Annotated in this window: 50 protein-coding genes and 1 pseudogene; 23 read left to right on the forward strand and 28 right to left on the reverse strand. The window is 33.1% G+C overall.

The window, feature by feature from the left end; translation table 11 throughout:
• Positions 1–117: 117 nt before the first annotated feature.
• From CF599_RS13655 to CF599_RS13675, 5 genes are all read right to left on the reverse strand, one after another.
• Positions 118–1,497, reverse strand: a complete 1,380-nt coding sequence (locus CF599_RS13655; protein ID WP_121966567.1) for a di-heme oxidoredictase family protein — start codon at positions 1,495–1,497, stop codon at positions 118–120.
• Positions 1,498–1,581: 84 nt separating this feature from the next.
• Entirely contained in the window at positions 1,582–2,658 is a 1,077-nt protein-coding gene (locus CF599_RS13660; RefSeq protein WP_121966568.1) for an imelysin family protein, read from the reverse strand.
• A 26-nt stretch (positions 2,659–2,684) separates the two neighbouring features.
• Positions 2,685–4,019, reverse strand: a complete 1,335-nt coding sequence (locus CF599_RS13665) for an autotransporter outer membrane beta-barrel domain-containing protein (protein ID WP_121966569.1) — start codon at positions 4,017–4,019, stop codon at positions 2,685–2,687.
• A gap of 312 nt (positions 4,020–4,331) precedes the next feature.
• Positions 4,332–5,351, reverse strand: a complete 1,020-nt coding sequence (locus tag CF599_RS13670; protein ID WP_121966570.1) for a low specificity L-threonine aldolase — start codon at positions 5,349–5,351, stop codon at positions 4,332–4,334.
• A gap of 211 nt (positions 5,352–5,562) precedes the next feature.
• Entirely contained in the window at positions 5,563–6,372 is an 810-nt protein-coding gene (locus tag CF599_RS13675) for an AraC family transcriptional regulator (protein ID WP_121966571.1), read from the reverse strand.
• Positions 6,373–6,448: 76 nt separating this feature from the next.
• Between CF599_RS13675 and CF599_RS13680 the strand changes: the two genes are divergently transcribed.
• Positions 6,449–7,003, forward strand: a complete 555-nt coding sequence (locus CF599_RS13680) for a hypothetical protein (protein WP_121966572.1) — start codon at positions 6,449–6,451, stop codon at positions 7,001–7,003.
• Positions 7,004–7,100: 97 nt separating this feature from the next.
• Here CF599_RS13680 and CF599_RS13685 read toward each other — a convergent pair whose 3' ends face one another.
• The gene (locus CF599_RS13685; RefSeq protein ID WP_121966573.1) at positions 7,101–7,763 is read right to left on the reverse strand and encodes a thiamine diphosphokinase; all 663 of its coding nucleotides are present in this window, start codon (positions 7,761–7,763) and stop codon (positions 7,101–7,103) included.
• Between the two features lie 123 nt (positions 7,764–7,886).
• Here CF599_RS13685 and CF599_RS13690 point away from each other — a divergent pair, with 123 nt between their 5' ends.
• The 11 genes from CF599_RS13690 (at position 7,887) to ygiD (ending at position 17,112) form a co-directional block, all read left to right on the forward strand.
• A complete protein-coding gene (locus tag CF599_RS13690) occupies positions 7,887–8,195 on the forward strand; it encodes a rhodanese-like domain-containing protein (protein WP_121966574.1) in 309 nt (102 codons plus the stop codon).
• A gap of 158 nt (positions 8,196–8,353) precedes the next feature.
• Complete coding sequence (locus CF599_RS13695; RefSeq protein WP_121966575.1) at positions 8,354–9,232, forward strand: diacylglycerol kinase family protein; 879 nt, start codon at positions 8,354–8,356, stop codon at positions 9,230–9,232.
• 111 nt (positions 9,233–9,343) lie between these two features.
• Entirely contained in the window at positions 9,344–10,747 is a 1,404-nt protein-coding gene (gene lpdA / locus CF599_RS13700; protein ID WP_121966576.1) for a dihydrolipoyl dehydrogenase, read from the forward strand.
• Between the two features lie 124 nt (positions 10,748–10,871).
• Complete coding sequence (locus CF599_RS13705) at positions 10,872–11,447, forward strand: hypothetical protein (protein ID WP_121966577.1); 576 nt, start codon at positions 10,872–10,874, stop codon at positions 11,445–11,447.
• Between the two features lie 128 nt (positions 11,448–11,575).
• Complete coding sequence (locus CF599_RS13710; protein ID WP_121966578.1) at positions 11,576–11,977, forward strand: hypothetical protein; 402 nt, start codon at positions 11,576–11,578, stop codon at positions 11,975–11,977.
• A 2-nt stretch (positions 11,978–11,979) separates the two neighbouring features.
• A complete protein-coding gene (locus tag CF599_RS13715; protein ID WP_121966579.1) occupies positions 11,980–12,522 on the forward strand; it encodes a DNA-3-methyladenine glycosylase I in 543 nt (180 codons plus the stop codon).
• Between the two features lie 116 nt (positions 12,523–12,638).
• Complete coding sequence (locus CF599_RS13720; protein ID WP_121966580.1) at positions 12,639–13,433, forward strand: HipA family kinase; 795 nt, start codon at positions 12,639–12,641, stop codon at positions 13,431–13,433.
• On the forward strand, positions 13,420–13,794 hold the full coding sequence (locus CF599_RS13725) for a DUF3037 domain-containing protein (RefSeq protein ID WP_121966581.1): 375 nt from the start codon (positions 13,420–13,422) through the stop codon (positions 13,792–13,794). Before CF599_RS13720 ends, CF599_RS13725 begins: the two co-directional genes overlap by 14 nt.
• Position 13,795: 1 nt before the next feature.
• On the forward strand, positions 13,796–15,577 hold the full coding sequence (locus CF599_RS13730) for a TrkH family potassium uptake protein (protein WP_121966582.1): 1,782 nt from the start codon (positions 13,796–13,798) through the stop codon (positions 15,575–15,577).
• 8 nt (positions 15,578–15,585) lie between these two features.
• Complete coding sequence (locus CF599_RS13735; RefSeq protein WP_121966583.1) at positions 15,586–16,269, forward strand: TrkA family potassium uptake protein; 684 nt, start codon at positions 15,586–15,588, stop codon at positions 16,267–16,269.
• Between the two features lie 12 nt (positions 16,270–16,281).
• The gene (gene ygiD / locus CF599_RS13740; protein WP_121966584.1) at positions 16,282–17,112 is read left to right on the forward strand and encodes a 4,5-DOPA dioxygenase extradiol; all 831 of its coding nucleotides are present in this window, start codon (positions 16,282–16,284) and stop codon (positions 17,110–17,112) included.
• A 57-nt stretch (positions 17,113–17,169) separates the two neighbouring features.
• Here the strand turns inward: ygiD and CF599_RS13745 are convergent, their stop codons facing one another.
• The 4 genes from CF599_RS13745 to CF599_RS13760 all read right to left on the reverse strand — a co-directional run bounded on the left by CF599_RS13745 (position 17,170) and on the right by CF599_RS13760 (position 21,435).
• Complete coding sequence (locus CF599_RS13745) at positions 17,170–18,024, reverse strand: GNAT family N-acetyltransferase (RefSeq protein WP_121966585.1); 855 nt, start codon at positions 18,022–18,024, stop codon at positions 17,170–17,172.
• The gene (locus tag CF599_RS13750) at positions 18,014–19,057 is read right to left on the reverse strand and encodes a nitronate monooxygenase family protein (protein WP_121966614.1); all 1,044 of its coding nucleotides are present in this window, start codon (positions 19,055–19,057) and stop codon (positions 18,014–18,016) included. Before CF599_RS13750 ends, CF599_RS13745 begins: the two co-directional genes overlap by 11 nt.
• A gap of 10 nt (positions 19,058–19,067) precedes the next feature.
• Positions 19,068–20,219, reverse strand: a complete 1,152-nt coding sequence (locus tag CF599_RS13755; RefSeq protein ID WP_121966615.1) for a serine hydrolase domain-containing protein — start codon at positions 20,217–20,219, stop codon at positions 19,068–19,070.
• Between the two features lie 100 nt (positions 20,220–20,319).
• Positions 20,320–21,435: a C1 family peptidase gene (locus CF599_RS13760; RefSeq protein WP_121966586.1), complete on the reverse strand. Its 1,116-nt coding sequence runs from the start codon at positions 21,433–21,435 to the stop codon at positions 20,320–20,322.
• A 71-nt stretch (positions 21,436–21,506) separates the two neighbouring features.
• On the opposite strand from CF599_RS13760, the gene CF599_RS13765 reads away from it, so the two are divergent.
• From CF599_RS13765 to CF599_RS13785, 5 genes are all read left to right on the forward strand, one after another.
• Positions 21,507–22,346 carry a 1,4-dihydroxy-2-naphthoyl-CoA synthase gene (locus CF599_RS13765; protein WP_121966587.1) on the forward strand — a complete coding sequence of 280 codons (840 nt, stop codon included), beginning with the start codon at positions 21,507–21,509 and terminating at the stop codon, positions 22,344–22,346.
• A gap of 1,188 nt (positions 22,347–23,534) precedes the next feature.
• A complete protein-coding gene (locus CF599_RS13770; RefSeq protein ID WP_121966588.1) occupies positions 23,535–23,837 on the forward strand; it encodes a hypothetical protein in 303 nt (100 codons plus the stop codon).
• 145 nt (positions 23,838–23,982) lie between these two features.
• Positions 23,983–24,894, forward strand: a complete 912-nt coding sequence (gene menA, locus CF599_RS13775) for a 1,4-dihydroxy-2-naphthoate octaprenyltransferase (RefSeq protein ID WP_121966589.1) — start codon at positions 23,983–23,985, stop codon at positions 24,892–24,894.
• A gap of 11 nt (positions 24,895–24,905) precedes the next feature.
• The gene (locus CF599_RS13780) at positions 24,906–25,592 is read left to right on the forward strand and encodes a metal-dependent hydrolase (RefSeq protein ID WP_121966590.1); all 687 of its coding nucleotides are present in this window, start codon (positions 24,906–24,908) and stop codon (positions 25,590–25,592) included.
• A gap of 5 nt (positions 25,593–25,597) precedes the next feature.
• The gene (locus CF599_RS13785; protein WP_121966591.1) at positions 25,598–26,632 is read left to right on the forward strand and encodes an o-succinylbenzoate synthase; all 1,035 of its coding nucleotides are present in this window, start codon (positions 25,598–25,600) and stop codon (positions 26,630–26,632) included.
• Positions 26,633–26,762: 130 nt separating this feature from the next.
• Here the strand turns inward: CF599_RS13785 and CF599_RS13790 are convergent, their stop codons facing one another.
• Positions 26,763–27,536, reverse strand: coding sequence for a helix-turn-helix domain-containing protein (locus CF599_RS13790; RefSeq protein WP_254050318.1), 774 nt, complete (start codon positions 27,534–27,536; stop codon positions 26,763–26,765).
• Between the two features lie 668 nt (positions 27,537–28,204).
• Here CF599_RS13790 and CF599_RS19910 point away from each other — a divergent pair.
• Positions 28,205–28,735, forward strand: coding sequence for a hypothetical protein (locus tag CF599_RS19910; protein ID WP_254050319.1), 531 nt, complete (start codon positions 28,205–28,207; stop codon positions 28,733–28,735).
• Positions 28,736–28,768: 33 nt separating this feature from the next.
• Here the strand turns inward: CF599_RS19910 and CF599_RS13800 are convergent, their stop codons facing one another.
• The 14 genes and pseudogenes from CF599_RS13800 to CF599_RS13865 all read right to left on the reverse strand — a co-directional run bounded on the left by CF599_RS13800 (position 28,769) and on the right by CF599_RS13865 (position 43,595).
• Entirely contained in the window at positions 28,769–29,677 is a 909-nt protein-coding gene (locus CF599_RS13800) for a phospholipase A (RefSeq protein ID WP_121966594.1), read from the reverse strand.
• A gap of 9 nt (positions 29,678–29,686) precedes the next feature.
• Entirely contained in the window at positions 29,687–32,329 is a 2,643-nt protein-coding gene (locus CF599_RS13805) for a DNA gyrase/topoisomerase IV subunit A (RefSeq protein WP_121966595.1), read from the reverse strand.
• A gap of 5 nt (positions 32,330–32,334) precedes the next feature.
• Positions 32,335–34,185, reverse strand: a complete 1,851-nt coding sequence (locus CF599_RS13810; RefSeq protein ID WP_121966596.1) for a DNA topoisomerase IV subunit B — start codon at positions 34,183–34,185, stop codon at positions 32,335–32,337.
• 77 nt (positions 34,186–34,262) lie between these two features.
• Entirely contained in the window at positions 34,263–35,186 is a 924-nt protein-coding gene (locus CF599_RS13815) for a YihY/virulence factor BrkB family protein (protein ID WP_121966597.1), read from the reverse strand.
• A 229-nt stretch (positions 35,187–35,415) separates the two neighbouring features.
• Positions 35,416–36,510 (reverse strand): redox-regulated ATPase YchF, encoded by a 1,095-nt coding sequence (gene ychF / locus CF599_RS13820; RefSeq protein WP_121966598.1) that lies wholly within the window; start codon positions 36,508–36,510, stop codon positions 35,416–35,418.
• Positions 36,511–36,755: 245 nt separating this feature from the next.
• Positions 36,756–37,049 (reverse strand): annotated as a pseudogene (locus CF599_RS13825) (hypothetical protein); the annotation flags it as partial.
• Between the two features lie 94 nt (positions 37,050–37,143).
• Positions 37,144–38,118 (reverse strand): deoxyhypusine synthase family protein, encoded by a 975-nt coding sequence (locus tag CF599_RS13830; protein ID WP_121966600.1) that lies wholly within the window; start codon positions 38,116–38,118, stop codon positions 37,144–37,146.
• A 39-nt stretch (positions 38,119–38,157) separates the two neighbouring features.
• Positions 38,158–39,555: an arginine decarboxylase gene (locus tag CF599_RS13835; RefSeq protein WP_121966601.1), complete on the reverse strand. Its 1,398-nt coding sequence runs from the start codon at positions 39,553–39,555 to the stop codon at positions 38,158–38,160.
• Between the two features lie 331 nt (positions 39,556–39,886).
• Positions 39,887–40,954, reverse strand: a complete 1,068-nt coding sequence (aroB, locus tag CF599_RS13840; protein ID WP_121966602.1) for a 3-dehydroquinate synthase — start codon at positions 40,952–40,954, stop codon at positions 39,887–39,889.
• 324 nt (positions 40,955–41,278) lie between these two features.
• Positions 41,279–41,749, reverse strand: a complete 471-nt coding sequence (locus tag CF599_RS13845; protein WP_121966603.1) for a hypothetical protein — start codon at positions 41,747–41,749, stop codon at positions 41,279–41,281.
• A gap of 60 nt (positions 41,750–41,809) precedes the next feature.
• Entirely contained in the window at positions 41,810–42,139 is a 330-nt protein-coding gene (locus CF599_RS13850; protein ID WP_121966604.1) for a hypothetical protein, read from the reverse strand.
• Between the two features lie 198 nt (positions 42,140–42,337).
• Positions 42,338–42,712, reverse strand: coding sequence for a hypothetical protein (locus CF599_RS13855; RefSeq protein ID WP_254050320.1), 375 nt, complete (start codon positions 42,710–42,712; stop codon positions 42,338–42,340).
• Positions 42,713–42,755: 43 nt separating this feature from the next.
• Entirely contained in the window at positions 42,756–43,142 is a 387-nt protein-coding gene (locus CF599_RS13860) for a YbbC/YhhH family protein (RefSeq protein ID WP_121966605.1), read from the reverse strand.
• A 15-nt stretch (positions 43,143–43,157) separates the two neighbouring features.
• Positions 43,158–43,595 carry a hypothetical protein gene (locus CF599_RS13865; RefSeq protein ID WP_121966606.1) on the reverse strand — a complete coding sequence of 146 codons (438 nt, stop codon included), beginning with the start codon at positions 43,593–43,595 and terminating at the stop codon, positions 43,158–43,160.
• Between the two features lie 761 nt (positions 43,596–44,356).
• Here CF599_RS13865 and CF599_RS13870 point away from each other — a divergent pair.
• The 3 genes from CF599_RS13870 to CF599_RS13885 all read left to right on the forward strand — a co-directional run bounded on the left by CF599_RS13870 (position 44,357) and on the right by CF599_RS13885 (position 49,521).
• Positions 44,357–46,138 carry a hypothetical protein gene (locus CF599_RS13870; protein ID WP_121966617.1) on the forward strand — a complete coding sequence of 594 codons (1,782 nt, stop codon included), beginning with the start codon at positions 44,357–44,359 and terminating at the stop codon, positions 46,136–46,138.
• Positions 46,139–46,732: 594 nt separating this feature from the next.
• Complete coding sequence (locus tag CF599_RS13880) at positions 46,733–47,761, forward strand: LuxR C-terminal-related transcriptional regulator (protein WP_121966607.1); 1,029 nt, start codon at positions 46,733–46,735, stop codon at positions 47,759–47,761.
• A gap of 587 nt (positions 47,762–48,348) precedes the next feature.
• On the forward strand, positions 48,349–49,521 hold the full coding sequence (locus CF599_RS13885; RefSeq protein WP_121966608.1) for a proline dehydrogenase family protein: 1,173 nt from the start codon (positions 48,349–48,351) through the stop codon (positions 49,519–49,521).
• Positions 49,522–49,617: 96 nt separating this feature from the next.
• On the opposite strand, the gene CF599_RS13890 is transcribed toward CF599_RS13885, so the two are convergent.
• From CF599_RS13890 to CF599_RS13900, 3 genes are all read right to left on the reverse strand, one after another.
• The gene (locus CF599_RS13890) at positions 49,618–50,229 is read right to left on the reverse strand and encodes a porin family protein (protein ID WP_121966609.1); all 612 of its coding nucleotides are present in this window, start codon (positions 50,227–50,229) and stop codon (positions 49,618–49,620) included.
• Positions 50,230–50,420: 191 nt separating this feature from the next.
• Positions 50,421–51,083 (reverse strand): uracil-DNA glycosylase, encoded by a 663-nt coding sequence (gene ung, locus CF599_RS13895; RefSeq protein WP_121966610.1) that lies wholly within the window; start codon positions 51,081–51,083, stop codon positions 50,421–50,423.
• Positions 51,084–51,193: 110 nt separating this feature from the next.
• The gene (locus CF599_RS13900; protein WP_121966611.1) at positions 51,194–51,832 is read right to left on the reverse strand and encodes a helix-turn-helix domain-containing protein; all 639 of its coding nucleotides are present in this window, start codon (positions 51,830–51,832) and stop codon (positions 51,194–51,196) included.
• A gap of 803 nt (positions 51,833–52,635) precedes the next feature.
• Here CF599_RS13900 and CF599_RS13905 point away from each other — a divergent pair.
• Together CF599_RS13905 and CF599_RS13910 are read left to right on the forward strand one after the other, a co-directional pair.
• Positions 52,636–53,916 carry a TolC family protein gene (locus CF599_RS13905; protein ID WP_121966612.1) on the forward strand — a complete coding sequence of 427 codons (1,281 nt, stop codon included), beginning with the start codon at positions 52,636–52,638 and terminating at the stop codon, positions 53,914–53,916.
• 18 nt (positions 53,917–53,934) lie between these two features.
• Positions 53,935–55,035 (forward strand): efflux RND transporter periplasmic adaptor subunit, encoded by a 1,101-nt coding sequence (locus CF599_RS13910; protein ID WP_121966613.1) that lies wholly within the window; start codon positions 53,935–53,937, stop codon positions 55,033–55,035.
• Positions 55,036–55,153 lie beyond the last annotated feature (118 nt).

Raw genomic sequence — 55,153 nt, forward strand, 5'->3', positions numbered from 1 at the left:
TACTAAAAACTCAGGTAAAATCATTTTTATAAACTCAATATAGTTTTCCACGTTTATTATTTATCATTACAAAGATCTGTAGTTTTTAATTCACACACAACTTTTGAGATTGATCCGTTAAAGTGAATTTAAGAAGGCTAGTAAGTCTTCTCTATCTTTCTTACTTAGTTGTTTAAACTTATCTTTAGATTGCTGTGCTTCACCACCATGCCAAAGTATAGCCTCTGTAAGGTTTTGAGCTCTACCATCGTGTAAGAATTGAGTATGGCCATTGACTAAATACTGAAAACCAATTCCCCATAACGGTCTTGTTTTCCATTCTTGCCCATTGGCTAAGAAATCAGGACGACCATCTGCTAATTCTTCTCCCATATCGTGTAATAACATATCGGTATAAGGATAGAATACTTGGTTTGCTAATGCCTTTATGGAGCTATGGCCAGTTCTTTGTTTAGGTTTATGACATTTAGCACAATTGATTGTTTCGAATATTTGCGCTCCCTTTCTAACTTCTATATTATCGTGAAAACGAGAAGCAGGTACAGCTAAAGTTTGTGTATAAAAAGTAACTGCATCAGCGATATCATTTGTTATCTCTAGTCCGCTATTTAAGCCATCACTACCATTACTCTGCCCATAACCTGTTTCTCTTGGAAATACATAGTTAGTGATTCCCATATCGTTATTAAAGGCTGCAGTACATTGTTCTAATAAAGAAGCAGTGTTAGCTTTCCACCCGAAACGGCCTAGTTTACGCTGCTTAGTTACTGCGTCAAATACATAATTTGCCTTTCCAAAGATTCCATCTTTATTAGCGTCATTTACATCTACATCAGCTAAAATATCTTGCTCAGGTATAGCCTCTAATAATCCTAATCCAAAAACAGGAGAACCAATACGAGGTGAGATTAGTATATTACTAGGAACCGGAATATAGGAGTCTATCAAACTATAATGAGGTTTGCGCAATATGACCTTAGTTCCATCTGCTAGTACTTCAACAATCTCAGAATAGGTAACATTAAATTTGGCTTCTGGTTGTACGCCAAATACAGCTTGATTTTGTACTTGTAGACCAAAACCTGGAACTGACACAGGGCCTCCATTCTCAGCTATACCAGGCAAACTTACGCGAAAAAAGAAACCACTTCGCGTACTTAATTCTGTAGGAAATGGTGCTCTTCCATCTTTTGGGTGGCAAGATATACACGATGAATTATTAAATATAGGGCCTAATCCACCATTAACAGGATTAGGAGGAGTAACATAGACAAACTCAAATACCTGATCACCTGTAAGGTGTAAAGCTAAATCAGCAGGAGATAGGTTAGGGGCTGGCATACCGTAAGCATTACTGGTATTAATAAAAACTGTTGTTTCTCCACCAGCTAATCTTCTTTCATTTAAAGAAGGAAGTTTTTCATATTCTGAGGAATCATCACTAGAACAGGAGGTTAATAGCAATAGGAGCAAAAAAGGGAGAGAAATATATTTCATAACTAAATATTTTAATAATTTAAGAGTCTGTTTATCTTGCAAACAGACTCTTAAACTAGGTGTGTTCTACTTAAGATGCTTAACCTATAATGAATTCACAAAAGGTTTAAGTTTAGATTTAAGTAGTTTAGTAAGTTCATTTACACTGTTTTGAGCCTTGATTACTTGAGGTCTATTGCTGTAAATAGCTTGCGTAAAAGTCCCAGGTATATCATCTATAGCTTTAATAGCATCCGTAATCGCTGCTTTTACCTCGTTATCTAGTGCCTTGTTTTTCTCTGCTACTATAGTAGATAATCCTTGTGCTGATTTGTCATATTTCCCTAAGTAGATATTCTCGATACCTCTAATGTTATCAATAAAATCTTCTTTAGAATTATTGCTAAAACGAGATTCTTCTTTTTCTGGATACGGAACACTTCCTTCAGAATTTAAAGGATCTTCTATTTTACCAGATGCTACTTCATCCGAGATAGTGATTAACCCTTCAACTATTTCTTCTAATGCAGCTATTCGTGAAGGATATTTTTTAGATCCCATCCCAGCTGTATTGAAAACAGCAGCATAGTTACCTCCGTCAGTTTTCCATTCGTTATATAATAATTTAGTGTTATTCTGTAAATCTTCAGAAGCTGCTTTAAGATATTCCTTCTGTCTAGCTGTAATTTGATCAGCTTTTTTAGTTCCATCTTCTCCCCATAATAAGAATTCGATTAAGTGGAATCCTCTAGCTTCATTATTAGAATTAATTAAAGCTGGTGTAATAGGTAGATTACTTTTTAGAATATTATTCATCGCTTCTACATCTACAGGCCAAGTATCCATAGCTGGATCAATACCATTATCCTCAACAGGTCCATATAAAAAACCTTCAGATAATTCCCATGGTTTACGCGTATCCACCCAAGCTTTTTTAGCCAGCTCTAAGTTTTGTTGAGTAGGTGTAGTATTAAATGTATTAATCGCTTTATCTAATGCTATAGCCTTGTTATTTAAATCTTTGTATGTCTCAATTATTACATTACCTGTAAGATCTGTAATGACAGACGTATGAAATTTGTCTTTGCTATCGTCTATAGTATTTGTATCATCATTATTACTACAGTTAGCCATGATAAAAGACATTGTTACTAGTCCTAAGGTTAAAAATTTGTTTCTCATTATGTGTGATATTTAGTGTGATTAAATTAAAATGTAAATCCTATTCCTGCAGTGAAAGTATTCTCACGTTGTTTTTCTCCTGTATTTAAAGAAGTAATCGGATCATAGTGGTCTGAGCCTAGTCTTCTAGAAGAATAATGTGCTTTCACTACTACTTGTGGGTGTACGAACCAATTGATACCTCCAGTTATGACGCTTCTTTCCCATCTAGGTTTGCGTACCACAGCACCTTCTGTTTTATACATTGTGTCGTAGTATTCGTATCTCATAAAAGGATAAAGTTGTTGAGAAGTCTTGAAGTTAAATAAGTGCAATACTTCATATCCTATATCTCCAGAGAACCCAATCATAGATTTTCCAACAGGTGTTCTCTTCACTCCTAAGTTATTAGATAGGTTCGCATTCTTTCTACTTACTATATTAGAGTTTTCAATATTTCCATATAAGAAGACAGAGCTAAACTTTAAGTAGTTCTCATCATAGCTGACGTGCCCTTCGAATATGGTAACATAAGCAGATACGTCCATGTCTTTTTTAGGTCTATTGGCAGCAGCATCATTAACATAAGCAGCAACTCCAGCAAAAGTGTTCTTGTTTTTTCCGAATTTATAATCTAGACGAGCGGTAAATGCTAGGCTATTGCCTACAGCCATTTCAAAACGGGTTTGGTAACCTCTTTTTACCCAGTTACGAGAACTAAATCCTGTTGCATCTAGGCCATTTGTTATCGATAATTCGTAACGAAGGCGATCTTTTAAAAAGTTACCATAGAACTGGATACCATTCTCATACCAACCAAGTGGAAGCATTTCGTTCTCCATTTCTTGTCGATGAGCTGTAAAATAGTTCGTTGGCCTGTCAAGGTTTTGTGCTAGGTTAAAGTGAAGCTTCATACGTCCTGCACGAACATTAAAGTAGGGGCGAATTTTAAAGTCAATATATATCTGCTCTAGCTTAACTTCTCCACCTGATTCAATTTCTTTCTCATATTCTCCAAACTCTTCTTGGGTATCAAGCTCTATGGTAGAACCTGTACCACCATGTTCGAATTCGATCTCTGTTTTTAAACTAATCCAATCATTAAAGTGATAACCTAAATAAAGGTTTAGTCTCTCTGCGTCAAACTTGTTCTTAATATTAGGATCAGTATCATATTTGCCATAATTATAATAATTTATAGCTCCGTAACCACTAAGAGTAAAGTTATCCCAGCTTAGAAGTCTTTTTTTATCCTCCTTAAGCTCTTTGATAATTTCTTTCTTTAATTCATCCTTTAAGATTTGTCGTTGGATAGAGTCGTTTTGTTGTGCATAAGTAAAAAAACATTGGAAGATAATACACGTAAGTAGTTTTGCTTTCATTTTACTTTATAGATAAGTTAATAAGTACTATTTCCATTCAAAGATATGCTTATTTAGATTTGTTAAAAGTAAAATAACAATATAAATTAACTTAATTTTAAAGATTTTTATTAGTTTTTATCTATTTCATCCTTTTTACGGTGTTAATCAACTATTCTATTGGCATAATATTAATACTGCTTATTTTCTTATTTATAATTATTCTTTTTACTTCTAAAATACAAGAAGGCAATTAATGTTTCGTTTTTTCCAAAAAAAAGCCTCAAAGAGTTTATTCTCTTTGAGGCTTTAAGTCAGTTATTTTAAATAGAATTACTCTATCATTTCAATAAATTCAGTAACAATTCTTTCGTGTGTTGCCCAAGAAGTAATTAGTCGAATAGCGGCATGCTTATCATCTATTACTTTCCAAGTGAAAAAATCATATTCTTTATTTAGTTTTTCAATCAATGAGATTGGTAGGATAGGGAATATCTGATTAGTAGTAGAGTCTACTAAGAATGAGTACCCCTTAGCTTTAAAGGCTGCTGTTAACCTAGCTGCCATTGTATTAGCATATTTGGCTAAGTCAAAGTATAAGTCGTCTTTAAAAAGCTCTAGAAACTGTATTCCTAATAATCTACCTTTGGCTAGTAAAGCGCCTCTTTGTTTTAGATTGTAATCAAAGTAAGTAGCTAGTTCAGTATTACTAAATACAATTGCCTCTCCAAATAACGCTCCATTCTTCGTTCCACCGATATAAAAGACATCTGATAAGCTAGCGATATCCTCTAGAGTAAGCGTATTGTCTTCTGCCATCAGTGCATGCCCTAACCGCGCACCATCTATAAATAGGTATAAACCAAGTTGTTTACACATAACAGAGATAGCTTCTAGTTCTGCCTTAGTATAGATAGTCCCTAATTCTGTAGAGTTAGAGATATAAACCATCTTAGGCTCTACGACATGAGGCCTTAATCCGTATTCTCCATAAGTGCGCTCGATATCTTGAGCAGTTATTTTACCATTAGTAGGAGGTACAGCGATGACTTTATGTCCTGTAGCTTCTATAGCCCCCGTTTCATTAGCAAAGATATGTCCTGTCTGAGGAGCAATAACTGCCTGATGTGTACGTAGGATAGAAGAAATAACTAATAAGTTGGCCTGTGTTCCTCCTGATACTAAGAATATACTAGCATCTTGATTACCTATTTTATTTTTAATAAGCTGTTTCGCTTCTTTAGTGTAATCATCCTCTCCATAACCTGCTTGTTGTACTAGGTTACTCTCTACTATTTTATATAATATACTAGCGTGAGCTCCCTCAGCGTAGTCATTCTTAAAGCTATACATAGTTTCTTTCGTTTAGTTTATTTTACAAAAGTAAGGTACAAAAAGGAACTTAAATAGGATGTAATAAACCTGTTAGTAAATTGTAAACTTTTTTGTGATGTCGTGATGTTGTAATGGTGTGGAGTTGTGGAGTCGTACAAATAAGCTTTTATAGTTTAATCAACTCATAAAAGCTTATTTATCTCTAACAAAAAGCCAAAATCACAAAAACCTATTTCAGTGATTTAAAAGTAGCAGGAGTCATACCATACTTTGCTTTAAAGACTTTAATAAAATGACTCTCATCTGAGAAACCACATTGATAGGCTATTTCAGCATTGTTCATTGTATTAGTTAGTAGCAAGTCTATTGCTCTCTCTAGTTTTTGTGTTCTTAGAAACTCTCCGAAGCTCATATTAAAGTATTGAGGGAACTTTCTAGAGAGATATACAGGGTGCAATTCTAATTCCTCAGCAAGATAATTTAGCGAAAGTAGTTCCCATCGCTCTTCTCTTATGATTTCTTTTAATTTATTCACCCACAGTGGTGTGTCAGATTTCTCTGTAGTTGTATTTAGCCTAGTTATTTGTGCAAAAGCTTGTAATAACAACCCATCTACAGCTAGATTAGTAGCCTTATCTGCCAATTGAGATTCTACGTGTATCTTATTAAAGATAGTCTGAAGACTAGGATCTTTTAAGAGGAAGTTTCCCTCTATAATACTTGGTGACAAATCATATTTTAAGAACCACTCTGTAGGTAGTTCTATATGAAGGAAGTCAAAATCTTCTTGAATATCCTTATTATAATGTGGCTCTTGACTATGATGATATAGTAAGCTCTTAGGGGTTAATTCTAATGCTCCTTTCTTAGTTACCTCATTAAGATGACCATTTAGATTATATAAAAAATAGGCGTGCTTATGATAATGCCATCGTATATGCGCATTAGCAGTAGCATTCGCCTTACTCAGGATAACATCTTTAACTATTAACTGTTGTTTGCGCTCTCCGAAGTGTTCTCCCTCTTTTAAATAATCCATAGCTTTTTACGTTATTACTTTTACAAAGATATTATTCTTTAACTTTATAAAATATCTAATTCTAAAAACAAAAGATATGAAAACTAAGTTATTCTGTTTAGCCTTACTGTGTATTTCTTTCTCTCTACATGCACAGAATTCTAAAGAAAAGTATAAAGGAGAGTTTCCTATTTACCTAGATAAGACGCCTTATGACAAGGCTTTAATTAAGATAGATGATCAATTTTATACTCATCAGAGCCTACTAGGTATTAATAAAAATACTATTAAACCAATCGCTCAAGAGAAGTATGAGTATGAAAATAATGGCACTAAGTTTAAGGAGATACTTTTATTTAAAACACTTGAAAAAATTGAATTAATAACACTTGCTGAATTAGAAGAGACTTATTTAAGTGATTTTAAAGATAAGAACTTGATTTATATTCTAAGAGGTGATATTATTAATCAAGATAGCAAGAGAACTGTAGTACAGAAGGATTATATTCACAAGATAGTTATTGAACAAATAGCTAATGACAGAACTGATAAGGAAACTTATTTAGTTAAGATATTATTTAAGTTTAAAGAAAACCCTAATCCTAAAATTACATTTAAAACAATAAACTACGAACTACTAAATAAAGAGTAGAGGGGGAGTAGATAATCTTTCAATCAGTACAAAGTCTGAAGTCTTCGTACTGATTGAAGGTATTTAAATTATAGCATACTCAGTAATCTCACTTACTTTAGTCATGGCATTCCATCATTAGTAGGCTACCATTCTTATATTGAATAGTCACTAGGCCATCTTCTAATACAGAATTACTACTACCTGTACGTTCACCTATGACTAATGATTCATCACTAAGAGGGTAGAGTAGGTTAGTACTAGTGATATTAGTGACCTCTCCTACAGGGATAAGCGATATAATAGTATCCTTCTCATACCACTTCTTAAATTCTTTATTTAATGTATAAATACGCGAGTAGTCATCATACATTGTTATCTTCAGTTCCTCTTTATATTTGACGATACTCGTTATATTAGTGATAGTGTGATCAGCGCGTTTACCAGTAGCCCAGATTACATTAGCAGCCGGAATACCTCTTTTGATAAGATAATTAAACGCTTTATCTAAGTCAGTAGAGTTTTGATCAGCTATGTGTACTATCTCAATAGGATATTGTCTTTCTCTATAAGAATCAGCATCAAAATCTCTATCGAAGTCTCCAATCAAGACATCTACCTTGATACCTAGTTCTATCACTCGTTCTATAGCAGAATCTAGTACAACTACTAAGGGAGACCATTCAAGTAGCTGTCCCATAAGTTCTTGGCTACATGCTGCACCATTAGCAATAATTAAAGCAGGTTCTTGGTCATCTCTGACGATGTGATGTGAAGACATATTGTGTTGTTTTAAGAGAGCAAATTAAGGTATAATGTAGGATATAGACTCAATTTATTTTAAAAATATTTCATTTGAAATAGAATAACTTTATATTTGACACAATTACTAAAAGAACAAACAATGACAAATTTATCACAAGAGCAGTGGTGGGAAAAAGCGCAAGCTGACACTAACGCTGTTATATTAGACGTACGTACAGAGGAAGAAGTAGAAGAAAAGGCAATCCCTGGATCTATTAATATTGATATCTATAAAGGACAAGGATTTTTAGATGAAGTAGGTGGATTAGATAAAAGCAAAGCATATTATGTATACTGCAAAGCAGGTGGAAGAAGTAGCCAAGCATGTCATTTAATGGAATCATTAGGATTCGAAGAAACACATAACCTTCTAGGTGGTATCACTGAATGGGAAGGACCTACAGTATAAGTAGTATAATCTACAAGTAGAAGAAATATAAATTAGAGCCAACTGCATAAGTTGGCTTTTTTTATGATTTAACTATTGAGATAGCTTTTGTATATTTGTGACTTCATAGAAAAACACAGACTATTCAAGGTGTAGCTATGGCATATTGAAATCCTATTATGAAGAAAATCTTTTTTATCGTTAACCCTATTTCTGGAAAAGGGAAGCACAATATCACTTTAGAATATATTAAAACGCTATTTGACGAGAAATCATTCGATGTACACGTACTTAATTCTACCTATAAAAGACATGCTGTTACTTTAACACAGGAGGCACTAGCCGCTAATGCCGATATTATTGTGGCATGTGGTGGAGATGGCACAATCCATGAGGTAGCAACAGAAGTAGTGGGTAAAGATGTTATCTTCGGAGTAGTACCTGTCGGGTCAGGTAATGGATTAGCTTCTAATCTATCTATTCCTAAAGATATAGAGAAAGCAATACTGCGCGTTAGAGATGGAAAGGTAATGAATATGGATGTCGGATGTGTGAATGGGGAGTATTTCTTTAGTAATATGGGCTTCGGGATAGACGCTACTATTATAGATAATTATGAGAAGTCTGGAAAGAGAAAACTAGGTGCTTATATTAAAGCTGCTTTACACTCAGCACAACATTATAAGACTAAAAGAATGTTAGTTACTTATAATGGGCAGACTAAGGAGGTAAATCCTTTATTATTGTTTATCTCTAATTCTAATGAGATGGGATATAATATGTCACTTACTCCTAAGGCTAGTTTGACTGATGGATTACTAGACTACCTAATGGTGCCTAAAATCAATATCTTTAAACAACTAACTTTTGGTCTTTATGTTATCTTAAAGAAAACGGAAAAGTTTAGAAAAACAGACTATGTTCAAACAGATAAAATCACTGTAGAAATAGTAGGTCAAGAAAAGAATGGGTTTCAAATGGATGGGGAGTACTATGAGTACGACACTAACAAATTTGAGATATCAATGATTAAAGGAGGACTAAGAGTTTTGTACTAATAGCGATAATCCTTGAAAAAAACAGAAACTTTAAAGTATACTTTTAGTGAAATTATATAAAAAGTGTAACTTTGTCAAGTATATAAAAACAACATATAAGTAAAATATATTATGAATTCATTTGATGTAGTTGTAATTGGTTCAGGACCTGGAGGATATGTAGCAGCAATTCGTTGTGCACAGTTAGGATTTAAAACTGCTATCGTAGAGAAGTACTCTAACTTAGGAGGAACTTGTCTTAACGTAGGATGTATCCCTTCTAAAGCATTATTAGCATCTTCTCACCACGTAGAAGAGATGGCTCATTTTGCTGATCACGGAATAGAAATCACTGGAGAAGTGAAGTTCGATTTATCAAAAATGATCGAAAGAAAACAAGCAGTAGTTGATCAAACATCATCAGGTGTTAAGTACCTTATGGATAAGAACAAGATTACTGTATTTGAAGGAGTTGGATCATTTGAGAACGCAACTACTATCAATGTAACAAAAGCAGACGGAACTGTAGAATCATTTGAAGCAAAGAATACAATCATTGCTACAGGATCTAAACCATCTACTTTACCATTCATTACTTTAGATAAAGAAAGAGTAATTACTTCTACTGAAGCTTTAAAATTACCAGAAGTACCTAAACACTTAATCGTAATCGGTGGTGGTGTTATTGGACTTGAGTTAGGTCAAGTTTACATGAGATTAGGTTCTAAAGTATCTGTAGTAGAATATGCTGATAGAGTATTACCTACGATGGATAGCGCTGTATCTAAAGAATTAACTAAAGTGCTTAAAAAAGCAGGGATGAAGTTCTATACTTCTCACAAAGTACAAGGTGTAGTACGTCAAGGTGATGTAGTAACTGTAACTGCAGAAGATAAAAAAGGAGAAATCGTTACTTTAGAAGGAGATTACACATTAGTAGCTGTAGGACGTCGTCCTTATACTGATGGGTTAAACGCTGATAAAGCAGGGATCAAATTAACTGATAGAGGACAAGTAGAAGTGAATGATCACTTACAAACTACAGCTTCTAATATCTACGCTATCGGTGACGTAGTACGTGGTGCTATGCTTGCTCACAAAGCAGAAGAAGAAGGAGTAATGGTAGCTGAATTCTTAGCTGGTCAAAGACCTCATATCGATTATAACTTAATCCCAGGTGTTGTTTACACATGGCCAGAGGTTGCTTCAGTTGGTAAAACAGAAGAGCAATTAAAAGCTGAAGGAATTGAGTATAAAGCTGGTAGCTTCCCATTCAAAGCTTTAGGACGTGCAAGAGCAAGTGCTGAAACTGATGGATTAGTTAAAATATTAGCTGATAAAAATACGGACGAAGTATTGGGAATCCACATGGTAGGTGCTCGTGCTGCAGACTTAATCGCTGAGGCAGTAGTAGCTATGGAATTCAGAGCATCTGCAGAAGATATCTCTAGAATGTCTCACGCTCACCCAACTTTCGCAGAAGCAATTAAAGAAGCTGCGTTAGCTGCAACTGATAACAGAGCATTACACGTGTAAGTAATTACAGGTATTAAATATAGAAGCCCAAGTATAATCTACTTGGGCTTTTTTATTTTGGTATAGTATGTTTTGTATTGTTAATTTAATTATGTTTGTATTAACAATCGTTTAACAACTAAATATGAAGAAATATTTAATTCTAGTTATTGCAATAATAGCTGTATCATGTAGTAAAAGTGATGACAACAATACTAAGGCAGACCCAATATTTGATGCTCCTTATACTGCATTAAAAAATTTAAGTGAACTACCAGTAGGTAATCTAAAGTATGCTGGAAATAAAGTAGGTAATCTACCTGTAGGACTACTAGAAGCTAATAATAGTACTTGTAAGAGATTAGACCTACTAGTTGTAGATCAGCAGAAGGTTGTGCTTAAGTATCACGTGTTTGAAAGTAAAGATAATAAAGACTGTAAGCTTATTTGGGATTATCCAGAACAGATTGCTATTAGTCCAATTGTAGAAGCAGGGAAGATGCCTAGCGTAGTAAGTATTCTATCTAATAGACCTGCTACTAAAGAAGAATTAGAGAAAGATCCAGAAACTAAATATTATCTTCAAACCAAACAAGTTTACAAAGGGGATCTAGAAGTAGGATTTCAAGCGGGATATCTAAGAATAGAAGATAAGATATCAAATAGTACTGAAGGAAATTTAAACAAAGGAAAGTCTTATTTATACTTTCATATAAAATAATTTAACTAGAGCCAATTAAGTCAACTTAATTGGCTCTAATTATTTAGAAGAATAGCAGAATACTAACAATATATTGGCTTTTAATACGCTATTTTATTAGTAGATTTGTTTCTATAAAAATGAGATAAATGATTAAGTTTAATAAAGAGACCAAACAATTAGAGATTAATGACAACTATAAAGGAAGATTAACTTCTTCTAGAGTGATGTCTATTTCTATTCTTATATTAGGTTCAGTAAGACTATATACTGCTAATTGGCAACAGCCTAATGAGATGGATTATGTCTTCTGTATTGTTGTAGCTATGTTCTTATATATCGTAGTGAAGAACTTTTTAGTAAGTACCTCTATTAGCAATATAGACAAACACGACATTAAGTATGTAAAAATGCCTAAGGGATTAGCCACTAAAGCCGTAGTTAAACTTAATAATAGGAAGACTAGAGATATCTATGGACTTAAGTCAGTAGATGCGAAGAACGCTTTCAGAAAGGTATTAGTAGACGCTAAGATAAAAGTACTTAACTAACAATGGCTGTCAAGAAACACTACTGCGACTTCTGTAATGAACTTCCGCCAGACTCTGATAATCCGAATAAGTTTTATCACGATCATGAATATGGTTTTGAGTTAACAGATGACAATGAGTTATTCGAACGCTTAGTCCTAGAGATTAATCAGGCAGGCCTTAGCTGGAACACTATCTTACAAAAGAGAAAGAACTTTCAACTTGCCTATGCAGGATTTGATATTCTTAAAGTAGCTAACTTTAAGGAGAAGGATATAGAGCGACTATTACAAGATAGTGGTATCATACGCAACAAATTAAAAGTAAATGCAGCTATTTATAATGCAAATCAAATTATAACTCTACAGCAAGCGCATGGTAGCTTTAAACAATGGTTAGACCAACATAAGGCGTTAGAGTTAGCAGACTGGGTGAAGTTATTTAAAAAGCACTTTAAATTCGTAGGAGGGGAGATAGTTAATGAGTTTCTAATGAGTACAGCATACTTACCCGGTTCTCATCGATTCGACTGCCCTACACATAAAAAGACAATATTTTACAAATAAGAGGTAAACTCTTAAAAAATGCAAATAGCGTCAGTATAAAATTTAACTCTCAAAGTAAGTTACTTTGGGGGTTTTTTAGTTAATATTGCACAATATTTCTATTAGAAACAAAGCAAATGGAGAATAAAGCAGGTCTAAGGACTGTAACAGTTACAAGATATATTATGCCGTTGCGAGAAGGAGGATCACTTCCTGCTCTTGCAGAAGCAGATGATGACTTTAAGTATGTCTTAAAGTTTAGAGGAGCTGGACATGGTGTGAAGGCACTTATAGCAGAACTATTAGGTGGTCTTATTGCTCAGCAGTTGGGCTTACAAGTACCTGAACTTGTATTTGCAGAATTAGACGAAGCTTTTGGAAGAACAGAAGCTGATGAGGAGATACAAGACTTACTTCAATTTAGCAAAGGACTAAACTTAGGACTTCACTTTCTATCTGGAGCATTGACTTATGATCCTTCTGCTTTAGTAATAGATAGTAAACTAGCCTCGCAGATTGTATGGTTAGATGCATTTATTACTAATGTAGATCGTACTTTTAGAAATACAAATATGCTTATTTGGCATAAGGAACTTTGGTTAATCGATCATGGTGCAGCATTCTATTTTCATCATTCATTTACGAATTGGGAGAAAAGTGCCTTAACGCCATTTACTTTTATAAAGGATCACGTTCTTCTACCTGTGGCAAATGACCTAGATATAGTAGATAATGAGCTTAAAGTTTTACTTCAAGGTGATGTGCTTAAAACCATTACTAATCAGATACCTAGTGATTGGTTAGAATGGAAGGAGAGTGACTTAAATCCTGAAGAAATCAGAGCTATATATCTAGCATTCTTACAGAGCAGGCTAGCTAATTCGGATATATTTGTTAACGAAGCTAAAAAATATCGCAATGCAGGTATATGAGTATTCAGTAATTAGATATACACCTAAAGTCGAAAGAGAGGAGTTTATCAACATAGGGGTATTAGTATTCTGTAAGTCAAAGCGAACACTTGTGTCTGCATTTTATTTAAATGAGACAAAAATTAATTGTTTTGAAAGTGAGTTAGACTTCGAAACTTTAAAGATGCACGTAGATGCTTTTGAGCGTATAGCTAAAGGAACTTGCAAGAGTTCACCTATAGCCTTACTTGATGTTGCAGAGCGCTTCAGATGGCTGACAGCTGTGAAGAGTTCAGCGATACAAGCTTCTCGCCCTCATCCAGGATTGACAGAAGATGTAGAGGGAGTATTAAACCGTTTATTTAAAGAATTAGTTCTATAAGATGCCACTTTATTATCTAAAAGACAATATCACTAAGCAATTAAACTTTGTCTTAGTACGTCTCCCATTTTGGATTAGTTTTATTACCTTATTCATCTTGATATACGACTTAGGTTTTAATACACTTAATGAGTATCACTATCAGTTAAACATCCTTTATAATATCTGTTTAACCATAGGAATGATCGCTATTGCTAGGCGATACCTGAACAAAGGAAATTATGAAACACTAGGTATTAAGATATTTGATATATTCAGTATACTTTTATTCTTAATCCTTATCATCGCTAGATGGCAACCAGAACACACTATCCGCTTCTTTGACAGTAACGCTGTTATTTTCTTTGGAGTATTTTTAATGGTTGTAAGGGAATTCTCCGTTTTGCAATTGAACTTGAAGCAAACCAGAATGAATCCTGCTCAGCTATTTGTAGTCAGCTTCTTACTGATTATATTTATTGGAGCATTTATGCTCTCTTTCCCTAAAGCAACAGTTACTCCAGGAAGTTTACGCTATATAGATGCTTTATTTACAGCGACTAGTGCTGTCTGTGTGACAGGATTATCTACTGTAGACATAGGAGCCCAATTCACTGTTTTTGGTAAGACAGTGATGATTTTCTTAATGGAATGTGGTGGACTAGGTATCATGACATTAGCTAGTTACTTTAGTTTCTTTTTTAGAGGGAAAGCATCTTATGGTAACCAGTTAGTCTTAAAAGATATGTCTTATATAGATAAGCTAGGAGATGTATTTGCTACATTAAAACGAATTATCATTATCTCAGGAGTTATCCAAGTTATTGGGATGATTGCTATCTTTATCAGTATTCGCCATCAGCATTTCGAATCACTATTTGATCGTGTATTCTTTTCTATTTTTCACGCAGTATCAGCATTCTGTAATGCGGGATTCTCTACTTTACCAGAGAACTTATATACCTTTGAATACAGGTTTAACTATCCACTTCATTTAATTATAGCAGGACTATTTATTATGGGCGGGTTAGGTTTTCCTATTGTCTTTAATGTTTATAAATACCTACAGCATTTAGTGGTGAATAGATTATTGCCTATTAGTAAGAAAGAAGCTAAAGTATATGTACCTCGCGTAATTAACTTGAGTACTCGTATTATCTTAATTACAACAGTAGCCTTAATCGTAGGAGGTACTTTTTTAGTGTATATATTAGAATATAATAATACACTATCAGAACACGACGGTTTTGGGAAAGTGGTAACTGCTTTTTTTACAGCCACATCTCCACGTACAGCTGGTTTTGCCTCTGTAGATAATAATATGTTTACCGTATCGACATTCTTATTAATTATCTTACTAATGTGGATTGGAGCTTCTCCTGTTTCTACTGGAGGGGGTATTAAGACTAGTACTTTCGCTATTGCTATCTTGAATATATGGGCATTAATGAAAGGAAAGTCTCGCTTAGAAGTATATAGACGAGAAGTAGATCCATTATCTGTACAGCGTGCCTTTGCTATTATATTTTTATCTTTGTTTGTAATAGGAATAGCTATTTTTGCGCTGTCCTTTTTTGAACCTGGGATAGATTTATTGCGCTTAGCGTATGAGGCATTCTCTGCTTATAGTACATCTGGATTAAGTGCTGGTATAACAGCTAAATTAACTGATCCTAGTAAAGTAACACTTATTATGCTTATGTTTATAGGTAGGGTAAGTATGCTGACGATCTTAATCGCTGTGAGTAGAAAAGAAAAATTGACAAATTATAGATATCCAACAGAAGAAATTCTGATTAACTAAAGTATAGCATGAAATATATTATTATCGGTTTAGGGAACTTTGGAGCTTCATTAGCTCAGAAATTAACAGAGCAGGGAAATGAAGTTATCGGTGTAGATAAGAATATGGCAAGAGTAGATGCAAATAAAGATATGATCTCTCATACGATATGCTTAGACTCTACAGATCAATATATGATGTCTGGACTGCCATTAGCTAACACGGATATCGTTATCGTAGCTATAGGTGAAGATCAGGGAGCAAATATCATGACTACAGCTGTACTGAAAAATCTTAATGTAAAACGCCTAATTAGTAGAGCGATTACACCTGTACATGAGAATGTATTACAGGCTATAGGTGTAGACGAAATAGTACATCCTGAAGAAGAAACTGCAGAGAGATGGGCTAAGAAGTTATGTATAAAAGGAGTAGTAGATTCTTACGAAATTAACGGAAGATATAGTATCGTTGAGATTACTGTATCTGATCGTTTTGCTGGTAGAACACTTGGAGATATTGGTTTTAGAACTAACTTTAATCTAGTAGTGCTTACAACACTTAAGATTAAACAAGAGAAAAGCTTTATCGGTTTACATAAGAAAATACACGAGGTACAAGGAATCGCTTCTTATGAGACTGTACTAAATAAAGGTGATATCATGGTTATCTATGGGGATAATAGAGATATCAAAAAAATATTATCAGAGTAAAAAACAAAAGCTATGCAAGAACATCAGGTTTTAAACGACTTATTTTGGTTAAAAGATAGAGAAGAGGTAATGCCTGTCTTATTTATAGGACATGGATCACCTATGAACGCGATAGAGGATAATGAATTCTCTAACTACTGGAAGAATCTAGGTAAACAATTACCAAAACCTGAAGCTATTCTTGTCATTTCTGCTCACTGGTTAACTAAGGGAACATTAGTGACAGGTAATTCTACTCTTAGTACAATACACGATTTTAGAGGTTTTCCCAAAGCGTTATTTGACGTTAATTATGATGTTAAAGGGAGTCCTTTGTTAGCTCAAGAGATTATCGGATTAAGTGAACAGAAGATAATCCATGAGGATCTAACGTGGGGATTAGATCATGGAGCATGGTCTGTACTATGCCATTTGTTTCCTGAAGCTAATGTGCCAGTACTACAATTAAGCATAGATTATTATAAAGATGCCAACTATCATCTAGAAATAGGAAGACAGCTACAAGCCCTTAGAAAGAAAGGTGTATTGATTATCGGTAGTGGAAACATAGTACACAATTTGTCAGCCATAGACTGGGGGAATATGAATACAGATAATTATGGCTTTGATTGGGCAATAGAAAGTAATGAATTAGTCAAAAAAGCTGTATTATCTCGAGAATACAGCAAACTTCTGGATTATAAAAACCAAGGAGCTAGCTTACAAAATGCTATACCAACACCTGATCATTATTTTCCGCTATTATATATTCTTGGTTTAGTCAATAACTCAGATCATACACACATCTTTAATGATAAGTATGTAGGTGGTTCTCTAAGTATGACTTCATTTTTGTTTGGATAATTATAGACTAAGCAATAGTCAAATGTAAAACACTAATTTGTCTCTTGCTTATTCTATTTAGTCTAAGTGCATTTCCATTTCTACTTGCTCTAGATAAGGCTCTCCACCAACAGATTTAAAGAAGGAATGAATACCAAAGTTCTGACCATCTATATTGGTTACTAAAAAGCTTCTATCATTACCTATAAGTTCTTTAATTAAATAAGAACCAATTCCTTTGCGTCTATAAGCTTCTTTTACCCATATCTGAAGGATCTTATTTGCTTTAGAATCAAAGATAATATATCCGACAGTAGTTGTGCCATTGATGGTTGCCTTTCGTATAGTTAGAGAGGTCTCAAAATTCTGAATACAGAACTCATTATTCTCCCAAGTAGGGATGATATCCTTTTCTGCAAAAGAAATTAAATATTCATAATAAGGAAGGTTGCTGATCTGTAAACCTTCAACTTCTTCAAATTTAAGTGTTTTTATACTAATTATTCCTTTTATACTATTTAGAACTCTCCATTTTTTAAAACCTATCTTGCGATAAGATTTGCAAGCAGTCTCATTAGAACTTACTACTTCTAAGTTAATCTTACGCATACTAAAACTTTTAAACAAAGGAATAGCGTAATCATACATTTTAGTCGTAAGATTATTACCTCTAAAAGAGGGTAGAACACCTGTACCAGCATTATATAGATAGTCATTATTCTTGGCATGCAAGATAAAACCAACTAATTCTTTATTACAGAAAGCACCTACTGAGATCGTTAAATCAATACCTTCTGCTTTAATCTTGTCTCTTAACTGTTCCATAGATAGTTTCATCGGAACAACATAGTCTGAGAAAGATTTATTAAATACTTGTAAAAGCTCTTCTAAATTTACATTCTTTAAAAAACGATACTGAAAACTATAAGTCATATACTTCTTTAATCAAATTATTTATAATATTAAGTGATTTTTCTCTTCTAGTATAGTGCGAATTGGTACCACACCAAAGAGAATTAAAGTTATGCATTTTTTTTGATTTAACAAAACTTCTTAATTTTTGTGTTAAAATATTTTGAATTGGATATAAAGGAATGTTTATTTCAGTATTATCAATGCATATGCTAAAATCATTAAGAATTCCTCTAGCAAATTTACCAGTAAATGATTTAGTCAATACTGTTTCTACAGGTATTCCTTTGCTTAAAAGCTCTTTTTGATAATCTACAGCGCTACTTTCATCAGCCCCTATAAAAAGAGATCCATAACAAACTAGTGATGCTCCTCGCTTTAAATACTCTTTAGCTTGTTGGCCATTATATAGACCTCCTGCCACAAATATAGTGTTAGTAACTAATGGAGTTACTGCTTTAAATAATTCGTCTAATGATAAATTGTCTTCAAGAGTTTCTTTTAAAAAAGAACCGCGGTGCCCGCCAGCTTCGATGCCTTGTAGTATAATAGCATCTATTCCCTTTTTATCTAAGAAGACGGCTTCTGCCACAGTAGTAGCCGTCCCTATTAGATAAATATTAGCTTCGTGTAATTCTTTTATCTCTTGATCTGTAAAGCAGCCAAAAGTAAAAGCGATGTATTTTAAACCAAGCCTTTTAACTACTTCCAGATTTCCTTGATAAGTATCTTGGTTAAATTCTTTAATTATATCATAAGTATAGTCAATCTTATTACTAAGCTTGACTAACTCATTCTGCATAGTGTTTATATCATCTTGTACGACCTCCACTATAGGATTAAGAAACATGTTAACGATAAATGGCTTATCAGTTAAAGACATCGTCTTTATGATTAATTCTTCACTAAGGCTAGGAGGTAAGCCACCTAAAGGTAGAGTTCCTATAGCGCCTGCATTGCTCACTGCTGCTACCATCTCAGGTGTAGCGACTCCTAACATAGGAGCTTGGCAAATAGCGTATTTAATACCAAAAATATCATTCGCTGTTTTCATAATCTTTATTTTAGAGTTCCATATCACCTACAGGATAATCACCGAAATGGTGAGCTAAACTAACTGTCTTATATGTTAAGCTAGAATACTTATTAGAAAATAAAATAATACATACATTATCCTTTGCTAATCGTATATATGAAGAAGTATTTCCTCTCCACCAACCATTGTGATACGTATAATTATCACCATTGTCCATTTCGATTAGTCGCATTCCCAAACCATAGTTTCTCTTACCTTTACTTTCATAACTATATCCTTTATACATCTCCTGTTTAAGATCTGCACTAAGAAAATTATCTGAATATAAGGCTGTATCTAACTTTAGAAAGTCTCTAGGAGTAGTGTATATATTCTTATCTCCATAAGTACCATCTAGGTAATCCCATCGCTGTAAAGAACTGTTTTTATAAAATGACTGAGTTACTTGATTCTTTAATGATACATCGTCAAATACAAAACTATGTGCCATATCTAAAGGTTCAAATATCAACTCTCTAAGCGCCTGTTTAAAACTCTTCTTAGTCACTCGCTCTACAATAGAAGCTAGCAAGACATAGTTAGTATTGCTATAAGTGAATTTAGAATTAGGTTTAAAGTCTAACGTTACTTTCTTATCGTTAATCGTATTTACTACATCCTCGTTAGTAACCGTTTTCTTTATATCCCAAATGTTCTTATAATATCCATAATATCCCAGACCACTACGATGACTCAGTAGTGTTCTAACTGTAATCTCTGGATAAGGAAAACCTTTTATAATCTCAGAAACACTCTGGTCTAGACTAATTAGCCCTGCATCTACTAATCTTAAGACAGCTACAGCCGTCACTACTTTTCCTACAGAAGCGACGTGCATAGGTGTCTCACTATTAATAGAATCGTTACCACGTCTATCAGATACCCCTGAATAATTCTCATAGATAATCTGGCCATTCTTAGCAACTAAGAAACTTCCAGTGTATCCAGTCTTATTGATATTATCATTATAAAAATTCTCTATAATATGAGCCTTGTCTAAAATATACTCAGTTGGCACTACTGGAAACTCCACTTTATAAGGGTTTTCCACTAAGACATTGTGTTCTTTTATTAAAGGAATATTAGTAGCTAAATCTCTATTTTCTTTCTGTTGACACGCATTAAATACTAATGCTGCCAATAATGTTACTGCTATAAACTTTTTATTAATCATTCTTTCCCCAAGTAGAAGACCAGTTAGATAGATGTTATAACTGGCCTAATTTTATTGTCGTTAACTACTATTTTAATCCTAATTTATCCTTTGTTGTTTTTTGAAGACCATCTTTATGCAATAGCACAGATATTGACTTCAATTTCATGTAAGGAATACTCATGTAAATATAACCATCATTTCCTACACGATCACTATTCGCACCCCATGAATTTTTAACTTTATAGTAAATATTACCATTTTGATCCTTTACTTTACCAATAATATGCATCAAGTGGTCATCTTGTGTATTGAAGTTATAAAATTCTTCAAGTCTATAAGCGGGTGTAACTTGTTTTTCTTTAATTATTTCTGTTAATCCTTTCTTTTCGTCTTCTTTATTATCAGGAATAAAAGCAATACCATACTTACCTGAGAATGTAGGCTCTGATACATCACAGTCAAGAGATAGGGTATATCCTTTACTCAAAGCGTAGTCTATATTACTAATATATTCATCTAATGGCAAATTATACATACTTCCGTTAGAAAAATTATCAGGAATATTCAATATAAACGAAGAGTATTCACTTTTATTGTTAAAAGAAGTAATTGTGATATAATCATCAGGATTAATGGTAGTCAATTTTAGAAAACTCTCAGGAGTATATTTCTTCCCTTCATAAGTAAACTCTTTAATATTCTTACCCATGTAAGTATCAAGTATATTCTCTGTTATCTGCTTCCAATTATTAGAAATAGGAGAATCACTCTTGGCATAAGTATCTATTAACCCCTTTAATACTTTAAAAAGTTCCCCGTGATCAAAAGATTCCTTTCCAACTAATCCAGAATATGCCTCTACAGGTACCACACCGTATGTACGGATACTATTAATCACATCGTGGGCTAAACCTCCTTGACCGAACTGTGTTTTACCTTGTCTAAGAATGTAGTTTTCTATTTTCTCAGGATAGATATTACGCACAGTGTACATCTCTGAAAGGTCTATATGCTTATTAGTTTTTCTAATAATCTCAGATTCTAAGAACGAAGAAGTACTGAAACTCCAGCATGTACCTGTCTTACCTTGACTAATAACTGGTGTAGCATCTATGTCTACAAGAGTTTGAAAATCATAGTCTTGAGCATAAGAACTCATGACTGCAAAAAAGATGCTTAGTGATAGAAGTGTTTTTTTCATGTATTATAATGTTTTGGAATGGCAATATAATGTAAAAAATAGGTTATTTTTACGCTAAATTCAAAAACATTATGAGTAAGATTCAATGGGAAACAGCTATCGAGTTTGAGGACATTACATATAAGAAGTGTAATGGAGTAGCTCGTATTGCTTTTAATAGACCAGAGGTTCGCAATGCTTTTAGACCTAAAACGACTAGTGAACTATATCGCGCATTCTATGATGCACAAGAAGATACATCTATCGGTGTAGTATTATTATCTGCAGAAGGACCATCACCTAAAGATGGTATCTATTCTTTCTGTAGTGGTGGAGATCAAAAGGCTAGGGGACACCAGGGGTATGTAGGAGACGATGGTATGCACCGTCTTAATATCTTAGAGGTACAACGTCTAATCAGATTTATGCCAAAAGTAGTAATCGCTGTAGTACCTGGATGGGCTGTAGGTGGAGGACATAGTCTTCACGTAGTATGTGATATGACACTAGCGAGTAAAGAGCATGCTATCTTTAAACAAACAGATGCTGATGTAACTAGTTTTGATGGAGGATACGGTTCTGCTTACTTAGCTAAAATGGTAGGTCAAAAGAAAGCAAGAGAAATCTTCTTTTTAGGTAGAAACTATTCTGCTCAAGAAGCTTTCGAAATGGGTATGGTAAATGCTGTAATCCCTCATGCTGAACTAGAAGATACTGCTTATGAATGGGCACAAGAAGTATTAGCTAAATCTCCTATGTCTATCAAAATGCTTAAGTTCGCGATGAACTTAACAGATGATGGAATGGTAGGTCAACAAGTGTTCGCTGGTGAAGCTACACGTCTAGCTTATATGACTGACGAAGCTATAGAAGGAAGAAATGCTTTCTTAGAAAAGAGAAAGCCTAACTTCACTAAAAAATGGCTTCCATAATAGAATAAGTAAAGATCAAAATATATAAACTAAGAACTATCCTTACCGGATGGTTCTTTTTTTTTCTACTATCTACTCCGTTTTTCTCTATTCTTTTTTAGCTAGAAATAGAGTGCATTTTAGAGCTTATCTTACCATGATAATTCATTCTTATTACCTATTGTTTTATATTCAAAAAAACTTATTTAAAAGAATAACTTTCAATCAAAACATCTTACTAATCACTTAAATTATTACTTTACATAAGATGTAATATGTATTAATAATCAAATAGTTGTAATCATTAAAAACATTTCATAACTTATTGTTATAGGTTGTTTTTAGAAAGATATTTGAAGAATTTAAATGAATAGAAAGAAGATAAATGCATTAATCTTTTCTTTTAAATAATTAGTTAAAAAGGAGGGAGTTTATGCTTTTTAAAAAAAGAATTATCTTTGTAAAACAGATGTTTTCATCTCATCTCTCCCAAAAAAAAAATCCTTTTAATTATCGGTATATCTTAATGCTATCACAGTTGGTATGATAGAATATAGACAGCATAGTGCATCCATAGTGACTCCATTAAAAGGACTGTTTTAATGGAGTCACTATGGACTCATTATGGACTCACTATGGACTCACTCAAACCGAAACAGCATCAAGTTACCTCGTACTTACAATAAAAAAACTATTCTGAAAAATATAATCAAGACCTAGAAGAATGGTCAGTAAAGTTGATTAGACACTAAATGTCTACTATCTAAATTTTGCTAAAAGGAGTAAGCAAATTCTTTTAAGTTAGAGAAAGTAGTTTTGTATAAGTTCCCTAAAACACTTCAAGAAGTAACAAATATATAAAAAATAATTAAGCATATGGGGCATAGCTAAATAAGCATACATAAGTCAATATAGAATGATAAAGCATTTATTTTAAACGCTAAAACAAATTAGTCAAATACTACAAAGTAATTCTACCTCATAATCCTTTCTCTAGCTCTAAAACTATACTACAGTATGTTTATATCACAAATTAAGACCTATTTTGTAGAATTACTTTTCGTTTATATCTCTATCACATATTTTGGGTTAAACGGCTTACTTATTTAAAATTACTTATTTAAAATTACTTGTTAAAAATAGTTGATTTTTATAGGGCTACTTCTCTAATAACTTATAACTTTACTAAAAACAAGTTGGAATTAAAAGATGGCAAAAATAATCTTAAGAAGAAAGAAAGCTTTCGTAGAAAGATTTAGAAACTATACTATATATTTAGATGGGGAAAAACTAGGATCTATCGCTAATGGGATGGAAATGGACTTCGAAATACCTGAGGGAAAGCACATTCTAAGTGCTAAAATAGATTGGAATACTTCGAATGCCATTATATTTGAGATTGCAGAAGACCAAACATTAACTTTCTCAGTGAAGGGAGCTAATCCACTATATGCATTATACTATACATTTGCTAAACCTCATAAGTACTTAAAGCTTAAACTTATCGGATAGATTAGTTTTTAGTTTGCTCTTCATACTTTGTTTAAAAGTCGATAAGAGTAGTCTTAAATAGAGAGTATGTCATTATTTCTCTTTAATTTTGAACTTTTAATACTCCTTAAGAGCTCATTACTCTTAGTGCAATTTAGATCCATTGATGATAAAATTTAAAGCTTGGGTAAGTGCGGCAAGACTGCGTACATTACCTCTTTCAGTTTCGGGAATTATAATAGGGAGCGCCTGTGCGTATCCTTTTTTTTCGGATAATACCTCTTTCTTGAGCATATTCTCATTCGCTATATTAACTACGCTATTATTACAAGTCCTATCTAACTTCGCTAATGATTATGGAGATGGTGTAAAAGGAACAGATAATGAGACTCGTATAGGTCCTCAACGTGCTTTACAGAGTGGATTAATTACAGCTAAAGAGATGAAGAAAGGTGTTATCATTACTTCATTTCTTTCATTAATAGCTGCGTTAATCCTAATCTATATCTCTTTTGGCAGAGATAATTTCTTTACGTCACTATTTTTCTTTGTTTTAGGGGTATCATGTGTAGCAGCAGCTATTAAATATACAGTTGGTTCTGGCGCTTATGGATACAAAGGACTTGGAGATTTATTTGTCTTTATTTTCTTTGGATTAGTTAGTGTTATCGGGAGTTTCTACTTATATGGTCAAGTATTAGACTATTGGGTTATCCTACCGGCTATAGCAGTTGGTAATTTGAGTATTGCGGTATTGAATATCAATAATATGCGTGACTTAAATTCAGACAAATTAGTTGGAAAGAATACCCTAGCAGTTAAACTTGGTAGAGAAGGCGCTAAGAAATATCACTATTTCATCGTGTTATTTGCTCTAGTAGCGTTTATCGTATATGGCCTACACGCAAACCTGTCTCTTTATAAATACATCTTTATCCTTGCTTATATTCCTTTATTAAAGCATTTAGTATTCGTAAAGAAAAATACAGAACCAAGAGAATTAGATTCACAAATGAAGATAGTAGCCTTGAGTACATTTTTGCTTTCTCTATTATTTTCAATAGCTTTAGTACTTTAAAAATTATACTTATGAAAATCACATATTACGGACATGCCTGTTTAGGTATTCAAGTGGAAGATATTAATATTATAGTAGACCCGTTTATCTCAGGGAATCCATTACCTGCGGCTAAAGCAATAGATGTAGACGCTATAAAAGTAGATTATATACTAATAACGCATGCACATGGTGATCATATCGCTGATGTAGAACGCATAGCGAAGAATAACCCTGATGCAGTAATAGTATCTAATGCAGAGATAGCAGGACACTATGAAGCAAAAGGATTTAATGCACACCCTATGAACCATGGAGGATCGTGGACTTTTGATTTTGGTAAATTAAAATATACTCCGGCTATCCACTCTAGTTCTTTCCCTGATGGAAGCTATGGAGGACAACCGGGAGGATTCGTTATCGAAAGTAAAAATAAGAATATCTACATCGCAGGAGATACTTCTCTAACGATGGATATGAAACTTATACCAATGTTCACTAGCTTAGACTTAGCTGTCTTGCCTATAGGGAGCAACTTCACGATGGATATAAATGAAGCTTTGGTAGCTTCTGACTTTGTGAAATGTGATAAGGTTCTAGGATATCATTTTGATACTTTTGGATACATAGAGATAGATCACGAAGAAGCAAAACGCAAATTCTTTGAGAAAGGAAAAGATCTAATGCTATTAAATATAGGTGAGAGTTTAACGCTATAAGTGTTATGAAAGCAAGTTATAAAAGACATAATCTGATATTCAAAAGACCTTCAGGTACTTCTAGAGGAGTGCTTACAGAGAAAGAAACTTGGTATATCATTTTAGAAGATAATACTAAAAAAGGAATAGGAGAGTGTGGGATACTGCGCTCTCTTAGTTTTGATGATAGACCGAACTATGAAGAAAAGCTAAAATGGGTAGTTGAGAATATCCACTTGGGTCAAGATGTTCTTTGGGAAAGTCTAAGAGAATGGCCTTCTATACAGTTTGGTTTAGAACAGGCATTCTTATCATTAGAAAGTAAAGATCCCTTCATTTTATTTCCTTCACCATTTACAGATGGAAAAGAGTCTATTGCTATCAATGGCTTAGTATGGATGGGAGAAGAATCTTTTATGAAAGAACAGATTGACGACAAGCTCAAAGATGGGTTTAGTTGTGTTAAGCTTAAGATCGGAGCGATTGATTTTGAGAGAGAATTAGGGTTATTAAGATATATCAGACAGCACTATACTGCTAAAGATATAGAGCTTAGAGTAGATGCTAATGGAGGGTTTAGCCCTGAAGAAGCTTCTGAGAAATTAGAAATACTTAGTCACCTAGATCTTCATAGTATAGAACAGCCTATTAAACAACACCAAATCAAGGATATGGCTGCGTTATGTGAGCATACGCCACTGCCTATTGCGTTAGATGAAGAATTAATAGGAGTACTATCTATAGAAGACAAAAAAGAGCTATTAGATAAGATAAAACCACAGTATATTATACTTAAACCTAGTCTAATAGGCGGATTTAAAGGAAGCCTAGAATGGATCACTTTAGCAAAAGAGAGAAATATAGGATGGTGGGTAACTTCTGCTTTAGAGAGTAATATTGGTTTAAATGCCATCGCTCAATGGACCTATACGTTAAATAATACGATGCCCCAAGGTTTAGGTACAGGCGCCTTATACACTAATAATATCACTAGTCCTCTAGAAGTTAATAAAGGAGCACTATGGTATAACGCAACTATAAAATGGGATACTATCTTTTAAGAAAAAGATATTTTGATACAGAGTGACTGCTTATTGGCAGTCATTTTTTTTTGAAGACAAGTGGGGATTTATGTCTTCTATTTTTAGGTATAAACAGGAGGGGAGTAGTCTGTTTAAAAAATTTTGTATTCTATGATTTTCTGTATTCATCAGGGGAAACACCTACGTATTTCTTGAAGAATCTAGAGAAATAAGAATTGTCTTTAAAGCTTAGTTTATAAGCTATCTCACCGGCTGAGAGATTAGTATTTACTAATAATCTTTTGCTCTCTAATAAGATTCTATTTCTAATAATTTCTCCAGCAGACTGTCCTTTAATCTTTTGACATATAGCATTTAAGTAATTAGGCGTTACATATAATAGCTTAGCATATTCTTTAGGAAATCTAAGTTCATAGAATTTCTTTTCAATTAAGTGCTCATATTGTTTAATCAGATTAGTAGGCTGTAACTGGCTATATGAAAAGTTGTTTTCCTCATTAATCTGCTTCTTCAAAAGCAACAAAAGCTCTAATATATAGACTCTTATAAGATTTGAATCACAGTTTTCCTTTATTTGAAATTCAAAAGTTATCTTATCAAATATATTAGCTATAGTGGAGAACTGTTGAAAAACATTCAATTTAGTATAATGCGAATCATATTCAAAAAAAGGAAGTAATTGAATAAAATCTTTATTAAGTAGAAATGGTGAAAAGAAATCAATAGTAAAGTTTATAATAAAACCTTGCGTTGATTCATTGAAATCCCACTTGTGAACTTGTCCAGGCGATAAGAAGAAAATATCACCTTTAGCAACTGAATGAGTTTCATTATCTATTAAATGAATACCTGAACCACCTGTAATTAGCAAGATTTGATAAAACGCATGTTGATGAGCGATAGATACAACATTATTCCTCATTTGAATAATTCTTTGTAAATCAAAAATTACACAATCTTTTAAGACATTATTTTGGTCTAAAAGATCACAACTATTATATCTTGGGATTTTCTTCATATTTTCATTAAGCTATATTTAAACTTAAAATAATAATTTTTCTTTTACGTTTTGTACAAAATTAGCAAAATATTCTTAATTAACATTCTAATGTTTAATTAATTATTGCATTAGTGCTGAAAAAACACTACATTAAAGTATAATACATCTTATGTAAAATAGAATATTTTAGAACCCTATTTCAACTAGAATTCTCTTTATTACTTTATATTTGTCAATACAATCCACTTACTATGCTATATCTAATACTAAGCATCCTTAGCAGTATATCTGTTGGTGTTTTTTTAAAGGTTTTAAAAAAAGGAAATATCGATATCTTTCAGATTATCATTCTTAATTACATATCAACAGTTTTACTGTCATATTTTATATTTAAACCCAATATTGAGTCTGTAAGCGATTTTCCCTTTCTGTTAGTATTAGGTTTAGGTATTTTACTCCCAGCGATATTTGTAATGCAATATTTAAGTATTAGATATACCGGAATTATAAAAACAGATATTGCACAGCGTATGTCTCTTTTTATTCCCATATTAGCTTCCATATTTATTTTTAAAGAAAATATCTCAAATTTGAAGTATTTAGCTTTATTCATAGGATTCCTGTCTATAGGCTTAATTCTTAAAAAAGAAGATAATAATGAAGTCAAGAATAAATATTGCTTTCTGTATTTAATACTCGTTTTCTTTGGTTTCGGAATAATCGATATATGCTTTAAACAAGTTGCCCTGTATAGTACTACCCCCTACACCACTACTCTATTTTACATATTCGGAGTATCCTTAGCACTTTCTTTTGTATTCTATTCAATCTATGTGATCTACAAGAAGCAAAAATTAAACGTAAGCAGACAGACAATATTATATGGCGCTCTAATAGGGATATTGAACTTTATGAATATATACTTCTATCTCAATGCTCATAAAGCTTTCTCTAGCAATCCTACTGTAGTATTCGCAGGGATGAACTATGGTGTAATATTCTTGGGAACCTTAATAGGGTGTTTTTATTTTAAAGAGAAACTAAGTAAGATAAATATCGTAGGCTTAAGTCTAGCTGTACTCTCTATAGGACTGCTCATTTACAGTCAATTAAATGCATAAAAAAATGCGATGAACTTAGTTCATCGCATTTTTTTATAACCATTCCATTAGGGAAATACCTATACCTATATTAGTTTGTTTCCAATTATAATCAATCATTGTTTCTCCATATCCATGATTAACGACTAAGAACGCTTTTAAGTTATTCTTGATCGGATAAGCCCAAGTAAACTCTAAAAAGCCTTTGTAATTATCATTAAATCTCAAGTTATTTCGAACCATTAGTGTAAAGAGTTGCCCGTTCTTAGGCTGATAACCAACTACTAGCTCTCCCCTTCCTACATAGTCCTCTATCTTAGGATTATCGTCTGCTTTAGCTTCTTCAGATAATCTAAACCAAGGTCTTACTAAGAATGTCCAGTTCTGATACTCCATTCCTAGGTGCATTGTTATTCTGTTCCAACTTCTAGAATATGGTAAACTCTTTCCATTAGACTGATGATTAAAACCTATCCCAGCCATCGTAAATTTAAAATCCTGAATAGATAAATCTAACGGATAATTAAAGATCACCTCAGGCTCATAGTTCAACTCTCTAAAAGGCCTTGACTCCTTATCATTATAAGCTTGCCAATTGGCAGTCTGTGTAAAAGCTAACCATATATCTCCTTTACCCCAAAATAGTCCTGTAACTACCTTAGTCTTAAAACTAAACTGAAAGCGTATCTCTGATCTATTATAATCAATAGGTTCCGTAGCAGAATTAGTCTCGTGTAGACTAGTCGGCATTTCATTAGGACTACTTGACCATCTAGCAGGCAATAGATAAATAGGCTTATATGGAGTAATGGTAAATGTTTTACCTTTATTCTCAGGGTTCAAATCCCATCTATCGCTAAGCCCTTTTATCTCTCTTTTTTGATCAAATAGATTGTCATCTGCTTCTTGAGCAAAGAGTTGACTTCCTACTAATAAAGCGATTAAGAGATAGCTGTACTTCATCTAATTATTCTAAAATAGTAATGTTAGTTGATCATCGTCATCTAATTCTGTATCAGGTGCTTCTCCGATGATGATTTCTTCCTCCTCTTCTTCTTCCTCTTCCTCCTCTACATAAGGCAATGATTCTAATATATTCACCTGACGTATCTTATCAGCAGATACTTGATTACCTAAAGCTTTAATTCCCTTAATGGTTATAAATTGCTCTACATCAATCAATAAGTTTTCTTTCTGAGTACCTTTAACCTTAGCAAATACTACCTCAAACATCGGTCTGAAGTCTGTAGACACTATTTCTAATTTAGAATTAGGGTGCTCAGTAATAAATATTTCTTCACGGTTCTCATTCTCAATAAGGAAGCGTTTTAAATAATAGCGATTCTTCTCTCCATCAAAGTATAATGCAGAAATCGGCTTATTGTTTTTCCACTTCTCTAATACGATCATATCTTCCTCAAAGTGCGTAGTTAGCTCAGGAACAATAGTCTTAAGTTTTCCACTTTGATTAACAATCAACAAACGATCTTCAGGTTTAAACTCTCCTAATAACTCTCCTCTACCATCTACATTAAGACGTTTAACTGTCTCGTCAAACCAAATCTTACGTGGACGTAAAGTAGAGATACCTTTCTCTTTTAATTCTATCTTTTTGATTGCGTACTTAGTAACGACATTTCCTTTAGCAACCCTACCTTTAATTAATAGTTCTGCAAAGTCTAAGTCAAACTTCAGTTTCTTAACATTAGTCAACTGTCTTAATAAGATAGTCACGACTTCCGCCTCACCATTAGGATTTGCAGAGAAGTAAAGTATTTGCGAACCAGGTTTATCTTGTGTTAAAGGGTACATTTTATCACGAGTTACCCCAGTGACATTAAAACGCTTGATATATGATGATCCTGACTTACCATCTCTATAAATGATATTATAGATCGTTCTCTTGTCATTTTTATCCCAAACAGCAATATGTATGATATCTTTCCCAACAAACTTCTTCTCGTCAACGCGAGATACCATCATAGAACCATCTCTTAAGAATACGATAACATCATCTATATCAGAACAGTCACATACATATTCATCCTTTCTAAGACCAGTACCAAAGAAACCTTCTTCTCTATTTACATAAAGTTTAGTATTTCTAAGAACTACCTTAGTCGCTTCTATTGTATCAAAGCTTCTTAACTCAGTAAGACGTTCTCTTCCTTTACCATATTTCTCTTTAAGAGAAGTAAAGTATTTTATAGCGAAGTCTATTAAGTGCTCTAAGTTGTATTTTACAGCTTCTATTTCTCCTTCTAAAGCTTCAATATTCTGATTAGCTTTATCAATATCAAAACGAGAAATACGCTTAATACGAATCTCTGTTAATCTAGCAATATCTTCTTGAGTAATAGCTCTCTTCAGGTTAACAACAAAAGGCTTTAACCCTTCATCAATAGCGTTTAAGACTCCTTCCCAAGTTTCTTCTTCCTCAATCGCACGGTAAATACGATTTTCAATAAAGATACGCTCAAGTGATAGGAAGTGCCATTTCTCTTCAAGTTCATACAGTTCTATCTCAAGTTCTTTCTTAAGTAACTCTACTGTTTGATGAGTAGAGTTAGTAAGCATTTCTGAAACACCTGTAAATAAAGGTCTATTATTCTGAATAACACATCCTAATGGTGCTATAGACGTCTCACATGCTGTAAAAGCATATAATGCATCTATTGTCTTATCAGGAGAAGTACCAGGAGGTAGATGAATTAATATCTCTACCTGCGCAGCAGTGTTATCCTCTATTTTTTTAATCTTGATCTTCCCTTTTTCATTTGCTTTAAGCACACTTTCTATCAAACTAGTAGTAGTGGTAGAAAAAGGTATTTCAGTGATTACTAAAGTATTCTTGTCTAAAGGAGCTATTTTAGCTCTAACGCGTACACGTCCTCCACGAGCCCCATCGTTATAATTTGATACATCTGCTATCCCTTCAGTAGGGAAATCAGGATATATCGTAAATGGCTTGCCTTTTAAGATCTTAATAGACGCGTCTATCAATTCATTAAAGTTGTGAGGAAGTATTTTAGTAGATAATCCTACTGCGATACCTTCACCACCTTGCGCTAAAAGTAATGGGAATTTGACAGGTAGATTAATAGGTTCATTCTTTCTACCATCATATGATGCTTGCCAATGCGTTATTTTAGGAGAATATAATACCTCTAAAGCAAACTTACTTAGACGAGCTTCGATATAACGAGAAGCTGCCGCACCATCCCCTGTAAGGATGTTACCCCAGTTCCCCTGCATATCAACCAATAGATCTTTTTGTCCAAGTTGAACTAAGGCATCACCAATACTCGCATCCCCATGTGGGTGATACTGCATCGTGTGCCCTACGATATTAGCAACCTTGTTATAACGTCCATCATCCAACTCTTTCATCGAGTGCATAATACGTCTCTGTACAGGCTTAAAACCATCTTCGATAGCAGGTACAGCACGTTCTAAGATAACATAAGAGGCGTAATCAAGGAACCAATCCTTGTACATCCCAGTTACCTTCGTTATTGTCTCAGTTACTTCTTCCTGAACATCAGAGTGATCCTCTATAGCATGTTCATTATTAATATTGTTTAACTCTTGATCTAAATTCTCGTCTTGGCTCATAATTATTATTCTACAACATCAAGTTCAACTTTAAGATTGTCAATGATAAATTCTTGTCTATCAGGAGTGTTTTTACCCATATAAAACTCTAACATTTTATCGATAGAGATAGATTTATCTAGCATTACAGGATCTAATCTTATATCTTCCCCTATAAAGAATTGAAACTCATCCGGAGATATCTCTCCTAATCCTTTAAATCGTGTGATCTCTGGTTTAGGTTTTAGTTTTTCGATAGCATTTACACGTTCCTCTTCACTATAACAGTAGATGGTTTCTTTCTTATTTCTCACCCTAAATAAAGGAGTTTGTAAGATGTATAAATGCCCTTCTTTAATTAATTCTGGGAAGAATTGTAAGAAGAATGTAATTAATAATAAACGAATGTGCATACCATCGACATCGGCATCGGTAGCTATCACAATATTATTATATCTTAAATTCTCGAACTCATCTTCTATATCTAATGCTGCCTGTAACAGGTTAAACTCTTCATTCTCATAAACGATCTTCTTGGTCATTCCATACGAGTTTAAAGGCTTACCCCTTAAACTAAATACAGCCTGCGTATTCACGTTTCTTGATTTGGTAATAGATCCTGATGCAGAGTCTCCCTCCGTAATAAATAAAGTACTATCTAAGTATAACGGATTCTTTATATCTGTTAAGTGTACTCTACAGTCTCTTAGTTTCTTGTTGTGCAAACTAGCTTTCTTAGCACGATCTTTAGCTATCTTTCTAATTCCAGACAACTCTTTACGCTCTTTTTCTGCTTGTAATATCTTCTTTAATAGCGCATCTGCTATCTCTGGATTCTTGTGTAGATAGTTATCTAACTGTGTTTTTACGAAGTCATTTACGAATGTACGCACAGTAGGCAACTCAGGCCCCATATCTGTAGATCCTAGCTTAGTCTTAGTTTGAGATTCGAATACAGGCTCCTCTACTTTCACTGCTACAGCTGCTACGATAGACTTTCTGATATCTGAAGCATCAAAGTTCTTATTGTAAAACTCTTTTAGTGTTCTTACTAAAGCTTCTCTAAATGCTGCCAAGTGTGTACCTCCTTGAGTAGTGTTTTGTCCATTTACGAAAGAGTAGTACTCCTCAGAATATTGACTTCTACTATGTGTTAACGCTACCTCGATATCATCCCCAGTTAAGTGGATAATCGGATATACTTGGTCATCTTCAGTTATATTCTCTAGCAATAAATCCTTAAGACCATTCTCTGAGAAGAATTTCTCCCCATTAAACATCACTGTTAATCCTTTATTTAGATAACAGTAGTTCTTAAGCATACGCTCGATATACTCTGTTCTATACTTATAGTTCTTAAAGATAGCTTCGTCAGCGATGAAAGAAACCTTAGTTCCCTTTCTTCTTGTAGTTTCTACTTGATCTTCTTCTGTTACTAAATCTCCAGCAGAGAATTCAGCCCCTTTTAATAGACCATCACGTACAGACTCCACTCTAAAGTAGTTAGATAAAGCGTTTACTGCTTTAGTACCAACACCATTTAGACCTACAGACTTCTTAAATGCTTTAGAATCGTATTTACCCCCTGTATTCATCTTAGACACTACATCTACGACTTTACCTAAGGGAATACCACGTCCATAATCGCGCACAGTCACTAGCTTATCTTTGAGTGTAACCTCAATAGTCTTACCAGTTCCCATCACGAACTCATCGATACTATTATCTATAACCTCTTTAATTAGAATGTATATACCATCATCAGGAGATGATCCATCACCTAATTTTCCGATATACATACCAGGACGCATACGAATATGTTCCTTCCAGTCTAACGAACGAATATTATCTTCGGTATATTGATTTTGATCTTGCATAAAAAACGTAGGAATTTGCGCTAATTTACTACTAATTAGCTTAAAATAAAAATTGTCAAATAACAGTTTTTAGGGATTTATTGTTCTTCTCCCTTTTTAATCACATTCTTTTCTATCTCAATAGAATAAGGGCCTGGAAGTATTTTTCTTCCATATAGGCTTGCGTAATTTTTAGTAAACTCAGCTCCAAAATAGAGAATCATAGCCGAATAATAGACCCAAACTAACATAACCGTCACAGAACCAGCCGCTCCATACAAAGAGGACGAAGCTGTATTACCAAGATACCAACCTATCCCAAACTTTCCTATCATAAACAAAACTGCTGTAAATCCCGCTCCAACAAAGGCATCTTTCCACAACAACTTACCGTTAGGTAACGTTTTGAAAATAAGGACAAATAGAATGGTTATAATTAAAAATACGACTATATTATTAAGTAATTTGACAAGTATGATTGTATCTTCAGCAAAGAAATTCCCTAAATAGGTATAAAGTAAACTAACAATAGAGTTAATCATCAAACTGACTAGCAAGACAAATCCTACTGATCCAATCATTGCAAAAGAAAGCAATCGGTTCTTAATTAACCTTACAATACTCTTATCTGGCTTAGCAGCTAAGCCCCAGATATAATTAATAGAACTCTGTATCTCCGCAAAGACTCCAGAAGCACTAAATAACAAGATACCTATCCCTATCGCTGTAGTGATATAACCACTTTTCTTATTAAACTGTACATTATCCATTGCTCTTTGGATCTCCTGAGTGGTATTAGGTCCTACCATATCTCTTAATTGATCATAGAAGAAATTAGCGACCTCTTTCTCTTCAAAAAAGATAAAGCCACTAGCTGAGATAATAAGCAACATCAAAGGAGGTAAAGCAAATATCGTATAATACGATAGCGCTGCACTGAACTTCATAGCATTATCATCTAAGAAATCAAAAACGGATTGTTTAAATAATAAGATTAATTTTTTTACACTACTATTTTGCATAGCTAAACTAAAATACTTTAAGAATTAAAATAATACTTGTGATACTTGATTAGCATCCTTAGACACTAAAGCATTGATTATAAAGGAAAACCTCTTATTAGTTTGCCATTTATAAAACGTATACAAAATTCAATAAAATTTTAACAATTCCTAATTTAGTTTTACTAAAAATATTAGCAAAAAAAAGAGAAGCTAATTAGCTTCTCTTCTATCTTTACTATTGTATAGATTACACGTTAAAACGGAAGTGCATAACATCTCCATCTTTTACGATGTATTCTTTTCCTTCTACTCTAAGCTTTCCAGCTTCTTTTACTTTAGCTTCTGACCCATAAGTAACGTAGTCTTCATAACCTATTACTTCAGCACGGATAAATCCTTTCTCGAAGTCACTGTGGATTACTCCTGCAGCTTGAGGTGCAGTATCACCAACTTTGATAGTCCAAGCTCTAACTTCTTTCACACCTGCAGTGAAGTATGTTTGAAGATCTAATAAATTATAAGCAGAACGGATCAATTTAGAAACTCCTGGCTCATCTAATCCTAAATCTTCTAAGAACATTTGACGCTCTTCGAAAGTTTCTAATTCCATAATGTCAGCTTCAGTTCCTACAGCTAGTACGATTACTTCAGCATTCTCATCTTTCACTAATTCTTTGATTTGCTCTACATAAGCATTTCCACTTACAGCAGCACCTTCATCTACGTTACATACATATAACACAGGTTTAGTAGTGATTAATTGGAATTCCTCGATTAGAGCCTCTTCATCTGCGTTTTTAGCTTCTACTATACGTGCAGATTTACCTTGTAATAAAGTAGTTCTAATTCTCTCTAATAAGTCAGCCTCTACTTGAGCTTCTTTATTTCCTGTTTTAGCAGTTTTCTTTACTTTCTCTAATCTTTTCTCTACTGTATCAAGATCTTTTAACTGTAACTCGATATCGATAGTTTCTTTATCTCTGATAGGGTTAACATTACCATCTACGTGAATAATATTGTCATTATCAAAACAACGAACTACGTGGATAATAGCGTTACACTCTCTAATATTTCCTAAGAATTGGTTTCCTAAACCTTCTCCTTTACTTGCTCCTTTTACTAATCCAGCGATATCAACTATCTCTACAGTAGCTGGCAATACACGCTCTGGCACTACTAACTCTTCTAATTTTAATAAACGTGGATCTGGTACATTCACAACCCCAATGTTTGGTTCTATTGTACAAAATGGGAAGTTAGCACTCTGTGCCTTTGCATTAGATAAACAATTGAATAATGTTGATTTACCTACATTTGGCAATCCTACTATACCTGCTTTCATATTTTTAAAATGTATTGTGAATTTTTATCGATTGCAAATATATTGAAAATTATAGAAGTTCATACTCTTTAAGGAAGAATAGCCCAAATTAAATAGTGATTAGTGATCACTTAAGTATAATCACTTCTATTTATTATCTAAAGTCTATTAAATACAGGTATGTAAAGTATCTTAACCTTCAATATTATCAATAAAAAAGCCACCCTTATAAAGAGTGGCTTTCTTATATTTAGATTATTTTGTTAATCTTCATCGTCTGCAATTTCTAAGTCTTTTAAAGCATCTAATGAATCTTCAGGAGCTTCTGTGAAGTCTTCTTCGTCTTCATCATAGTTCTCTATTCTATCTGCTAGCTTAGTACTTACTTTTACCAGGTATATAGTATCCTCAGTTCTTACCTCCACTGCTTCCACAGTTTCGTTCTTTACGTTCTTAAAACGAATAATATCTGCATCATCATACCCGTCAGGAAATTTCTCGACCAATAGCGTCAAAATTTCGTTCGTTAACTTTGCGTAATCAACAATTACTCTTTTCATTCTTGTTCTTGCTTTATTTCAGTTTCAAATGTAATAGGTAAATTGTAAACTACAAATAAAATATCACATTTATTTACTCCCAAAAAATTAAAAATTAATTACCAAGAATATAAGCAAAAATTAATGGTGCAACTATCGTAGCATCTGACTCAACTATAAATTTAGGTGTGTCGATATCTAGTTTACCCCAAGTAATTTTTTCGTTAGGAACTGCTCCAGAGTATGATCCATAAGATGTAGTAGAATCAGAGATTTGGCAGAAGTATGACCAGAAAGGTACATCTTCCCACTCTAAATCTTGGTACATCATTGGTACTACACAGATAGGAAAATCTCCAGAGATACCTCCTCCGATTTGGAAGAATCCTACTCCGTGTCCACCTGAGTTAGCTCTATACCACTCTGTTAAGTAGATCATGTACTCAATACCTGTTTTTACAGTGTGTACATTAAGTTTTCCTTTGATTACGTTAGATGTAAAGATGTTACCACATGTAGAATCTTCCCATCCTGGACATACGATTGGAATGTTTTTCTCAGCCGCAGCGATAATCCAAGAATCTTTAGGATCGATCTCATAGTATTGTTTTAATACACCTGAGTTCACTAATTGGTATAAATATTCGTGTGGAAAATAACGTTTCCCTTCTGCTTCAGCAGCATGCCATACGTCTTCTAAGTGCTTTTGTAAACGACGGAAAGCCTCTTCTTCTGGAATACAAGTATCAGTTACACGGTTATAGTGATTGTCTAATAACTCTCTCTCTTGCTCTGGAGTCAAATCTCTATAATTTGGAACTCTTTTGTAGTGAGAGTGAGCAACCAAGTTCATCACGTCCTCTTCTAAGTTAGCTCCAGTACATGAAATGATTTGTACTTTATCTTGACGAATCATCTCTGCCAAAGAAATTCCTAACTCAGCAGTACTCATCGCACCACCCATAGAGATTAACATTTTTCCTCCAGCGTCTAAGTGTGCTTCATATCCTTTTGCAGCATCCACTAACGCAGCAGCGTTAAAGTGTCTATAGTTATGCTCAATAAACTGACTAATTGGTCCTTTACTCATTTTATTTAATCTTTTATATTAATATTCTTTCTTTTACTTCTATTTGTTATATCCTAAGATATTTAATACTTGCTCTGCAGTTTGTTGTTCTGAGAATAATTCTGTTGCCATAATACCATTCTCATCTTTATCGATTAAGATATGTTTTGGCTGAGGAATCAAGCAGTGGTGTATACCACCGAATCCACCGATTTGATCTTGATAAGCCCCTGTATTGAAAAAGCCAATATACAAAGGTTTTTCTTTATTATACTTAGGTAAGTAGATTGCGTTTAAGTTTTGTTCTGAATTATAGTAATCATCACTATCGCAAGTCAATCCACCTAATAAAATACGCTCATAAGGATCATTCCATCTATTAATAGGAAGCATAATAAAACGCTTATTAATAGCCCATGAATCAGGAAGTGTAGTAATAAATGATGAATCTATCATATTCCACTTCTCTCTATCATTCTGTTGTTTTTGGTATAATATCTCATAGATAGCTCCTCCACTCTCTCCTACAGTGTAAGATCCGAATTCTGTAAAGATGTTAGGTACATCTACATCAGCTTCCTCACATACCAATTGGATTTGGTGAATAATCTCATCTACCATATATTGGTAATCAAAGTCAAAAGCCAATGAATCTTTAATAGGGAACCCTCCACCGATATTTAAACTATCTAATGTAGGACACTCTTTCTTTAAAGTGATATAAACTTTAAGACATTTTACTAATTCATTCCAGTAGTATGCAGTATCTCTGATCCCTGTATTAATGAAGAAGTGAAGCATCTTAAGCTCTACTTTAGGGTTCTCAGCGATTTGTTTTCTATAGAATGGCAAGATACTTTTATATCCAATACCTAATCTAGAAGTATAGAACTCAAACTTAGGAGACTCCTCAGAAGCGATACGAATACCGATCTTAAATTTCTTATTGATTTGTTCTTGTAGTAAATCTAATTCTTCGTAGTTATCAATAATAGGAATAGTCTTCTCGTGTTTATTATTGATTAGATTAGCGATATTATCAATGTATTGAGCACGTTTAAATCCGTTACACAATACGAAAGTATCTTTGTTAATCTTACCTGTTTCTAATAAGTTCTCTACGATGTTTACGTCAAAAGCAGAAGATGTCTCTACGTGAATATCATTCTTAAATGCTTCGTTTAGAACGTAAGAGAAGTGAGAACTCTTAGTACAATAGCAGTAGTAATAGTTTGCTTTGTATTTATTCTTATCCATTGCTTTTCTGAACATAGTCTTAACATTGCTAATGTTTTCAGAAATCTTAGGTAAGTATGTGAATTTTAATGGAGTACCGTATTTTTCAACAAGTCCCACTAAATCGATATTGTGAAACTGAAGAGTATCTTTATTTAATTTGAATTCTTCTTGTGGAAAGTAAAAAGTTTGGTTGATTAAGTCAACATATTTTGTATTCATGTCTTTTCTTTTTAATAAAGGTTAAAAAAATTCTTTCTCAATTAAACTCATTTAGTGGTTAACAACCGTAAATGAATCTATATAAACTGATTTTCAAACTCGAATATTGGCAAAAACTATTGGCAACTTATCCCTGAATCTAAATGAATTAATAGCCTCCTTAGAATACTTGATAATGCCATATACATAATTAGCCTTTTGTCTAACGACGAAACGCCTCACCTTGCGCCTTGAAGACACACAGAATTTAATATATAAAACATCTATTTTCACGAGCGCAAATGTAACAAATTAATACAATGAAATAGTAAAAATTGTTTGTTTTTAAACCTTAATTCAAATAGGCTTCTAACCCTTTTACTATCAACTCCTTGTTAACCTCAATATCATATACTGAAGTCCCTATTTTATCTAATAACACACAGCGGATATTACCGTTGTAGTTCTTTTTATCAAACTTAAGCCATTCTAATGCTCCTGCTATGTCCTCTTCTGTCATCTGCACTACACCATATATAGTGTGAATAGTCTCTTTTATATCTAAATATTCTGCTTCGGTAAGTTGCGCTAATTCCATAGAAATATAAGCCTCCACTACCATCCCTAATGCCACAGCCTCACCGTGTAGTAAGGTCTCCTTCTCTGCATGCATTAAGAAGTAACTCTCTACCGCATGCCCTATCGTATGTCCGAAATTTAATATCTTACGCAGTCCGTGCTCTTTAGGATCCTGTGTTACCACATCATTCTTTATTGTTACAGAATGATAGATCAACGTCTCTAAATCATTAAAATCAACGTTAGCAATATCCTTAAGATACGTATAATATTTATCATCAAATATCAAGCCGTGTTTAAGCATTTCTGCATAACCTGCTTTAATTTGTCTTGCCTCTAAAGTTTCTAGGTAATTAACGTCGATGATAAGCATCTTAGGCATAACGAATGAACCGATACAGTTCTTAATTCCATTTAAGTCTACACCTGTTTTTCCTCCTACAGAGGCATCTACCATCGCTAATAAAGAAGTGGGGATATTAATAAAGTCAATACCACGCATAAATACAGAAGCTATAAAACCTCCCATATCCGTGATCACTCCCCCTCCTACAGTAATGATCATACTCTTACGATCTCCACCTAGTTCTAACATAGTCTGTATCACTCCAGCACAAGTCTCTAGTACCTTATTCTCCTCACCTGCTTCTACTTCTATGATTTCAAAAGGTACTTCTGTAGGCAGATTACTTAGAAAATAGGGTAAACAATGCTCATAACAATTAGAATCCGTCAAGATAAAAAGCTTACTATAGCCATTGCTATTTAAATATGAACCTAGTTGTTCATACGCTTCCTGTCCAAATAAAATATCGTAATTCTCTGTTGTTATGTTCTCCATTTTGTAATCATTTGTTTACTACAAAATAAAGTATAAATATTTGAAATAACCATCGAATAAAGCTTTTTTAACGAATAAATTGAAAATGAGAACACATTAAATGATATTCTATTAATCTATAGCTTTAAACTAAGAGCTATAATTGTTTTTATATATGTTATTTAGAATATTGATAACTACTACTGTATTTCAGGAGAAGATATAAGACTATACATTATTATCACAAGAAAACACATAACGATATTTTAAGTTGACGTATGTAATCGTCCCTACGATTGTATGCTAATAGGACGTCATCTTAAATCGTTTTGAAGCCTATACTAATTAATAAGGTGTAAATAAACTATCAAGAATAAATTCTCTTTTATAAATACACTCAAATTCATCTGATACCGGCTCTAATGTAACTGATTTAATAGGTTTATCATTTGTATTTATAAAATTGCTTACTTTCCTTTTTAAATAATCACCATAATAAACATATACAATATGCCCCTTATAGTCTTTTACAAAAACTAGATTTATCACATCTATTGGAGGACAATTTTTTATAGCTACAACCATTGTATTGGTTCCATCAGGATTATCGTAAAACTCCAAAATAGTGTGATTAAATTCCTCATCAAAGAATACTATATCCAATTCCTCTAAAGATTTTATAAATAACCTTTCTAACTCTTTATTCTTGAATTCTAAAGGAGAAAGCACTTTATCATTAGACAAAGTATTTTCTATGTTTTCTCTTTTACAACTAAAGAGGGATATACTGAGGAAAAAAACTATTAAATATTTCATTTACTATAATATTATTATTTAATAAAATTAAGTGTACATACCTTCAAACAATCAAAATTATTAAGCATTATTTATCACATAGCGGAACAGTCTTTCTGCAACTTCTTGATCACTTAATTGTTCACTTTTATGATTATTCAATTCACTAATTGCATCTAAAAAAAAGTAGAAATCAAATAGATTCGAAAACTTTATCCCTTCAAATTCAAAATCTATCGTTCCTCCCGTTTCTTCAATATCAAAGAATCCAAGGTCATTTTCTAATCTAAGCGGGGATCTCATATATATCTCAATAACCTCTGACTCTACATTTAGACTTTGTATTTTGCAAAAATCCTTATAATTACTATCGGCTTCTCTAAAGTAATGCATTAGCTCTATTAATTTCATTATATATCTGTTATCAATTTAAATCATAAATTCTAACCAAAGCATCCAAAATTAATACTTTCCATCTTCCCTCTTCGAGATGACCCCACTGTAATAATGTTTTATCCTTCAATAAACTTTCTTTATCACGCACCATTTGCTGTGGTGTGGAGTAATCTCTTTGTATTCATTTGAATAAATAATATGTCTTAAAGTATATCAAACCTGTTTGAACCATTTATGTTGAAAAGCAAATTGCCATTTTTTCATATATTCAGTAAAATCTGTATTCCAAAATAATGGAGACGAGCAGAACTCAGTTAATTCCTCATTAAAGACTTCAAACCTTCTTTCAAACATTACATCATTATCGTCAAAAACAGATATTACATCTGAATATTGTTTTTTTATAATACTATCAACGTCTTCCTTTTTTAATCCCTTATTTCTCATAGTATTCAACTCACTAAAAAAAGCATAAACAAAACTCATATACTCTTCAAATGTTAATTTTGACATTACAGAATATGTTAACTTGCTTCCTATAAGATATTTAACATTATCCCTTAATATAGTGACGCTATTTTCTTCCATAAATATTATAATTTAAAACAATCAACAAAGGAATCATATATTTTCACTTATCATGAAACATTTTTTCAACTTTTCCATTATTCTTATTCAATTCAATATAAAACACTCCCCCTTCCCATCCTTCAGGCAAATTTCCTTGTATGCACCATATAGAATCTTGTTTTAATGCAATATTATAAGGTCTTTGTTTTACAATATTATTCTCGCCATATACTTTATACAATATTGTCTCCGCTATCCTAATAGCCGTGCTATCATTAGGTATAAAACCATCTATAGGCTTTATACTCTCAACATTTTCATAATAACTAGATTCGATAAGACCGTTCTTTATTTTTAGGAATTGAATATCTTCTTTTAGAACAGTTTCCTTTTCTTTTTGACAAGACATTAAGCCTCCCAAAACTAGTATGTATAGTATCTTTTTCATAATTTTCGTTATAAACTAAAAGAAACGATTCCCCTCTTCCTTCCCAAAGTATTTCTTAGCTAATGATCTATATTTATTTACATTAAACGTAATAATTGGCTTATTCTTTCCGTCAAATATAACCATCGCTGTTCCCTTTTTAAACTTAGTAATATCTACTAAATAGGTCTGACCCTCTGTCTTAAACTTTAACTGCCTAGCATTAGTTCTACCTACAAACATCTGATCAGTAGCAGGTCCATATTTATTATAAAGGGAATTAGCCGTATTAGTATGCTCAACATTTGGCCCGCCGACCTTCTCATTTTCAACAAAGAACATCCCTTTAGATGGCGCTTCAAGCATTATTCCAAATTCCATCTTAGCCTCAGGACTAACTACTGCCACATATCTTGATGAACAAGAAGTAAAAAAAAGTATAACCCAAGAATATAATAGTAATTGCTTTTTCATAATCTATAATTATTAAGATAGTCTAAAAACCATCCTCTTGATAATATTCTAAACCTTTTGTAATTTTAACTAAAAATACAAAAAAAGAATTATACATCGATATTAAAGTATTGGTTCGTAATTAAATCAAAAATCCCCTACACCCTCTCCCATACCTATATTATTTTCACTACCTTTGTCTACAGTAAAGACTTTAAAATCAATGCGCTCGCATTGAGAATATTCTTCTGAATAAAGTCTAGTACATTTCTCAGAAAAGAAAGCACAAACCACAGTTTTCTAAACCTATTTTCAAAAATTTTAACGATTTTTTTAACAGCATAAACAAGGCTGCATTGCAGTATTTATAAGGCTTTGCTCACGGTTTATTCGGGGCTTATTCGGAAAACACCCTAGTTTTCCGAACTTCTTGCGAAGAAGTCCCGAACAACTACCGAATAAACCCTTGTGAAGTCTTGTTATCACTGGGTTTAGGCGATGTATAAAATTACTAAAAAAGACGTATTTGTTAAATTTTTAACAACCTGTGATTTGTCCTATTTTAACCAATAAATTAACATTTTATAGTTCTCATAGTGAACTAATTGAACATAAAGCCATTACTCTATTCTCCTAGAGTTACCTATTCTAATATCCTGCCAATATAGATGGGGTGAAATAGATTAATTAATTGCTAATATTCACATTTTATGATATTTGTCACTTTTTTAATGGAATTAATTAGAGAATTTCCCCGACTGATTAAAAACATAACAAACCAAATGAAATTAAAACCACTACATTCATTCCATATTCCTGTAATGGGGTTGGCTTATACGATTGATAGTCCGATACGGGTTGCCCAATATGGTTTTTCATCAACTATCTCAGTGATGGATGATGAGCTAATAGAACGTATGAACAAGTTCTATTGTGAGAAATTCGAATTGCCTTACCAAGAGATTACAAAGAAGATAGAGGACTTTAGAGCAAAGCGTATTACAGCTTATCTTAATACACTAGATACTATCGTTAAAGGCAAATTTGACAATCTGAAGAATAGCTTTATAGAAAGTAAAAAGGAAGTCGAAGACTATATCGATATGCTTCCTTCTGTATCCGAGATTAGAAAGAATCTACAGCATCATCTCGATGAAAAGCTGTCTATCGATAATCTTAAGAGTATTCTAGATCAATATCTTACTCCGGGAGATATTGATGTGAATATTATGACTAAGGTAGATAAGGAGAATTATGATAAGAAGGTAGCACTACCTGTAGAGTATAATGATGCACACGCAGCATTGCGCGGTTTTGCTAATAGTACTTTACATTCTTCTGTAGTCTTATCAGCTGGGATGAATCCTCGCTTATTTGGTTATTTTGAAGAGTTTGATGCCTTTTATCCAACTGCCAATGGAGACCTTCAAAAGAAGATCATCCTTAAAGTAAGTGATTTTAGATCAGCATTAATTCAAGGAAATTTCTTAGCGAAGAAAGGACTTTGGGTATCGGAATACCGCATCGAATCAGGGCTTAACTGTGGAGGACACGCCTTCGCTACGGAGGGGTATCTAATGGGAGCTATTCTAAAAGAGTTTAAAGAAAGAAGAGAAGAATTAATCGCTTCTACACACGATTTGCTAGTGAAGTCATTAACTCAAAAAGAGAGATATGTACCTACAACTCCTCTTGACTTAAAAGTAACTGCTCAAGGTGGTGTAGGAACAGCTGCAGAGCATCAGTTCTTATTAGATATCTATGCAGTGGATTCTGTGGGTTGGGGATCGCCGTTCTTATTAGTTCCTGAGGCTACTTCTGTCGATCAACAAACACGTGATTTATTAGCAAATGCAAAAGAGGAAGATCTATACTTAAGTGATATATCTCCTTTAGGAGTGCCGTTTAACAGTGTTAAGGGAACTACTAATGAATACTTTAAATCTGGTAGAATAGAGAAAAACAAAGCAGGTAGCTCTTGTCCTCGTAAGTATCTTGCACTAAATAAAGAGTATGATAATGAGGGGCTGTGTACAGCTTCTAGAAAGTATCAAACCATACAGATAGATGCTTTAATGGAGCAAAAGGATACAATGACAAAACAAGATTTTGATGCTAAGTATGACCAAATCACAGGAAAAGCTTGTCTATGTATTGGCCTAGCCAATGCTTCTTTCTTAGAGCATAACTTACCAATCAAAGGAGAATCTCAAGGGGTCGCTATCTGTCCTGGACCAAATATAGCGTACTTTACTAAAGAGGTTTCTCTTAAGCGTATGGTTAACCATATCTATGGTAGAGATAATGTAATCGATACAGTAGAACGTCCACACTTCTTAATAAAGGAATTGAGAATGTATTTAGATCACTATAGAAAGGAATTAAAAGCTATCGAGTCTGATAGTGCTATGCCTAGAATAAAGAAACTGGCAAAGACTAAACAGAATATGCTAGACGGAATCAGTTATTATCAAACGCTATTTGCCAATGATATGACTTACTTCGTACAGGATAAAGAATCGATATTAAAGGAATTAAAAGATATCGAATTAGAGTTAAATTAATTATTTGGAGCCCAATTTTAGAATTGGGCTCTTTTGTTTTTTTGTCTTTTTGTGATGTCGTTTTTTTGTTGTTTGCCTTCGGCATAGGGTGATGTAGATTGTGGATATGGTTTATCAAGCTTTATAAATATAATGTGGTTCTTCTCAAATACTTTGTAAGGAGACCTAGTGAGTGGAAGGAGTTTTATAATTTGTCTTAAAAAATCAGAACAGATATAAATAAGAATTACACACTGTTATTCAATGACATACATTGTCCCCCAATGTCCACCTAGCCTTTTTTAACGTGTAAAGAAACAGTTTTAATAGAGGACTAGACTAATTTTTTGAGTATTTTCGCGGATTGAAAGCGTAAAAGTGCCTTATACTTCTATTGCTTTTAACCTAGAATAAGTGATAGACAGATAAACGAAAAGCAATTATACAAGATAGATCTGAATTAGTGATTAAAGCATATTGTAGTATGGTTTTAGAACTAATGAAAGAGCTATGAAGTAGAATTGTTTTGTAGTATTTGGCTGACGCTGATTCTGGGTTTAGTATAAATTACTATTCTGTTTTTATAATATAAAAAGGAATAGGTATAAATAATATATGATTCCACCACCACTATTAAATCAGTTTCCTTTTTTTGAATCGGATACCCCTAAATACATTATTATAGGGTTGTATTACGGTATTTCGTTTCTATCTCTTATTATCCTATTTACCCTATATATCAGTTTTAAATATAAGAAACTAGGGTTTAACTTGCTCTTGCAGTTGAGTGTATTTCTGAGCTTTTTGACGAAGGATATCATCTATTTTTATATGCCTGATCATCACGCTACTATTGGATATTTAGTTGCTTGGAACATTGGAACCTCCTTAGTGCTATTGATCTTACAGCCCTACCCTTTCTTGCGTTTTAAGCATAAGCAGCAGTTTTACAAGACAGGGATTATTGTGTTATTTGCCCTAATAGCGATAGAGTTAATCTCTAATTTGTTTATTATTCCTAGAGAAGGGAATAGCTTTATACATCCTATAACGACGTTACTAACGATTCTTGCGTTGTACCTATTCTTTATCCTAAACCACAGTTATAGTTATAAAAACTATATTTCGTTTTTGATAATCTGTATAGCGACTACCACTATTATATTAGCACCATCTGTGAATGATAAGCTATTTGAGTTATTTATAGTATGGCCAACATTGCGTTTAATGGGATTGCCTATTCTTATCGCTTCTAGTTGTATCACACTTCTAGAATTAAAAAAAGTAAGTGAGAGGAACTCTATTTATAAAAAACATATCTATCAGTATATGGATATGATAAAGGACTACCATACTCAGTTAGAGCACGAGAAGAGTATCAATGCAGATATTATTACTAGAAATAACGAGGAGAAATCAGCGTCAAAAGAGGAACCTCTATTCCAAATAAAGAATAAATACAGTCTGACTGATCGCGAACTTGAGGTATTGAGCTTGTTATGGGAAGGGGCGACTAATAAGGAAATAGCTGATGAACTGTTTATCTCTGTTAATACGTGTAAATACCATATTAGTAAGATTTATATCAAACTAGATATTAACTCAAGAGCGCAGATATATGCGATTAAAGACAAGATGGAATAGGTCATTTACTTCTAAAGTGATTTGAGTAAACTGATTAGTTAATTCTTTTTCGCTACGCGGTTAATTCTTTACTTTTTTGTCTTGACACCAAAAAGTAACAAAAAAAGTCAAGGCTCAACCTAGATTGTGGTCTTCTTACATTTCAATTTAAACTAATATCCCAAACTCGCTATCGCTCAAACAGGGATAACCGTTTTCAAATTTTCAATGAGAAGACACTCACAACCTAGCTTAGGCCATCACGACTTCGTAAGAATAATGGTTTTAATACAATCATTTCTTTTAGAATAAGTAGTCTAGAAGCTGCAAGCGTCTACTTGTGGTTTTATAACTTTTTCTCTGCTAAAAAGTGAAAATATATTTGTTGTAATTGAATTTAAGTACCTACTGATACAAGTCTAGTTTGTATATATGAGGCCAATAAAGCAATTAGATATAATTATTGAACCATTAAAAAGAGAACACTGCATAATCTGTAGTCATTTTCTAAAAAAGCAGTAAATTTAAAATAAGGGCATAAATACCGAAAACTATTAAATTATTATTAAAAGAGTAATTATATTTGCCTAACGAATTTACTTTTTATAATGAAAAATTTATTTAATAATACTGAAGTAGCTTTTGCTCTTAAGAATAATAAAGAATTAAAGAGAGCTCATTTTTTATTTAAAATGATTAGCAAGCCTACTCTAGTAAAATTGGGTTCTTCCCTTGCAAACTTTGCAATCAAAACACATTTGCCTGTTACTGGTTTAATCCGTTCAACTGTATTTGATCACTTCTGTGGTGGGATTAGTGAAGAAGATTGCCTAAGCGTAGTAGATAATATGTACGCTAAAGGTAGTGTAGCATCTGTATTAGATTATTCTGTAGAAGGTAAGGAAACAGAAAAGCAATTTGATGCAGCTTTAAATATGACTTTAAAGACTATCGAGTATGCTAAACAACGTCCTGACTCTATTCCTTTTGCTGTATTTAAACCTACTGGTTTTGGTAGATTTGATATGTTCGTTAAAAAAGGTGAGAAAGTAGCTTTCACTGCTGAGGAAGAGAAAGAATGGGAACGTATCCTTTACCGTTTTAACATGGCGTGTAAATTTGCTTTTGATAATAATGTATTATTGCTTATCGATGCTGAACACAGCTGGATGCAAGAGGCTGCTGATGATATCTGTCTAGATATGATGCGCAAATACAACAAAGAGAAAGCGCTTATCTATAATACTGCACAGATGTACCGTTGGGACAGATTACAGTATCTAAAAGACCTACACGATATCGCTAAAGCTGAAGGATTCCACGTTGGTATGAAAGTAGTACGTGGTGCATATATGGAAGTAGAACGCGAAAGAGCTACTGAGAAGGGGTATAAATCTCCTATCTGTGTAGATAAAGCTGCTACTGATGTTAACTATGATGCTGCTGTTACTTATATGTTAGATAACATCGATACTATGGCATTATTCGCTGGTACACATAATGAGAAGAGTTCTTACTTAATCATTGACTTACTAGAGAAACACAATATCGCACACAATGACCGTAGATTATACTTCGGACAATTATATGGTATGAGTGATAATATTAGCTTTAATTTAGCAAAAGAGAAGTTTAATGTAGCTAAATACTTACCATTCGGACCTGTACGTGATGTAATTCCTTATTTGATCAGAAGAGCACAAGAGAATACTTCTGTTGCTGGTCAAACAAATAGAGAGTTAGATCTTATCGAAACAGAACTAAAAAGAAGAAAACTGTAATTAATTACGAATTATAATTATATAAAAAAACCGGAAGCTTTATAGGCTTCCGGTTTTTTTATGTGGTATTGTTTCACGGCACGAATGTATACTTAGTTAGAACTTATACCCTAGCCCTATCATAAATGCAAAGTTCTTATTGTTTACAGGAACATCTTTAAACACATCGATTAATCCAAAGTTAACTCTAGTATCTATAAATAGGTTATTCTTAAAGTCATATCCTAAACCTGCATTAATCCCTAAATCAAACTTATTTACTAAACTTCCAATATCACCTGTTTTTCCATTAACTTCTCCTTCAGTTTTAACAGCAAAGCTAAACTGTGGACCCGCTTGTATATTAAATCCTTCAGTAACAAAGTATTTAGCCATAACAGGGATAGCGATATAGTTCATATTTACTTTCCCACTATAAGAAGTCGTAAAGGGTAAATCAATACTCTCTAATTTCCCACCCATTGTAGTATATACTAATTCTCCTTGTAAGGCAAATCTAGGTGCTAAACGCACTTCAGCAACACCTCCTATATGGAAACCTGACTTCCCTACTAGATCATCAATATTATTAATGATTGTTTGGTTAAATCCTGCTCTGATACCAAATTGTACTTTAGGTTTTTCACCATTAGTAGATGTACTGTTCTGAGCTGTTGCTATTGTAGAGATAGATAGCAAAGCAAAAATGCTAAGTATAGTTTTTTTCATATGTATTATGTTATGTTTATATTAACAAATATAACCTAATAGACTTAGGTTTCATACACATTAATCAATTCTAGATTGGTGTTTTTTTAAGAGTTATTGATTTGTTCACACAGTATATTATGTATTGTGCTTATAGGTAATCCTTATGCCTGAAATGCAAACAAATTTTTAATTCCTAATTCATAATTGAATTAAACCTTCCAATCTATTGTTTTGATTCCTTTCGAAGCTAGATAGTCATTTGATTTAGAGAAGGGTTTACTGCCATAGAATCCTCTGTATACTGATAAAGGAGATGGATGTACAGTCTCTATCACACAGTGCTTAGAGCGATCTATATTCTTTCCTTTTTTCTGTGCGTAGCTTCCCCATAGGATAAATACAATATCCTCACGGTGTGTGCTTAGTTGTTCTATAACTGCATCAGTGAACTTCTCCCAACCAATCTTTTGGTGAGAACCTGCTTTCTTTTCTTCTACAGTTAGGGTAGCGTTTAATAAGAATACCCCCTGCTCTGCCCATTTGCTTAAATCCCCATTAAGATTACGGATGCCTAGATCACTTTCTAGCTCCTTATAGATATTCACCAAGCTCGGAGGTAGTTTAACACCTTTACTTACGCTAAAAGATAGGCCATTTGCCTGAAAAGCACCATGGTATGGGTCTTGACCAATGATAACTACTTTTACGTCTTTAAAATCTACTAAATCAAAAGCTTTATAAACCTCTTCTTTAGGTGGGAATACCATTGATGTCTCGTATAGAGAATCAACTGTTTCCATTAGTGTTTTAAAGTAAGGCGAAGACATTTCTTCTTTTAAATAGCTATTCCAACCTAGTGATTTTATATTCATCTTTTTTTTTCAAATATAGGGCATTTAGTTTTATTCACGTATTTAGAAATTATTATATATAGATAAGGCTAAGCACAGTGCTTAGCCTTATCTATATATAAAGTTACTGTTTATAATTCAGTAGCCGTTTTCATATTTGGTAAAAATGCACCTCTTACACAGAATACTTCTCTAACGTCTCCTGGTTTAACTTGAATATTCTCAAAACTAGGATTATCACTTATTAATAATAAAGTACCATCCTCTGCTATACGCTTAAAACGGTAAATAACAATCCCTTTATCTTTAAGAATAAACAGATAGATATGCCATAGTTGCAAATCTTTTAATGTTATTCTCTTAGTAATCACATAAGAAGTCATCTTTATCGTCGGATACATATTATCTACAGAAACCTGAAATGCTGTATCTACTTCTTCTGTAGTAGGGAATACATAACTCGGTGCAGTAGCTAATGTCTTCTCAGAGTCTAGAAAGTATTCAAAGTGATGGTCTATAGAGATCATCTTTACTTTTCTCTTGTGATAGCTAGTATTGTATACTGCTGTCGAATCAGAAAAAAACAGTTCGTTTAAATCAATCTTGTGTTCCTTACAAAGTGCAATTAACCCTTCGTACTGTAAACTATCTCTTTTTTTCCACGAAGAAATAGTGTTTGGTTTAACATCAAGAATTTCAGAAAGTTGAAGATCAGTCTTAATCCCCATCATTCTCTTTAGTTTTTTGATTACTCCTGTTGCATCTTGCATAGCTTCAATTTTTAGTATTTATTTTCTCTTTAAATTTATTTTTTATTATTACTGTATCATTTGAAGTCTCAATCGCCTTCAAAATGATAAAATTCAAATAATTCGTTTAATGACTCTCTGTCCTTAAATTCTTACAGAATAGTATAATCTGTACTAATTAGTAATTCTTAGAAACCTAGTCATTACGGCTCATGCTAGATAATACCTAACATTCAAAACCTGTACTACTTCAGTAGATTTTCAATATTGATATAGTACAAAATACAAAATTTCAATCATAATAAATCATAATATTCAAACAATATGCATTTAATGCTGTGCATAAATTCTCAATAATATACGCCATTTTGATAATCACAATAATTTTGCCATCTTTTTATAATAAAAAGCAGGTTACAAACCATGATTAATTCACAATAAAGCATATCTGATTAAGTTTTTTTACGAATCATCACATCACGTATTGTAGTTTAACAATGAATACAAAGATTATTTTTGTGTTACTTTATTGTTGTTTTCTATTTTTGGCTTCTTTTTTGCAATAAGTATATTATGGGATAAACGAATTCTTTGTACTATCTATTCAAAAGTTAATGTTTTTAACAAATGATAATAATTCATTATCTTGTAGAGAAGTGCATTTAGAACAAATGAAAAGAGATATACTATATAATGCGATGTTTTAAAATAGTAGCTAAATAATTTTCTAATCGTATTCTAATGTTGTTTTAATCTGTATCTAATCAAATTCAAAGTGCCCTATAAGTATCAAGTAATAATTTTGACCTTAAAATAAATAGACTATGTTTAAAAATACTTTAGTAACCGTTTTATGTGCTTTAAGCTTGGGTGCTTTTGCTCAGAATGGCGACAAGAAAACACTAATTCTGTCAAAAGAAAGTGCTGAAGCAATGTTCTTAGAGCAGAATCTAGATCTTATTGCTAAAAATCTTGAAATATCGCAAGCTGAAGCCCAATTATTACAAGCTCGTTTATGGCCTAACCCTACTTTCGAGGTTTCTGAAGTTAACTTCTGGAAAACTTCAGGCATAGAAGAACAGCCAAAACTAATAGGCAACTGGGGGGAATCACAACAATACGCCTTTAGAGTAGAGCAAATGATCCAAACGGGGGGTAAACGAAAAAAGACTATCGAGTTACAAAAACTAACTATAGAAGAGAAAAGACAGGAGTTTGAGAGTATTCTTAGAGAACTTAAACTAGAGTTGAGAAATAATCTTTCTGATATCCAAATGCTTCAAGAACAACGTAAGATATATGACAAGCAGATAGAAAACAGTCAAACCTTAACACTAGCGTATAAGAATCAGCTAAAACAAGGTAACATTAGCCAAGCGGAATATATTAGGCTAAAAGCTGCTGAACTTCAATTTAAAAAGGAATTGCTTAATATCAATAAAGATTTAGAAGAAGCAATCAAAGACTTTAAGAATTACATCAGTATAGGTAACAATACACAAATAGAAATAACTGATTTACTAATCGCTCCAAATAAAGAGATTTCTGAACTTAAATTAGAAGACTGGATTATCACAGCACAAGAAGAAAGACCGGATGCCTTAAAGAGCAAAACACTAGAGAAACAATCCGTAAAGAGATTTGAAATAGAGAAAGCACAACGCGTACCTGATATTACATTAGGTGTAGATTATGATAGAGGAGGTAATATTATGCGTGACTTTATCGGTTTTGGAGTCTCATTTGATTTGCCAATATTTGATAGAAATAAGGGAAACATTAAAGAAGCGAAGATTGATATAGAATTAGCTAAACTAGATACACAAACCAAGCTAAACGAAATAGCTAATGATATCATAGAGGCATTCAGAAACTACCATCACGTGGAAGCTTTGTATAAAGACATTGATAATGATTACGAAAATCAACTAGATCAATTACTAGAAGCCTATCATAAAAACTTCCAAAAGAGAAACGTTAACTTAATGGAATATTTAGACTTTGTAGAAGCCTATATAGAAAATAAGACTATCCTATTAGAAACTAAAAAAGATCTAAATGATCACTTCGAGAAACTACAGTATGCTGTGGGGAAAGAATTATAAGAATTAAACTAAACTACAATGACAAAATATTCTATACTTACATTAGCCTTATTAAATATAGCCTTAGTTAGCTGTAATAAGGGAAGTCAAAATACCGAAGAGGCAACTCCTACTCAAGAATGTCTATCTGAAGCAATGAAGAGCACGCTGAAGATGGAGAAAGTGACGCTTAGATCAGTAGAGCGTAGCTTAACTTTAAATGGATATATCGATTATAATCAAGATAAGACAGTTCCTTATAACAGTTTAGTAGATGGATTAGTCTCTAACACCTATTTCTCTTTAGGAGATTATGTTACGAAAGGTCAATTACTAGCTGAGATAAAAAGTACTGATACCAATGAGATTTACAGTGAGTTAAAATCTAATGAAGCAGAATTAAAAGTAGCGCTTAGAGAGTTGGAATCTGTAGAGTCTATGCATAAAGATGGTATCTCTTCTCAAAAAGAGTTAATAGAAGCTCAGGAAGATGTAAAAACCTTAAAAAGCAAAGTAGCTGCTTCTAAAAGTAGCTTAGCGATATTTAATAGCCGTGGTGAATCTGGCGTAGTTAAAGTAGTCGCTCCACAGTCTGGATATATTGTCACTAAAAGTATTAGTACAGGTATGACAGTCAATGCAGGTGATGAACCCTTATTCACTATAGCAGATCTATCTGATGTATGGATTATGGCTAATGTCTATGCTGCTAATATGCGCCATATACAACCTAATCAAGAGGTACAGGTCTCTACCCTAGCCTATCCTGATGAATACTTCGCCGGAAAGGTAACTAAAGTATCACAAGTATTTGATGCAGAAGAACGCGTGCTTAAAGCACAAATCTCAATGACTAATAAAGAGATGAAGTTAAAGCCTGGTATGTCTGCTGATATTAGCATTCAATTAGAAACGAATGATGGTAAATTATTAGCCATTCCCAATACAGCGATCATCTTTGACAATAATCAAAATTATGTAGTCGTCTATAAAAATGACTGTGAACAAGAGATCAGAAAGATAACACCTGTATCTAAAAATAGTATCTATACGTATGTAACCGATGGTGTAAAGGAAAATGAAATGGTTGTTACTACAAATGAATTACTAATCTATGAGCAATTAACTAACAAATTGTAATGAAGTCGTCTTGACTTTTGTAAAATAAAGAAGGGTTATAGAAATTTGTGTCGCTAAACAAACAAAACCTACAACCCCGTGTACCAAGTACTCCACAAAGATAGTATAGAATTAGATA

Source organism: Myroides sp. N17-2 (assembly GCF_002286775.1).
GTDB lineage: Bacteria > Bacteroidota > Bacteroidia > Flavobacteriales > Flavobacteriaceae > Flavobacterium.

Bases quoted from the DNA above. Each gene is read 5' to 3' on its own strand.
- CF599_RS13655 (WP_121966567.1), bottom strand. From the start codon at position 1,497: ATGAAATATATTTCTCTCCCTTTTTTGCTCCTATTGCTATTAACCTCC.
- CF599_RS13660 (WP_121966568.1), bottom strand. From the start codon at position 2,658: ATGAGAAACAAATTTTTAACCTTAGGACTAGTAACAATGTCTTTTATC.
- CF599_RS13665 (WP_121966569.1), bottom strand. From the start codon at position 4,019: ATGAAAGCAAAACTACTTACGTGTATTATCTTCCAATGTTTTTTTACT.
- CF599_RS13670 (WP_121966570.1), bottom strand. From the start codon at position 5,351: ATGTATAGCTTTAAGAATGACTACGCTGAGGGAGCTCACGCTAGTATA.
- CF599_RS13675 (WP_121966571.1), bottom strand. From the start codon at position 6,372: ATGGATTATTTAAAAGAGGGAGAACACTTCGGAGAGCGCAAACAACAG.
- CF599_RS13680 (WP_121966572.1), top strand. From the start codon at position 6,449: ATGAAAACTAAGTTATTCTGTTTAGCCTTACTGTGTATTTCTTTCTCT.
- CF599_RS13685 (WP_121966573.1), bottom strand. From the start codon at position 7,763: ATGTCTTCACATCACATCGTCAGAGATGACCAAGAACCTGCTTTAATT.
- CF599_RS13690 (WP_121966574.1), top strand. From the start codon at position 7,887: ATGACAAATTTATCACAAGAGCAGTGGTGGGAAAAAGCGCAAGCTGAC.
- CF599_RS13695 (WP_121966575.1), top strand. From the start codon at position 8,354: ATGAAGAAAATCTTTTTTATCGTTAACCCTATTTCTGGAAAAGGGAAG.
- lpdA (WP_121966576.1), top strand. From the start codon at position 9,344: ATGAATTCATTTGATGTAGTTGTAATTGGTTCAGGACCTGGAGGATAT.
- CF599_RS13705 (WP_121966577.1), top strand. From the start codon at position 10,872: ATGAAGAAATATTTAATTCTAGTTATTGCAATAATAGCTGTATCATGT.
- CF599_RS13710 (WP_121966578.1), top strand. From the start codon at position 11,576: ATGATTAAGTTTAATAAAGAGACCAAACAATTAGAGATTAATGACAAC.
- CF599_RS13715 (WP_121966579.1), top strand. From the start codon at position 11,980: ATGGCTGTCAAGAAACACTACTGCGACTTCTGTAATGAACTTCCGCCA.
- CF599_RS13720 (WP_121966580.1), top strand. From the start codon at position 12,639: ATGGAGAATAAAGCAGGTCTAAGGACTGTAACAGTTACAAGATATATT.
- CF599_RS13725 (WP_121966581.1), top strand. From the start codon at position 13,420: ATGCAGGTATATGAGTATTCAGTAATTAGATATACACCTAAAGTCGAA.
- CF599_RS13730 (WP_121966582.1), top strand. From the start codon at position 13,796: ATGCCACTTTATTATCTAAAAGACAATATCACTAAGCAATTAAACTTT.
- CF599_RS13735 (WP_121966583.1), top strand. From the start codon at position 15,586: ATGAAATATATTATTATCGGTTTAGGGAACTTTGGAGCTTCATTAGCT.
- ygiD (WP_121966584.1), top strand. From the start codon at position 16,282: ATGCAAGAACATCAGGTTTTAAACGACTTATTTTGGTTAAAAGATAGA.
- CF599_RS13745 (WP_121966585.1), bottom strand. From the start codon at position 18,024: ATGACTTATAGTTTTCAGTATCGTTTTTTAAAGAATGTAAATTTAGAA.
- CF599_RS13750 (WP_121966614.1), bottom strand. From the start codon at position 19,057: ATGAAAACAGCGAATGATATTTTTGGTATTAAATACGCTATTTGCCAA.
- CF599_RS13760 (WP_121966586.1), bottom strand. From the start codon at position 21,435: ATGAAAAAAACACTTCTATCACTAAGCATCTTTTTTGCAGTCATGAGT.
- CF599_RS13765 (WP_121966587.1), top strand. From the start codon at position 21,507: ATGAGTAAGATTCAATGGGAAACAGCTATCGAGTTTGAGGACATTACA.
- CF599_RS13770 (WP_121966588.1), top strand. From the start codon at position 23,535: ATGGCAAAAATAATCTTAAGAAGAAAGAAAGCTTTCGTAGAAAGATTT.
- menA (WP_121966589.1), top strand. From the start codon at position 23,983: ATGATAAAATTTAAAGCTTGGGTAAGTGCGGCAAGACTGCGTACATTA.
- CF599_RS13780 (WP_121966590.1), top strand. From the start codon at position 24,906: ATGAAAATCACATATTACGGACATGCCTGTTTAGGTATTCAAGTGGAA.
- CF599_RS13785 (WP_121966591.1), top strand. From the start codon at position 25,598: ATGAAAGCAAGTTATAAAAGACATAATCTGATATTCAAAAGACCTTCA.
- CF599_RS13790 (WP_254050318.1), bottom strand. From the start codon at position 27,536: ATGAGGAATAATGTTGTATCTATCGCTCATCAACATGCGTTTTATCAA.
- CF599_RS13800 (WP_121966594.1), bottom strand. From the start codon at position 29,677: ATGAAGTACAGCTATCTCTTAATCGCTTTATTAGTAGGAAGTCAACTC.
- CF599_RS13805 (WP_121966595.1), bottom strand. From the start codon at position 32,329: ATGAGCCAAGACGAGAATTTAGATCAAGAGTTAAACAATATTAATAAT.
- CF599_RS13810 (WP_121966596.1), bottom strand. From the start codon at position 34,185: ATGCAAGATCAAAATCAATATACCGAAGATAATATTCGTTCGTTAGAC.
- CF599_RS13815 (WP_121966597.1), bottom strand. From the start codon at position 35,186: ATGCAAAATAGTAGTGTAAAAAAATTAATCTTATTATTTAAACAATCC.
- ychF (WP_121966598.1), bottom strand. From the start codon at position 36,510: ATGAAAGCAGGTATAGTAGGATTGCCAAATGTAGGTAAATCAACATTA.
- CF599_RS13830 (WP_121966600.1), bottom strand. From the start codon at position 38,118: ATGAGTAAAGGACCAATTAGTCAGTTTATTGAGCATAACTATAGACAC.
- CF599_RS13835 (WP_121966601.1), bottom strand. From the start codon at position 39,555: ATGAATACAAAATATGTTGACTTAATCAACCAAACTTTTTACTTTCCA.
- aroB (WP_121966602.1), bottom strand. From the start codon at position 40,954: ATGGAGAACATAACAACAGAGAATTACGATATTTTATTTGGACAGGAA.
- CF599_RS13845 (WP_121966603.1), bottom strand. From the start codon at position 41,749: ATGAAATATTTAATAGTTTTTTTCCTCAGTATATCCCTCTTTAGTTGT.
- CF599_RS13850 (WP_121966604.1), bottom strand. From the start codon at position 42,139: ATGAAATTAATAGAGCTAATGCATTACTTTAGAGAAGCCGATAGTAAT.
- CF599_RS13855 (WP_254050320.1), bottom strand. From the start codon at position 42,712: ATGGAAGAAAATAGCGTCACTATATTAAGGGATAATGTTAAATATCTT.
- CF599_RS13860 (WP_121966605.1), bottom strand. From the start codon at position 43,142: ATGAAAAAGATACTATACATACTAGTTTTGGGAGGCTTAATGTCTTGT.
- CF599_RS13865 (WP_121966606.1), bottom strand. From the start codon at position 43,595: ATGAAAAAGCAATTACTATTATATTCTTGGGTTATACTTTTTTTTACT.
- CF599_RS13870 (WP_121966617.1), top strand. From the start codon at position 44,357: ATGAAATTAAAACCACTACATTCATTCCATATTCCTGTAATGGGGTTG.
- CF599_RS13880 (WP_121966607.1), top strand. From the start codon at position 46,733: ATGATTCCACCACCACTATTAAATCAGTTTCCTTTTTTTGAATCGGAT.
- CF599_RS13885 (WP_121966608.1), top strand. From the start codon at position 48,349: ATGAAAAATTTATTTAATAATACTGAAGTAGCTTTTGCTCTTAAGAAT.
- CF599_RS13890 (WP_121966609.1), bottom strand. From the start codon at position 50,229: ATGAAAAAAACTATACTTAGCATTTTTGCTTTGCTATCTATCTCTACA.
- ung (WP_121966610.1), bottom strand. From the start codon at position 51,083: ATGAATATAAAATCACTAGGTTGGAATAGCTATTTAAAAGAAGAAATG.
- CF599_RS13900 (WP_121966611.1), bottom strand. From the start codon at position 51,832: ATGCAAGATGCAACAGGAGTAATCAAAAAACTAAAGAGAATGATGGGG.
- CF599_RS13905 (WP_121966612.1), top strand. From the start codon at position 52,636: ATGTTTAAAAATACTTTAGTAACCGTTTTATGTGCTTTAAGCTTGGGT.
- CF599_RS13910 (WP_121966613.1), top strand. From the start codon at position 53,935: ATGACAAAATATTCTATACTTACATTAGCCTTATTAAATATAGCCTTA.